The 53922-nt window shown below is 68.4% G+C and carries 33 protein-coding genes; 10 read left to right on the top strand and 23 right to left on the bottom strand.

All coding sequences use genetic code 11. The features are described 5' to 3' along the window. Positions 1-162 precede the first annotated feature (162 nt). Positions 163-1314: a glycosyltransferase gene (locus ACFWU5_RS25690; protein WP_379240847.1), complete on the bottom strand. Its 1152-nt coding sequence runs from the start codon at positions 1312-1314 to the stop codon at positions 163-165. A 116-nt stretch (positions 1315-1430) separates the two neighbouring features. On the opposite strand from ACFWU5_RS25690, the gene ACFWU5_RS25695 reads away from it, so the two are divergent. Next, positions 1431-2222, top strand: coding sequence for an HD domain-containing protein (locus tag ACFWU5_RS25695; protein WP_379240846.1), 792 nt, complete (start codon positions 1431-1433; stop codon positions 2220-2222). A 10-nt stretch (positions 2223-2232) separates the two neighbouring features. Here the strand turns inward: ACFWU5_RS25695 and ACFWU5_RS25700 are convergent, their stop codons facing one another. Both ACFWU5_RS25700 and ACFWU5_RS25705 read right to left on the bottom strand, forming a co-directional pair. After that, positions 2233-2943, bottom strand: coding sequence for a PIG-L deacetylase family protein (locus ACFWU5_RS25700; RefSeq protein ID WP_379269320.1), 711 nt, complete (start codon positions 2941-2943; stop codon positions 2233-2235). Positions 2944-2966: 23 nt separating this feature from the next. Further along, positions 2967-3134, bottom strand: coding sequence for a hypothetical protein (locus ACFWU5_RS25705; protein WP_379240844.1), 168 nt, complete (start codon positions 3132-3134; stop codon positions 2967-2969). 161 nt (positions 3135-3295) lie between these two features. On the opposite strand from ACFWU5_RS25705, the gene ACFWU5_RS25710 reads away from it, so the two are divergent. Both ACFWU5_RS25710 and ACFWU5_RS25715 read left to right on the top strand, forming a co-directional pair. After that, complete coding sequence (locus tag ACFWU5_RS25710) at positions 3296-3991, top strand: maleylpyruvate isomerase family mycothiol-dependent enzyme (RefSeq protein WP_379269321.1); 696 nt, start codon at positions 3296-3298, stop codon at positions 3989-3991. A 65-nt stretch (positions 3992-4056) separates the two neighbouring features. Next, positions 4057-5550 (top strand): carboxylesterase/lipase family protein, encoded by a 1494-nt coding sequence (locus ACFWU5_RS25715; RefSeq protein ID WP_379269323.1) that lies wholly within the window; start codon positions 4057-4059, stop codon positions 5548-5550. Between the two features lie 74 nt (positions 5551-5624). Here ACFWU5_RS25715 and ACFWU5_RS25720 read toward each other — a convergent pair whose 3' ends face one another. The 5 genes from ACFWU5_RS25720 to pgsA form a co-directional block, all read right to left on the bottom strand. Next, entirely contained in the window at positions 5625-6485 is an 861-nt protein-coding gene (locus ACFWU5_RS25720; RefSeq protein WP_379240841.1) for a hypothetical protein, read from the bottom strand. A gap of 95 nt (positions 6486-6580) precedes the next feature. Next, positions 6581-7405, bottom strand: a complete 825-nt coding sequence (locus tag ACFWU5_RS25725; protein ID WP_379240840.1) for a PspA/IM30 family protein — start codon at positions 7403-7405, stop codon at positions 6581-6583. A 147-nt stretch (positions 7406-7552) separates the two neighbouring features. Then, entirely contained in the window at positions 7553-7984 is a 432-nt protein-coding gene (locus ACFWU5_RS25730) for a helix-turn-helix domain-containing protein (RefSeq protein WP_379240839.1), read from the bottom strand. A gap of 111 nt (positions 7985-8095) precedes the next feature. Next, entirely contained in the window at positions 8096-8587 is a 492-nt protein-coding gene (locus tag ACFWU5_RS25735; RefSeq protein ID WP_379240838.1) for a CinA family protein, read from the bottom strand. Beyond that, positions 8584-9219 (bottom strand): CDP-diacylglycerol--glycerol-3-phosphate 3-phosphatidyltransferase, encoded by a 636-nt coding sequence (gene pgsA / locus ACFWU5_RS25740; RefSeq protein WP_379269325.1) that lies wholly within the window; start codon positions 9217-9219, stop codon positions 8584-8586. Before pgsA ends, ACFWU5_RS25735 begins: the two co-directional genes overlap by 4 nt. A 182-nt stretch (positions 9220-9401) precedes the next feature. Between pgsA and ACFWU5_RS25745 the strand changes: the two genes are divergently transcribed. Both ACFWU5_RS25745 and ACFWU5_RS25750 read left to right on the top strand, forming a co-directional pair. Then, the gene (locus ACFWU5_RS25745; protein WP_379240836.1) at positions 9402-9956 is read left to right on the top strand and encodes an amino-acid N-acetyltransferase; all 555 of its coding nucleotides are present in this window, start codon (positions 9402-9404) and stop codon (positions 9954-9956) included. 16 nt (positions 9957-9972) lie between these two features. Then, a complete protein-coding gene (locus tag ACFWU5_RS25750; protein ID WP_379240835.1) occupies positions 9973-10257 on the top strand; it encodes a YciI family protein in 285 nt (94 codons plus the stop codon). 56 nt (positions 10258-10313) lie between these two features. Here the strand turns inward: ACFWU5_RS25750 and ACFWU5_RS25755 are convergent, their stop codons facing one another. Together ACFWU5_RS25755 and ACFWU5_RS25760 are read right to left on the bottom strand one after the other, a co-directional pair. After that, positions 10314-11291, bottom strand: coding sequence for a TerC family protein (locus tag ACFWU5_RS25755; RefSeq protein ID WP_379269327.1), 978 nt, complete (start codon positions 11289-11291; stop codon positions 10314-10316). Between the two features lie 151 nt (positions 11292-11442). After that, positions 11443-13983 carry a DNA translocase FtsK gene (locus ACFWU5_RS25760; protein ID WP_379269329.1) on the bottom strand — a complete coding sequence of 847 codons (2541 nt, stop codon included), beginning with the start codon at positions 13981-13983 and terminating at the stop codon, positions 11443-11445. Positions 13984-14266: 283 nt separating this feature from the next. Between ACFWU5_RS25760 and ACFWU5_RS25765 the strand changes: the two genes are divergently transcribed. Further along, positions 14267-14659, top strand: a complete 393-nt coding sequence (locus ACFWU5_RS25765) for a DUF4189 domain-containing protein (protein ID WP_379269330.1) — start codon at positions 14267-14269, stop codon at positions 14657-14659. A 73-nt stretch (positions 14660-14732) separates the two neighbouring features. Continuing rightward, positions 14733-15266: a hypothetical protein gene (locus tag ACFWU5_RS25770; protein ID WP_379269332.1), complete on the top strand. Its 534-nt coding sequence runs from the start codon at positions 14733-14735 to the stop codon at positions 15264-15266. A gap of 138 nt (positions 15267-15404) precedes the next feature. Here ACFWU5_RS25770 and ACFWU5_RS25775 read toward each other — a convergent pair whose 3' ends face one another. Further along, positions 15405-17513, bottom strand: a complete 2109-nt coding sequence (locus tag ACFWU5_RS25775) for a ribonuclease J (RefSeq protein WP_379240830.1) — start codon at positions 17511-17513, stop codon at positions 15405-15407. Then, positions 17510-18418 (bottom strand): 4-hydroxy-tetrahydrodipicolinate synthase, encoded by a 909-nt coding sequence (dapA, locus tag ACFWU5_RS25780; RefSeq protein WP_379240829.1) that lies wholly within the window; start codon positions 18416-18418, stop codon positions 17510-17512. Before dapA ends, ACFWU5_RS25775 begins: the two co-directional genes overlap by 4 nt. Positions 18419-18532: 114 nt before the next feature. Between dapA and ACFWU5_RS25785 the strand changes: the two genes are divergently transcribed. Beyond that, entirely contained in the window at positions 18533-18979 is a 447-nt protein-coding gene (locus ACFWU5_RS25785; protein ID WP_379269334.1) for a hypothetical protein, read from the top strand. Between the two features lie 9 nt (positions 18980-18988). Here the strand turns inward: ACFWU5_RS25785 and ACFWU5_RS25790 are convergent, their stop codons facing one another. The 8 genes from ACFWU5_RS25790 to ACFWU5_RS25825 form a co-directional block, all read right to left on the bottom strand. Then, on the bottom strand, positions 18989-20188 hold the full coding sequence (locus ACFWU5_RS25790) for a winged helix-turn-helix domain-containing protein (RefSeq protein WP_379269335.1): 1200 nt from the start codon (positions 20186-20188) through the stop codon (positions 18989-18991). A 40-nt stretch (positions 20189-20228) separates the two neighbouring features. Beyond that, positions 20229-21254: a hypothetical protein gene (locus ACFWU5_RS25795; RefSeq protein ID WP_379240826.1), complete on the bottom strand. Its 1026-nt coding sequence runs from the start codon at positions 21252-21254 to the stop codon at positions 20229-20231. Continuing rightward, on the bottom strand, positions 21254-22468 hold the full coding sequence (locus tag ACFWU5_RS25800; RefSeq protein ID WP_379269337.1) for a sensor histidine kinase: 1215 nt from the start codon (positions 22466-22468) through the stop codon (positions 21254-21256). Before ACFWU5_RS25800 ends, ACFWU5_RS25795 begins: the two co-directional genes overlap by 1 nt. Then, on the bottom strand, positions 22465-23130 hold the full coding sequence (locus ACFWU5_RS25805; protein WP_379240824.1) for a response regulator: 666 nt from the start codon (positions 23128-23130) through the stop codon (positions 22465-22467). The genes ACFWU5_RS25800 and ACFWU5_RS25805 overlap by 4 nt, the downstream gene beginning before the upstream one ends. A 114-nt stretch (positions 23131-23244) precedes the next feature. Next, positions 23245-23697: a flavodoxin family protein gene (locus ACFWU5_RS25810; protein ID WP_379269339.1), complete on the bottom strand. Its 453-nt coding sequence runs from the start codon at positions 23695-23697 to the stop codon at positions 23245-23247. 6 nt (positions 23698-23703) lie between these two features. Further along, complete coding sequence (locus tag ACFWU5_RS25815) at positions 23704-24201, bottom strand: hypothetical protein (protein ID WP_379269341.1); 498 nt, start codon at positions 24199-24201, stop codon at positions 23704-23706. After that, positions 24198-24944: a 4-hydroxy-tetrahydrodipicolinate reductase gene (gene dapB / locus ACFWU5_RS25820; RefSeq protein ID WP_379269343.1), complete on the bottom strand. Its 747-nt coding sequence runs from the start codon at positions 24942-24944 to the stop codon at positions 24198-24200. The genes ACFWU5_RS25815 and dapB overlap by 4 nt, the downstream gene beginning before the upstream one ends. 225 nt (positions 24945-25169) lie before the next feature. Next, on the bottom strand, positions 25170-26276 hold the full coding sequence (locus tag ACFWU5_RS25825; RefSeq protein WP_379269345.1) for an alcohol dehydrogenase catalytic domain-containing protein: 1107 nt from the start codon (positions 26274-26276) through the stop codon (positions 25170-25172). 134 nt (positions 26277-26410) lie between these two features. Between ACFWU5_RS25825 and ACFWU5_RS25830 the strand changes: the two genes are divergently transcribed. Next, complete coding sequence (locus ACFWU5_RS25830) at positions 26411-26806, top strand: VOC family protein (protein WP_379240990.1); 396 nt, start codon at positions 26411-26413, stop codon at positions 26804-26806. A gap of 43 nt (positions 26807-26849) precedes the next feature. On the opposite strand, the gene ACFWU5_RS25835 is transcribed toward ACFWU5_RS25830, so the two are convergent. After that, positions 26850-28070, bottom strand: coding sequence for an MFS transporter (locus tag ACFWU5_RS25835; RefSeq protein ID WP_379269347.1), 1221 nt, complete (start codon positions 28068-28070; stop codon positions 26850-26852). 80 nt (positions 28071-28150) lie between these two features. Here ACFWU5_RS25835 and ACFWU5_RS25840 point away from each other — a divergent pair, with 80 nt between their 5' ends. Continuing rightward, positions 28151-28483, top strand: coding sequence for an ArsR/SmtB family transcription factor (locus ACFWU5_RS25840; RefSeq protein ID WP_379269349.1), 333 nt, complete (start codon positions 28151-28153; stop codon positions 28481-28483). A 1-nt stretch (position 28484) separates the two neighbouring features. Here the strand turns inward: ACFWU5_RS25840 and ACFWU5_RS25845 are convergent, their stop codons facing one another. Together ACFWU5_RS25845 and ACFWU5_RS25850 are read right to left on the bottom strand one after the other, a co-directional pair. After that, positions 28485-29816, bottom strand: coding sequence for a M16 family metallopeptidase (locus ACFWU5_RS25845; protein WP_379240988.1), 1332 nt, complete (start codon positions 29814-29816; stop codon positions 28485-28487). Positions 29817-29962: 146 nt separating this feature from the next. Then, positions 29963-53413 (bottom strand): non-ribosomal peptide synthase/polyketide synthase, encoded by a 23451-nt coding sequence (locus tag ACFWU5_RS25850; RefSeq protein WP_379269350.1) that lies wholly within the window; start codon positions 53411-53413, stop codon positions 29963-29965. Positions 53414-53922: the final 509 nt, after the last annotated feature.

Here is a 53922-nt window from a genome sequence, read left to right on the forward strand (position 1 = left end):
CGCCGGACTCGATCGTGAGGCAGTACATCGAGCAACAGCAACGGCCGCCCCGCGCCCCAGGAAGGCCGAAGTTGATGCGCTAACCCGGCCCTGAAGGACCGGGCTTGCGCGCTACGTTTCCTGGTCAGGGGCCGCTCCCCCGCCCGCTCGACGGGCGACGGGCTATCGCTTTGCGGCGTCGTGGCAGATCTGGACCGGGTCCGCGACCTGGGTCAGGCCTTCGGCGGCTCGGCGGGCGGCGGCGGTGAAGGCCGGGTCGTCCAGTACCTTGCGTACGGCGGATTCGACCGCTTCGGGGGTGAGTGGGCGGACCAGCATCGAACTGCCTTGGCGCACAGCTCGATTGGCTAGTTCCCACTGGTCGCCGCCGCCGGGGACGGTCACCACGGGGACCCCGGCGGAAAGGGATTTGGCGAGCAGGCCGTGTCCGCCGCCGCCGACGACGACTGCCGCGTGGGTGAGCAGTTCGTCCTGGCGGCCCAGACCCGCGGTGGCCCAGTCGGGCAGGTGCGCGGGTGGGGTGTCCAGTGTCGAGATCGCTGCGCGCACACCGAGTCCGGCCAGGCCGGCGAGCACTACTTCGGCCATGTTGTCCACACCGGTGTGCGCGGTCGAGGGCGCCACCATCACCAGTGGGGCATCGCCGGGGGGCAGTGGGAGGACGGCGTCGGTGGGTTCCCACAGCAGGGGGCCGACGACGTGGGTGTCGGCGGGCCAGTCCGGGCGGTCCATCTCGAGCGCGGGCAGGGTGGCGACCAGACGCGCGGTGGGGCCGGGGTCCTCGGCGGGTAGGCCGATGGTTTCGCGGGCCGCCGACCGTTGACGTTGGCCGACGCGGACGGCGCGGGCGGTCATCGTGCGCAACACACCGTCCCGCATCCGACCACGCACACCTTCGCCGGGCGCGAGACCGCTGCCGATCGGCGGCAGGGCCTTGGAGGGCAGGTAGAGCGGGTGCGGGGAGAGTTCGACCCAGGGCAGTCCCAGCCGTTCGGCCGCCATGCCGCCGCCCGCGGTGAGCACGTCGGACACGATCAGGTCGGGCAGCATCGCGCTGAGTTCGGGCAGGTTCTCGGCGGCGATGTGAGCGGCACGTTCGTGGATTCGCGCGCCGGCGTCGGTGTCGTCGTCGGTGGGCCGCGGCGCCAACCCCTTGAGCCTGCGCACACTGATCCCGACCGCCCGTGCGGCATCGAGCCATCGCGGCCCGGTGAACAGCACCGGCTCGTCCCCCGCGTCCAGCAACCGCAGACACAACGCGATCGCGGGAAACGCATGCCCTGGATCGGGCCCGGCCACCACAGCTATCCGCATGGGCTCAGCCTGCCATATCCCCAGGCCGCACCCACCTCGACCAACCCAACCCCGACTTCTGCGCTACCTTGCGGACGCAACCCCACAGCATCGAACGAATCGGCAGGAGCGATCACGTGCGCCCCCACAGTCCCGGCTCCCCCGCGCCGCACGAACCCAGCAGCCGCGATCACGTGCAAGTCCACAGTCTCGGTCCTTCCGCGCCGTACGAACACGGCGACAGAGATCTCGTGCCACCCCGCAGGCCCGACTCCCCCACACCGCCCGAGCGTGGCCGCGACATTCATGCATCGCCCTCTGCCTGCCACAATGTCAGGCGGGACGGGATCGAGAACGCCGAGCCCAGCGATGCGGACCACATCACCCCGATCGGCACCGTCGACGGCCTGTTCACCCTGCTCGAGCAATGTGCCGACGCGTGGGACACCGCCGACCGCACCGGTGACCCCGTCGACATCCTCGATCACGACCGCCAGTGCGCGGAGCTGCTGCGGCGTGATTTTCCCGATGACGAGCAACTCCAGGTCGCCGGGCTGCTGCACGACATCGGTCATGTGCTGATCCCCGGTGACGACGCCGGCCACGGCGCACACGGTGCCGCCGCGGTGCGGGGACTGCTCGGCGCGCGGGTCGCCCGCCTGATCGAACTACACGTGACCGCGAAACGCTTTCTGGTAGCGACGGATTCGACCCATGCGGCCGCACTGTCACCCTCCAGTCAGCGCACGCTCATCGCCCAGGGCGGACCGATGACGCCCGCCGAGGTCGAAACCTTCCGCACCGACCCCGATTTCAGCGCAGCCCTGGCGCTGCGACGAGCTGACGACGCGGGCAAGGTGGTCGGCTTACACGTTGCCCCACTGCAGAACTGGCGACATGTCGTCGACCGCGTCGCGCGAATGCACTGACCCGAACCGATCAACCAGCGAACGTGAACAGTTCGAAACCCACCGCGTGCGCCGCGGGAAACCCCTCCTTGGGACCCGTTGCGAACGTGACGATTTCGCGAACCTGCTCCTCCACCGGCACCGGGCTCAACACCTGCAGATAACGCCGATGCGCGGCCAGCGACGCCCGCGCCTGATCCAGATGCGCACTCACATCCACGGCGTGAGTCGCGACCGGGCCGACAACAGCTGCCCAGCGCGCCGACCATGTTGGTAGATCAGCGATTTCGGGGAAGATCCATTCGTTGCCCGCGTCGGAGATCGCGTCGATAGCCGATCGGCCGACTGCCCGGTGGTCGGCACTGTTGGCCACTCCCGGAGCCCAGGTATCACCGAAGTTGAACAGCACCACCATCTCCGGGCGATGCCTGCGCAACGCGGCGGCCAGTTCCCGTCGCAGCGGGAGACCTTCCTCGATGCGGCCGTCGGGATGGTCCAGGAACTCCACGGTGTGCACGCCGACTTCGCGCGCTCCCGAGATCTCCTCGATCTCCCGCAGCGGCGCGGCCTGTGCGGGCGGCATCCCGGCGATCCCCGCCTCGCCGCGCGTGACGAGCAGATAGCGAATGTCCTTGCCCTGTCCCGTCCAGCGCGCGACCGCCGCGGCAGCCCCGTATTCGATGTCGTCGGGGTGCGCGACGATCACCAGTCCGCGCTGCCAGTCCTCGGGTACCTGTTCCACACCGCCATGCTAGCCATCCGCGGCTAACTGATCGGGGTCTTGTCGTTGTCGGACACGGCCTTGTAGAGCAGGTAGACGCCGGTGCCGATCGCCCCGATCACCAGAATGGGCATGAGCGCTTCGATCAACGCCCCCAGAATCCAGAACGCGATCACTGCGACCACGACGATGCCGATGACCTTCAAAACCATGATGACTCCTAGTGCTCCACGACCGCCGTCCAGCGATCCGACACCTTCGATGCTCCCACTTCGCCACCGGTAAATCACCAGGTCAGCACCGATATCCGGGTATAGATCAGGGTTCACCCCTAGACCGGCGCCGCGACGACGTTCCGACTACGGTGAGCGGTATGGACTACTTGGCGTTGCTGTGCGCGAAGCTCACCTCCTTCGGCGAACTCATCACCCCCGACACCGATTTCACCGCGCCGGTGCCGTCGTGCGGTGACTGGACCTTCTACGACCTGGTCGATCACATGGGTCGCGGCAATACCTGGGTGGTCACCGCGGTGGCCGAACTGCGCGGCGACGACGAGGGCACCCCCGCGCCGAAGGATCCGGTGGCGATGCGGGAGTGGTACGAGTCCACCGCCGACGCGCTGGCGACCTCGCTGTCGGCCGACGAGAACCAGAAGGCCTGGACCTTCACCGAGACCATGCCGCGCACGGTCGGCTTCTGGCGCCGCCGCCGCGGCCACGAGACCCTCATGCACCTGTGGGACGGGCAGAACGCGCTGGGCAAGCCGGACCCGTTCGACCCTGATCTCGCCGTAGATGGCATCGACGAGGTGTTCGAACTGTTCGCACCCCGGATGATCTACCGGGGCCTTGCCACCGAACCCGACGTGGCGCTGTCGCTGCGAGCGACCGACACCGGCAACACCTGGACCTACGGGCCGGGCGAACCGGTCGCCGAACTCGCAGGCACCGCATCGGACCTGCTGTTGACCCTGTGGGCACGCAAATCCGCCGCCGACCCGGAACTCACCTGGGACGGCGACCGGGCCGCGGGCGAACGCGTGCTGGCCGGGCCACTCGTTCCGTAGGCAAACGACTGACGTCGAGCCGGACAAGCGTCCATAATCGGGGCTCACTGTGTAGGAGGACTTTCATGGAACCCATCGTCACGATCGCGAGCGGCGCCCTGCGCGGGCGTACCGAGGCCGGTGTCACCCGCTTTCTCGGGGTGCCGTACGCGGCGGCGCCGATCGGGCCGAAACGCTTCCAACTCCCCGAGCCCGCCCCGGCGTGGGACGGGGTGCGCGAGGCAACCGAGAACGGCGCGACGTGCGCGCAGAGCCCGTATCCGGCGCCGATCCACGCGCTGATCGGCAGTGACGGGATCCCCGGCGACGAGTACCTCAACGCCAATATCTGGACGCCCGACCCGTCGGCGTCGGGCCTGCCCGTACTGGTGTGGATTCACGGTGGCGCGTTCGTGCGCGGGTCCAACGCGCGGGAGATCTACAACGGGACCGCGTTCGCGCGCGACGGCGTGGTCATGGTGGGCATCAACTACCGGCTGGGGATCTCCGGCTTCGCCGAGCTCGAGGGCGCACCGTCCAATCGCGGTCTGCACGACCAGATCTTCGCGTTGCGGTGGGTGCGCGAGAACATCGCCGCGTTCGGTGGCGACCCCGACAATGTGACGATCTTCGGTGAGTCCGCGGGTGCGATGAGCGTGGCGGCCCTGATCGCCGCGCCCCACACGGCCGGGCTGTTCCGTCGCGCGATCATGCAGAGCGGCAATGGTGCGGTCGCCGCCGATGCCGCCGACGCGCGCAAGGTGTCCGCCGCGCTGGCCGATGAGCTCGGAATCTCACCTACCGCAGAAGATTTCGGCAAGCTGGATCCCGATCAATTGCGCACCGCACAGAACGCTGTCGCGCTGGCGTTGATGATGGACCCCGATCCGCAGCGGTGGGGCGCATCGGTGATCCAGATGGGCGGCGGCATCATGAGCCTGTTCCCGGTGGTCGACAACGACATCGTCGAAGGCGCGCCGACGCAGGTTCTGCGCGCGCACCCCGACCGTGCCGTCCCACTGATCGCGGGCACCACCGCCGACGAGTTCCGTTTCTTCACCGTTCCGGCGGGTCTGGCCGCCGGCATCACCGCCGACGCGCTGCCCTTCGTACTCACTCGCTACGGCATCGATCCCGTTGTCGCACAGACATATTCGACCCAGCGCCCCGACGCCACCCCCGCCGAGATCTTCAACGCGATCATGACCGACCTGACCTTCCGGGCGGGCACCTTCGACTTCGCCGAAGCCAACGCCACCACGCAGCCCACTCACGTCTACGAATTCGCTTGGCCCACAGATCTTCCCGACCTGGGCGCCTGCCATGTGCTCGAAGTCCCGTTCGTCTTCGACGCGCTCGAACACGCCCACTCCATCACCGGCCCCACCCCGCCCCAAGCCCTCGCCGACGAAATCCACGCCGCGTGGGTCGGTTTCGCCACGAACGGCACCACCGGCTGGCCGCAGTTCACCAGCGAAGCGAAGAACGTCCGAATCTTCGACTCCCCCGAATCCACCACCGTCACCGACCCCCGCCCCGACGAACTAGCGGCCCTGCGCCAAGCCTTCACCAGCGCCTGACGAAATCCGGTCGGCACGCGTGACAGCGTGCCGACCGGGATCGTGCCGACATTCAGCGGGCACGGACAACCAGATCAGTGACCCGAATCTGTTGGACCGGAGAACAATTCAGCCCCCGGATCAACAAGTTCGGTGAGCGCCTGCGCCCACCCATCGAGACGGTCGGCGGCTTCACGCAGATCCGCGACGATGCCGTTGAACTGGTAGGCGACCACATTGTCCTCGGGAACCGCGAGGATCCGGGCTGCCGCAGCCACAAGCTGTTCATATTCGACAACACCGGTCTCCAAGCGCGAAACCACCCCACTGACAGTGGTTTTCAGCGCAGCGACCGTCTCGGGATTAGCACGCCCGACGGTATCAGCGGCCTGCTCCATGGCCACCACATCGGTAGCCAGCGCGTGCAAAGCCCCAGCACCGGACCGAGCCGTATCGAGCAGGTCACGCAATTCGTCTTCAGGAAGACGACGCGTCCGCCCGATCTGCGCACCCAGGTCATACAGCGCACGCTCAGCCCGGATCAGCCGCTGAATAGGCGCGCGTGCGGCCGACCGAATCCCCGGCGACTTACGAGCGACGAACGCCGCCTGCGGCAGCGGAGCACTACGCAGCTGCAGGTACCGCCGCGCACTCAACGCGGTCCCGGTGACGAACGCGACCGCCCCACCGCCGATCACGACCACCGCCCACGCGGGCGCGGAGATCACCGCAAGCCCGACCGCGCCGACCGTGGTGATGCCCGAAACAGTCCCCAGCTGAAAGCTGCGCCGCCGAGCTCGCCGACGCCGCCGCAATTCCCGTTCGCGCGGATCAGCCCATCGCCGCACCGCACCCAAGGCCTGCTCACCGACACCACGCAGGGTCACCGAACCCGCCTGTGCGATCGCCGCCGGTTCCACGATCTCGGCACGCACGCGCCGCACTTTCCCGCTCATCGGTGTCCTTCCCCCGGTATGTCGGTCGAAAACCGTTGATGGCGCGGTCACCGGGCGTTTCCGCCGGTTTCCGCGCCGTCGCCGGACCTGATTGCCTACTGCTGAGCCGCTTGGCCCTTGGTGATGTCGGTCGCCGGTGCGGCCTGGGGCTGCGCCGGGTTGATCGCGGCGTTGGTGCCGCCGGTGGGCAACGCGTCACCGCGCATCGACGCGCGGATCTGCTCGAGCTTGGAGTGCCCGGCCATCTGGACGCTGGCCTGCTGCACCTCCATCATCCGCCCCTGCACCGTGTTCTGCGCCAGCTCGGCCGAACCGAGAGCGTTGGCGTAGCGACGTTCGATCTTGTCGCGCACGGCGTCCAGGCTGGGCGTGGAGCCCGGCGCGGACAGGGTGGAGTCCATCTGCTGCAGCGAGGCCGAGACCTGCTCCTGCATCTTGGCCTGCTCGAGCTGGCTGAGCAGTTTGGTGCGCTCGGCGACCTTCTGCTGCAACATCATCGCGTTCTGCTCGACCGCCTTCTTGGCCTGAGCCGCGGCCTGCAGGGACTGATCGTGCAACACCTTCAGGTCTTCCACCGACTGCTCGGCGGTGACCAGCTGCGCGGCGAACGCCTCGGCGGCGTTGGTGTACTGGATCGCCTTCTCGGTGTCGCCCGCGGCCTGTGCCTGGTCGGCCAGGGTGACGGCCTGCCGGGCGTTGGCGTTGAGCTTCTCGACCTCGTCGAGTTGGCGGTTCAGCTTCATCTCCAGCTGACGCTGGTTACCGATCACCGACGCCGCCTGCTGCGACAGCGCCTGATGCTGACGCTGCGCTTCCTCGATCGCCTGCTGGATCTGGACCTTCGGATCCGCATGTTCTTCGATCTTGGAGTCGAAGAGGGCCATCATGTACTTCCAGGCCTTCACGAACGGATTAGCCATCGATTGATCCCGCCTCCATCTGTGCGTCGCTGCAGCGACTGGTGGTACGCGACCGTCACGCACCAGATACGTGCTTATCCTTCACCATGCGGCACCCGTAGCCGGAATGACCGGACCGACGCACGCCTGAGGAGAATCTATCGGTTCTCACATTCCCTTCACCAGTACCAGCATCTCGGCTCTGGGCGCCGGGATGACGATGCGGGTGTCTTCGGCGATGCCGATGCGCGGGCCGGGCTCCACCGACGCGCTCGCGGAAGCCTCGCCGGGCGCGGGTTCCGGCTGTGCGGCGGGCTCGCGTTCGACGGCGGGCCCGGTGAGCGCGGGTTCGCGCGGCGCGGAGCCGTCGGCGCCGGCCATCAGGGTGCTCACGTCCCACAGCACCCGCGACAAGGGCAGGTCGAGGGCCTCGCAGATGCTGGCCAACAGTTCACTGGAGGCTTCCTTGCGGCCGCGCTCCACTTCCGACAGATAGCCGAGGCTCACGCGCGCGGAGGTCGAGACCTCGCGCAGCGTTCGATGCTGGGCGAGACGCGCACGCCGCAGACTGTCCCCGATTGCCTCCCGCAGCAGCGTCATCTGGTTCTCCTCCACCTCGTGTCACCGCCTGGGGCGGTGCTCACCTCTTTCTGGCACAACGTCGAGCAACAGCCGGTGGTTCCCGAACCCGGCTACTTCACACTGAACCGGCTACTCGACTATCACACAGCGCAGCAACTCCCGCACCGCACTGTGCACCGCACCGAGTCTGATCGTCCACCGGTCACCGTCCAGTTTCAACCGGACCACTTCGCTGTGCTGTGGACCGGCCAATCCGAGGTATACCGTGCCGACGGGATGCCCGTCCTGGGAATCGGGTCCAGCGACCCCGGTCAATCCGACTCCCCAGTCCGCACCGCACTGCTTGCGGGCCCCGGCGGCCAGTTGTCGCGCGGTCGAGGCGGCGACCGGCCCGTCGACCCGGAGTACTTGATCATCGACGCAGGCCAGGCTGCTTTTGAGGTCGGTGGCGTAGACGATCAGACCGCCCCGCAGCACCGCGCTGGCACCCGGAACACCCGCGATCGTGGCGGCCAACAAACCTGCGGTGAGAGATTCGGCCGTGGCGACGGTGTGACCCGCCGCGTTCAGGGCCCTGACCAGTTCGACGACCGGCGCGCCGTCGGTGAGCGGATCGCTCACGACCGCGCCCGTCCCCCTGCCAGCCACACTCGGGCGGCTTGGCCCACATAGTCCAGTCCGGTGATCACCGTCAGCGCCAGGGCCAGGTACATCAACCACATGCCGGCGGTGGCGAAGATCCCCGACAGCGGCAGTACCAGCAGCGCGATCGCCACCGATTGCACCAGTGTCTTGAGCTTGCCGCCGCGCCCGGCCGGGATCACCCCGCGCCGCACGACCACCAGTCGCAGCAGCGTGATGCCGATTTCGCGCCCACAGATCACCAGCGTGATCCACCAGGGCAGATCGCCCAGCACCGACAGCCCGATCAGCGCGGCACCGATCAGCGCCTTGTCCGCGATGGGGTCGGCGAGTTTCCCGAAATCGGTGACAAGTCCGTATTTGCGGGCCAGTTGCCCGTCGAAGCGGTCGGTGATCGCGGCCAGCCCGAAGATCGCCGCGGCGATCACCCGCCAGCGCGTGTCGTGCCCACCCTCGGCGAACAGCGCCAACACGAACAGCGGCACCAGCACGATGCGCGCGATCGTCAACACATTCGCGATATTGAGCAGGGGAACTTCGGGTTCCGGCATCCCATGCAACGGTGTCGCGGCACTGGACCCGCGATCGATCTCTTCGGGTCGCACGCTCATGCCCCGCCCTCTCGGCACTCACCGGCAACGCGCCGAGATTCAGCTCTAACGCGAACAGTTTGCTCGCCCGATCCATGACGCGCTGTCCGGTCGTGAAGCCCGGCGCGATGCGAGCAGCGGAACGACAGGATGTGCGGCACATGTTCAGACTATCGGTAACCCGGCCGACTACTGTGCACCCCATGACCTCACGGGGACCCTCGACCAGTTCGACCAGCGATGCGCACTCCGCCGCACCCGTGTCCGGTGTGGTCGTCCGACGAGCGCGAACCTCCGATGTCCCCGAGATCAAGCGCCTGGTCGACGAGTACGCGGGCCGCATCCTGCTCGAGAAGAACCTGGTCACCCTGTACGAATCGGTGCAGGAGTTCTGGGTCGCCGAGCTCGACGGCGTGGTCGTGGGATGTGGCGCGTTGCACGTGCTGTGGGCCGATCTGGGCGAAGTGCGCACGGTCGCGGTCGATCCGGTGGTCAAGGGCCGCGGGGTGGGCGGCGCGGTGGTCGATCATCTGGTGAACGTCGCGCGCGAGTTGCAGTTGCAGCGGGTGTTCGTGCTCACCTTCGAAACGGACTTCTTCGGCAGGCACGGGTTCGTCGAGATCGACGGCACGCCGGTCACCGCCGAGGTGTACGCCGAGATGTGCCGGTCCTACGACACCGGTGTCGCGGAGTTCCTCGACCTGAGCTTCGTCAAACCCAACACCCTGGGCAATACCCGCATGCTGCTGACCCTCTAGAAGAAAGCGATCGACTGTGCCGATCTTCGCTGTCCACTACACCTACTCCGAGGCCACCGCGGCCGACCGCGCGACCAACCGCCCCGAGCACCGCGGCTGGCTCACCGGCCTCGTCGACGCCGGCACCGTGCTCAGCACCGGCCCCTACCCCGACGGTTCGGGCGCGCTGCTGCTGTTCCGCGCCCAGGACGCAAGCTCGCTGACCGAACTGCTGCGCGAGGACCCCTTCGCGAAACTGGGCCTGGTCGACGCGGTGCGCGTGGTCGAATGGCTGCCAGTGATGGGCGCTTTCGCCGAATAACCGACCCACGGACACAGCACTGCCCGGAACCGCTGCGGTTCCGGGCAGTGTCGTGTTCAGGCGTTGGTGCGGCGTGTCCGCAGCAGACTGGCCACCGTCGCGATGACAAGAATGCCGATGATCACGCCCAGCGACATCGGAGTGGAGATCTCCGGCACGCTCACGTGCTCACCGCCGTTGATGAACGACAGCGTGTTCTCGTGCAACGCGTGCAACACCAGCTTGATGCCGATGAACGCCAGAATCGCAGCCAAACCGTACGACAGGTAGACCAGGCGATCCAGCAGCCCGCCGATGAGGAAGTACAGCTGACGCAGACCCATCAGCGCGAAGGCGTTGGCGGTGAACACCAGGTACGGCTGTTCGGTGAGGCCGTAGATGGCCGGAATGGAGTCCAGCGCGAACAGCAGGTCCGCGAAGCCGATCGCCAGCAGCGCCAGCAGCAGCGGGGTCACCACGCGTTTGCCGTCGATGCGGGTGATCAGCTTGTCGCCGTCGTACTGGTCGGTGGTGGGCAGGATCCGCTTGGCCAGCGACACGATGTAGCTGTCGCGTTCCTTCTCGTGTTCGACCTCGTGCCCGCTCTCGCGCAGCAGTTTCACCGCGGTGTAGATCAGGAACGCGCCGAACAGGTAGAACACCCAGCTGTACGCGCTGATCGCGGCCGCGCCGATCGCGATGAACACCCCGCGCATCACCAGCGCCAGCACGATGCCGATCAACAGCACCTTCTGCTGGTACATCCGCGGCACGGCGAACGTGCTCATGATGATGAGGAAGATGAACAGGTTGTCTACCGACAGTGCCTTCTCGGTGACGAAACCGGCGTAGTACTCCCCGGCGTTCGTGCCGCCCCATTTCCAGGCCACGATCAGGCCGAACAGCAGCGCCAGGCTGATGTAGACCGCGGACCAGATGCCCGATTCCTTGAAGGTGGGCTCGTGCGGGGTGCGCACGTGTGCGAAGAAGTCGAAGACGAACAGGCCGAGGATCACCAGTCCCGTGATCACCCACTCGAGCGTGGTCACCTGCATGTGGTGGTCCGATCGATGAAGTTCATGTCGTCCATCATGCCCGAATTGTCCGTTTCAGTCGCCTTTGCGGAACGTTCGCTCGCCATGATTTCACACACAGCTGTCACCACCGGCGGATGCCCCGTCGGCGGTGCGTGAAACCGACGTGCGTCTACTCGTCGTCGGACGCGCCCGGATCGCCGCCGCGAATGGACCACAGCAGCCCGTCGAGCTCGTCGGGCTTGATCAGCACATCGCGCGCCTTGGAACCCTCGCTGGGACCCACGACGCCGCGGGTTTCCATCAGGTCCATCAACCGACCCGCCTTGGCGAACCCGACCCGCAGCTTGCGCTGCAACATCGACGTCGACCCGAACTGCGAGGTGACCACCAGCTCCACGGCCTGCAGCAACACGTCCATGTCGTCGCCGATATCGGGATCGACGTCCTTGACCTCGCCCGCCTTGGCGGCAGTGACGCCCTCCTGGTACTCGGGTTCGGCCTGGGTCTTGCTGAATTCCACGACCGCCTGGATCTCCTCATCGGAGATGAACGCGCCCTGCAGGCGGGTCGGCTTGCCCTGACCCATCGGCAGGAACAGGCCGTCGCCCATGCCGATCAGTTTCTCCGCACCCGGCTGATCGAGGATGACCCGGGAATCGGTGAGCGAGGAGGTGGCGAAGGCCAGCCGCGAGGGCACATTGGTCTTGATCAGGCCGGTCACCACGTCCACCGAGGGGCGCTGGGTGGCCAACACCAGGTGGATGCCGGCCGCACGCGCCTTCTGGGTGATGCGCACGATCGCGTCCTCGACGTCGCGCGGGGCGGTCATCATCAGGTCGGCGAGCTCGTCGACGATGGCCAGGATGTACGGGTACGGCCGGTAGACGCGTTCGCTGCCCAGCGGGGCGGTGATCTTGCCCGAGCGCACGTTCTTGTTGAAGTCGTCGATGTGGCGGACCTTGTTGGCCTGCATGTCCTGGTAGCGCTGTTCCATCTCCTCCACCAGCCAGGCCAGCGCCGCGGCGGCCTTCTTCGGCTGGGTGATGATGGGCGTGATCAGGTGCGGAATGCCCTCGTACGGGGTCAGTTCCACCATCTTCGGGTCGATCAGGATCATCCTGACCTCTTCGGGCGTGGCCCGGTGCAGCAGCGAGATCAGCATCGAGTTCACGAAACTGGACTTACCCGAACCGGTCGAACCGGCCACGAGCAAGTGCGGCATCTTGGCCAGGTTCGCCGAGACGAACTCGCCCTCGATGTTCTTGCCCAGGCCGATGACCAGCGGATGGTGGTCGTTGCGGGTGTGCGGGGACTTGAGCACGTCGGCCAGGCGCACCAATTCGCGGTCGGCATTGGGCACTTCGATGCCCACGGCCGATTTGCCGGGGATGGGCGCGAGCAGCCGCACGTTCTCGGTGGCCACGGCGTAGGCCAGGTTGCGGGCCAGCGCGGTGATCTTCTCGACCTTCACGCCGGGGCCCAGTTCCACCTCGTACCGGGTGACCGTGGGGCCACGCACGAAACCGGTGACCGCGGCGTCGATCTTGAACTGCACCAGCACCTCGGTGATGGCCTCGATCATCGATTCGTTGGCCGCGGACCGCTTCTTGGGCGGGTCGCCGTCCAGCAGCAGCGTCAGCGGGGGCAGCGTGTAGTCGCCGTCGACCACGCGATCGGTGACGAACTCCGGTTCCGGCGGCGGCGGTGGGGTCTGGTCGACGACCGGCGCGACCACCGGACGCTTGCGCGCCGGTTTCGGGGCCGGGGCCGGGGCCGGTGCGGGAGGTTCCTCGATCGGCTTGGCGTCGCGCAACGGCGGTTCGCCCATCGCCTCCGGACCGAACAGGTCGGGCTCGTGTTCGTCGGCGGCGGCGCGTCGACGAGTTCGGTTGCGGTGCACCGGGAGTCCGTCGGCGTCATAGTTGTCCGGGCCGTAAGGGTCGCTGTCGTCGGCATATTCGCCGAGACCGAAGTACTCACGCAGCTTCGACGGCACCTCGCGCACGGTGGTCCCGGTGAGCAACAGCACGCCGAACATGATGGCCAGCAACAGGATCGGCAACGCCAGCCACGGCGTCAGCCCCTGCCCCAGCGGTCCGCCGATCGCGTAACCCAGCGCGCCCGCGGCCCGCGAACGCCCGTGCGCGTCGGTGGGCGACCCGGCGGCCAGATGCCACAGCCCCAGCACGGGCAGCACCACGAGCAACCCGCCCAGCACCAGCCGCGGCCGGATCTCCGGATGCGGTTCGGTGCGCATGAGCACCACCGCCAACGCCACGAACAGCAACGGCGCCACCGCGGCGGCCGATCCCGCGATCGCGCGCACCACGTCTTCGAGGAAACGGCCCACCGGACCACCCGCGGACAGCCACACCGCGGCGGCGATGATCGCGCTCAACGCGATCAAGGCCAACCCGATGCCGTCGCGCCGGTGTCCGTGATCGAGCTCGCCTGCCCGGCTCAGCGTGCGGGTGGTGGCGCCGAGTCCGCGCGCCAACATCGTCCAGCCGCTTCCGATCCCGCGGCCGATCACCGCCAGCGGCGCGGTGTTGGAGGCGCGTTTGACCGGCCTGCGAGCCGGGGTCGTGCGCCCACGCGGGGCTGCGGTGGCTCGCGGTGTCGCCGAACGAGACCGCGACGCCGGGTTCTGCCCCCTGGTCGATCCCGCCCGCGCACGAGAGGTCGTGGTGCTGCGGGACTTACCTGCCATGGACATCAGGCTAGCCGCTCGAGCACCTCCGAGACCATCCGCAACACAGGTCCCACCCGGGTGCGCACGGTGATCGGCGATGGAGGCGCAGGTCGCAGCGCCCCGGTCAGCGCGGGGAAATGTCGCGTGGAAGCGCGTTTCGCCGGGCCCGACTTACGGAATCCTTGCTGATCTCCTACATTTCGGCCGTTCGCGCCCGCTTCCACTGGCGCCCGAGATGTCCGACTCGGTACGTTGTCACCGGTCGATCGGGTCGAGGACCCGAGATGTCGAAGGGGAACAAGTGAACAGAGTTTTGACCGGCGCGATGGTCATGATCGTGACCGTGTGTGCCTTGCTGGCCGGAAATATCAGTCCCGCGCACGCGCAGGCCGACAACTACGGCGCACTCGCGCTGTCGCGCAACGGCGCATCCAGCATCACCGCCAACTACGACAGCTACGCCGCGGCCGAGACCGCGGCCATCGCCAGTTGCCAGCGCAACGGTGGCGGTCCCGGCTGCGATGTGAAGGTCTCGTGGCGCAACGGCTGCGCGGCACTGGCGGAATCGCGCCGCTCGTACAGCTGGGCGTCGGCGCCGTCGCTGCGCGCGGCCAAGCGCAACGCGATCAACGCCAATCGTGGCGCGGGTGCGGTGATCATCAACTGGAACTGCACCGCAGGCTACGAGGTGTAGCAGCTTCAGTGCCATTGCGGCACTTACTATTTCGCAAGCCAAATCTCTTCTGGGGAGTTCAGTGAAAAACCGCATGTTCAACACGGTGGCCGCTGTGACGCTGGCCGTCGCCACACTCGGCGTCACCGCCTGCAGCAGCAACGAGCCGTCCGCGTCCGCACCGACCACCACCGCCGGCGCGGGTTTCGGGGACGGTAAGAAGGTCGACGGCACCCAGGACGGTGACGCCCCGATGACCACCCCGCGGCCGAACCTGCCCGCACCCACGGTCGACGAGCTCAACGCCCGCCTGGACAAGGCGCTGGCCGGACAGCTCACCGCCGAGGAGAAGGCCACCTTCATCGAGGACGCCGACCGCGACCCGAACCTGGTCGACAAGTTCGTCGAGGCGGCCAAGACCAACAAGGTCAAGGCCAAGATCACCGCCGTGGAGGCCCCGGTCGACGGGAAGCTCAAGGCGCCCGCCGACGTCACCATCGACGGTGAGCCGGTGCAGGGCGCCTCGGTGGAATTCGTGGCGGCCGAGGGCGGCTGGCGCGTGTCGCACGTGTTCACGTGCACGATCGTGAAGTCGGCCAAGCTCGACACCGCGGCCTGCCAGCAGTAACCCGGCGAAATCGACCACTTCGACGCCCGAAAGTCGCAGAACCGGCTTTTGCGAGCCGAATTGGTCGATTACGCCGGATGACAGACGAAAACCGCCGAGCGACAATGTCGCCCGGCGGTTTTCGTGTCTATCGGTGAGCTAGACAGCCACGACCGTGGGCACGATCATCGGACGACGACGGTAGACGTCGGCGACCCAGCGACCGACCACGCGGCGCACACCCTGCGCGATGCGGTGCGCGTCGGTGATGCCCTCGCCGGCCAGGCGCAGCAGCTCCGCCTCGACCAGTTCGGCGGCGCCGTCGAGCGCTTTCGCGTCGTCGGAGAAGCCGCGCCCGTTGATCTCGGGCGTGCTGACCGGCTTGCCGGTGGTGGAGTCGATGACGATGGTGATCGAGATGAAACCACCCTCGCCCAGCACCAGGCGGTCCGACAGGGTCGACTCGCCGACGTCACCGACCGACAGGCCGTCGACGTAGACGTGCCCGACCGGCACCCGGCCCACGATGGAGGCGATGCCGTCGACCATGTCGACCACCACGCCGTCCTCGGCCAGCATGACCCGCTCCTCGGGCACACCGGTGGCCACGGCCAGCGCGGCGTTGGCGCGCAGGTGGCGCCATTCGCCGTGCACCGGCATCGCGTTGGTGGGACGCAGCGCGTTGTACAGGTACAGCAGCTCACCCGCGGAGGCGTGGCCCGACACGTGCACCTTGGCGTTCTGCTGGGTGATCACGGTCGCGCCCAGGCGGGCCAGGCCGTTGACCACGGCGAACACGGAGTTCTCGTTGCCGGGGATCAGCGACGACGCCAGCACGACCAGGTCGTCGGCGCGGATGTTGATCTGCCGGTGCTCGCCACGCGCCATGCGCGACAGCGCCGACAACGGCTCGCCCTGCGAACCGGTGGACACCAGCACGATGCGGTTGCCGGGCAGGTTCGCGGCCTGGTCGAGGGTGACCACGACGTTGTCGGGCACGGTCAGGTAGCCCAGGTCCTGCGCGATCTCCATGTTGCGGACCATCGAGCGGCCCACGAAGCACACCTTGCGGTTGTACTTCTGCGCCACGTCCACGACCTGCTGGATGCGGTGCACGTGGCTGGCGAACGAGGCCACGATGACGCGGTTGGTGGCCTTGCCGATGACATTGTCGAGCACGCCACCGATCTCGCGCTCGGGGGTGACGAAGCCGGGAACCTCGGCGTTGGTCGAGTCGATCAGCAGCAGGTCCACGCCTTCGTCACCCAGTCGCGAGAAGCCCGCGAGGTCGGTGAGACGGCCGTCCAAGGGCAGCTGGTCGAGCTTGATGTCGCCGGTGTGCAGCACCACGCCGGCACCGGTGCGGATGGCGATGGCCAGCGCGTCGGGGATGGAGTGGTTGACCGCGAAGTACTCGAGCTCGAACGGCCCGTGCACGGTGGTCTCGCCCTCGGTGACCTCGCGCAGCTTGGGCTGCAGGCGGTGCTCGCGGCACTTGGCCGCCACCAGCGCGAGGGTGAACTTGGCGCCGATCACCGGGATGTCGGGGCGCAGACGCAACAGGAACGGCAGCGCGCCGATGTGGTCCTCGTGGCCGTGGGTGAGCACGACGGCAACGATGTCGTCCATCCGGTGCTCGATGGGCCCGAAGTCGGGCAGGATCAGGTCGACGCCGGGCTGCTGGTCCTCGGGGAACAGCACGCCGACGTCCACGATCAGCAGCTTGCCGTCGTATTCGAACACGGTCATGTTGCGACCGATTTCGCCGATGCCGCCCAGCGCGAACACGCGCAGACCGTTCTTGGGCAGCTTGGGCGGTGCGCCCAGCTTGTCGTGGGCGGCCTTCTCGCGCGGCTGCGCGACCGGCTGCGAGCCGCGACCGCGACCGCCGCCCTGCTGCCTGCCACGACCGCCGCCGCGGGACTGCTCGGCGGGCTTGCTCTTGGTTTCGGCCGGCTTGCTCTTGGGCTCGGTGGCCGTGGTGGCCGCCTTGCTGCGCGAGCGGCGCGGCGCGGTCTTCTTCTCGGTCACCCGCTCCTCGGCGACGCTGAGCAGGTCGGTGCCCACTTCGGCGGCACCGGCCAGGTTGGCCTCGGCGGTGATCACGGCGATCGGTTCGTCGATGGCCGGTGCGTCCTTGGGTGCCGCCTTGGGGGGCACCACCTTGTTCACCGCGGCTTGCACACTTTCCACGGGTGTCGGTTCGGGCGCGCCTGCCGCACGCGATGCCGAACGGCGACGGGCCTTGCGCGCTACGGGTTCGGTCATGCCGACACCCCCGCGGCCTCTAGATCGAGCATCAGTTCCTCCAGTTGAGCCTGGGTGGGCATGAGCTGGGGCAAACGGGGCTCACCTACGTCGATGCCGAGCAAACGGAGTCCTCCCTTACACATCGCCACACCTCCCAGGCGGGTCATGGCCGCATACAGCGGCAGTAGTGTCGCGTTGATCTCACGCGCTCTGGCCACATCACCAGCGGTGTAGGCCTGGTGGATTTCGCGCAGTCGTTCCGGAACGAGATGTCCGATGACGCTGATGAACCCGACGGCACCGACCGACAGCCAGGGCAGGTTCAGTCCGTCGTCACCGGAGTAGAAATCCAGATCAGTGGTCGCGATGAGATCGGCTCCGGAGACGAGATCGCCCTTGGCATCCTTCACCGCGACGATGTTGGGATGCTCGGCCAGGCGCCGGATCGTGTCGATGGCGATAGGCACCACCGACCTCGGTGGGATGTCGTAGAGCGTGATCGGCAGCGCGGTGGCGTCGGCGACCGCGGTGAAATGCGCGATCAGGCCTTCCTGCGTGGGCCGCGAGTAGTACGGCGTCACCACCAGCAGGCCGTGTGCGCCCGCGTTCTCCGCTGCCCGCGCCAGTTCGATCGAGTGCGCGGTGTCGTAAGTACCCGCACCCGCGACCACGGTGGCGCGGTCGCCGACGCCGTCCACGACCGCCCGCAGCAGGTCGGCCTTCTCTGTTTCACTGGTGGTCGGGGACTCACCGGTGGTGCCCGAGATGATCAGCAGGTCGACACCACGGTCGACCAGGTGTGCCGCCAGTGCGACACCGGCATCGACGTCGAGCTTGCCCGCAGCGCTGAAGGGGGTCACCATCGCGACACCGACCGTGCCGGACGCGCGCAGCTGGATTGGCGTCGATTCACCGTTCGTCATGGTCACAAAGGCTACCCGGTCGCCGGTGTGGCGCCGACACCCTAGCGCCCGAAGCGGCTGCCGGTGGCGGGCTTTGGCCTTGCGTGATGTCACTTATGACGTCACACTGATGTCATGGATCTCAATGCTCATACCGCGCGGTTGCGCGAGGAACTGATCGCCGCCGCGGCACTGGGCGACGAGAAAACGCAGGCCACCGCCGCTGCCCTGGCCGCCGCGGTGGAAAGTTCCACGCGCCTGGTGTTGCTGTCGGCGCTGTCGGAACTGGCCGCCGAGATCAGTACCGAACTCGGTGACCGCACCGTGCACGTGCGACTGGACGGCACCGACGCGGTGGCCGACGTGCGCAAGAACACGCCGTCCGGGGATGACGAACCACCGACTTTCGAGGAGATGACCGGCGATATCAGCCGGGTGACCTTGCGTCTGGTCGAGCAGTTGAAGTCCAAAGCCGAGGAGGCGGCCCAGCAGAACGGTCAGTCGTTGAACTCGTGGCTGTCGGGTGCGGTCAGTGGCGCGTTGAAGGATCAGATGCGCGGGTACGGCGGTAAGGGTTGGTGAGCACTCCGATCACAGCAGCGGGGCGAGGTCTCCTCGGTCGCCGATAACGACTTCGTCGAGTTCGAGCCAGTCGGCCATTTCGCGCAGCGCCTCGCGTAAGGCCCTCCCGGTCTCGGTGGTGGCGTGGCCTGGTTCGGCGAAGGCGGCGGGGGCCAGTAATCGGCCGGTGGCGCGTTCGGCGCGCAGATCCACCCGGCCTACGAGCTGGCCGTCGAGCAGGATCGGGAACACGTAGTAGCCGTGCACCCGCTTGGGTTCGGGGGTGTAGATCTCGATCCGGTAGTGGAAGTCGAAGACCCGCTGGGTGCGCGGGCGGAAGAAGATCAGCGGATCGAACGGGCACAGCAGTGCGGTCCCGGTGATCCGACGCGGTGTGCTCGCCTCCGGGTGCAGGTAGGCGGGGGCGTCCCAGCCGTCGACCTGCACCGGTAACAGTTCGCCCGCGTCGACCAGATCCGCGATCGCGGGCGCGCTCTGCCGTTTGGCCAGCCGGTAGTAGTCGCGCAGGTCGGCCTCGGTGCCGACACCCAGCGCGCGACTGGATCGGCGGATCAACTCGCGCACCGCATCGTCTTCGCTGATCTCCCGACCGAGCACGTCAGCGGGAACGACCCGCTCGGTGAGGTCGTAATGGCGGGTGAAACCGACCCGGCGCGCGGTGGACAACTCCCCCGCCGCGAACAGTTGTTCGCAGATCATCTTGGTGTCACTGAGGTTCCACCACGTCCCCTTCGCCCGCGGCTTGTCCAGTTCCAGATGTTTCTCGATCTCCCCCGCGCTAGCGGCGCCGACCTCGGTGACGACATCGAGAATGTCCTTGCCCAGCGTCGGATTTCGGTCCACGACCTTGCGCATCCCCGCCCAGCGCCCGTGCTGGTACTCGGTCATGCGCCAGCGCATCAGCGGCCAGTCCGAGACCGGGATCAGCGCGGCCTCGTGGGCCCAGTACTCCACCAGCCCGCGCCGGGCCTTGGCACTGTCGCCCCAGGCGGCGTTGTCGAGCAGGCTGCGATCGTAGGGTCCGATCCGGCTGAACACCGGCGCGTAGTGCGCGCGCACCACCGCCGACACCGAATCTATTTGCAGCAGACGGGTTCTGGCGACCACGTCGAGCACGGCCCGTCGACCGGGGTTGGTTGGTCGTCGCTTACCGAATCCCTGCGCGGCCAGTGCCGTTCGCCGGGCCTGCGCCGCATTCATCCGCTGCATGACCCCAGCCTGACACAGGGGTACGACAGAAAATCGGGGCTCAGGTGGAGACGCTGACCTGCCCCGCGGTGTCGATCTCGGTGCGTCGATCCCCGGTCGGCGCGGCGGCCAGCACGGTGGCCACCCAGCGCCTGCCCACGGGCAACACCCGCACGGTCACCGAACCGGCCGCGGCCATGTCGAGTTCGTCGACCGCGGCCGAAATCGCTTGGTGGCGTACCCATTCCGGCACGCCGATGAAACCGCCGTCGTCGAGCAGCGTGACCTCGACCCCGCGCGATCGGGCGCCGCGCGCGGCGGCGCTGAGCCGGTCGGTGACCAGCTGCGGTGCGCGCAACCCGTCGCGCAGTTCGGCTTCGAGCAACCGGCACTGTTCGCGTTCGCTGTCAGTGAGTTCGATGCCGGCGGCGATGCGGGTCAGCAGCGGCCCGGCCACTCGGTCCAGCGCGCCCAGTTGACGATCCCGTTCGGCGGTGGCCGCGGCCAGCGCCGCCTCGGTGGCCGCGCGCCGGTTGGCGTCGCTACGCAGTTCCCGCAGCGACGCCTGCGTCGGGCGCACGATCGACATGAACACCGTCACCGCGCCGACCGTGGCCACCGGAGTCATCGCGCGCACCACGGTTTCGGCATGCCAGGAGGTGAACACCCCCATCGTGATCAGCACGGTCGCCGCCGTCGCCACCCCCAACCAGGCCGACGCGATCCGCCCGCGCAGCACCAGCATCGCCAGCAGGTACGACGTGGGATAGGCGGTCCACAGCTGTTGGGAGAAGCCCGAGGGATTGGTGACCCACGGCAGGGTCAGCGCCATCGCCGCAGGTCCGGCGCACGCCACGAACGCCGTGGCGGGCCAGGGCAGCGGGTCCACCGGGAACACCAGCACCACCATGGCGGCGGCGGCCATCAGCAGCAGCGCGGTGCCCGCGGCCAGCGGCGGCGCGAAGTCGAAGTTCACCCGCAGGTACATCACGATGGTGGCTTCGAAGATGACTACGAACAGCCAGGCGGTGCCGTCGCTGAGCCCGAACAGGTCGCGCATCGCGAACGGCAGATCACGGTCGACCATCAGCTCCCCCACACCAGCGTCACCACGGTTCCCGTGCCGGGAGCCGATTCCACGAAGGCCGCGCCGCCCGCCAGTGCGCGCATGCGGCCCAGGATGCTGCCCGCGATGCCCATCCGGTCGACCGAGACTCGGGCGGGGTCGAAGCCCGCGCCGTCGTCGGACAGCACCACCCGGATGCCGCCGGTCGCGATGGTCACCGACACCCCCCGCCGGACGGTGCGACCGGCGACGTCGGCGTGGCGCACGCTGTTGCGCACCGCTTCGGCCAGCGCCGCGCCCAGTACCTGGGCGGCCTCGAGCGGCAGCCGCAGATCGGCCGCCTGTCGCGAGGACACCTGCACCGCGACCTCGGGTGCCACGTCGTGCACCGCCTCGCGCAGGAAGTCGATGGTCGCGGCGGCGTCGAGGTGGTCGATCTCGGGCGCGGTCCGCGACAGCTCGAGCTGTTCGAGGGTGCGCGCGGCCTGATTGCGCAGCACCGACGAAGACTGTTGCGCGCGTGAGGCTTCCAGCAGGGTCGACAGCACCGCGTCGTGGATCAGTGCCGCGAACCGCGCGCCTTCACGTTCGCGTGCCGAGGTCGCCGCGACCGCCGCCGCCCGCGCGCGTTGCCGCACCGCTTCCCGGTCGACCCGTTCCGCGGCGGCGCGCGCGTACACCGCGCACCACAGGAACAGCGCGGCCACACCGATCCCGCGGGTGATGTCGCCGAACAGCGCCCACACCGAACTGTCCGGCACGACAAGGGCATTGGCCACACTGGTGCCCACCGCGAGCAGCGCTCCGTAGCCCGCCGCGGTGCGCCGCGACCACGCCAGTCCCGCCGCCAGCACGCCCACGGCCAGCCCGCGATAGGGCCAGGACGCGAACGAACCGATGTGCACCACCGAGTACACCAGCGGCGTGGCCAGGGTGGCCGCGAGATAGCAGACCGCGGCCGCGGCGGCGGTGCGCCGGATCGACTCGACCGGTCCGCGCGCCGACACGATCGCCAGCGCCCCGAACATCAGATAGGCGGCGATCAGGTGCACTTCCGGCCAGCTCGACAGGTCCAACGGCTGGACCAGCACCGCGGGCAGTTCCAGCACCATCACGATCATCGCGCCGGTCCCGGTCACCACGCCGAGCCTGCGCAGGATCTGATCGGTGGCCGCGTGGGACAGTTCGGCGTCGGCTTCCGGTGCGGGCGCCGTCGCGACCGCGAGGTCGGTCACGTGCGCTGCTGCCTTTCCGGCACGGGTAGCCACCCGTCCTCGACGGCCCGTTTGTACAGATCGGTCTTGGTCGGCGCGGGACGGCCCGCGTCGGAGTACTTCTGCCGGATCCGGCCGAGGTAGTCGTTGACGGTCTGTTCCGACAGCCCGGTCAGCCGCGCCACCCGCGAGGCCTTCTCCCCCGACGCGTACAGCATCAGCACTTCCTCCTGCCGCGGGCTCAGGCCGACATCGGACAGTTTCGGATCACCGTCGATGGCGGCGGCCCAGTCGGTGGTCACCACCTGTTCCCCCGACGCGGCCCGGCGCACCGCCGCGACCACCGTGGCCACGCTCTCGGACTTGCGCAGCACCCCCAGCACCCCCGCTTTGGCCGCGGAGCGGACCAGGAAGGCGTTGTCGGCGCCGGTGAACACCAGCACCTCGATGCCCTGTTCGTGCAGCGCGTTCACATTGTCCTCGGGCGTGGACCCGTCGGGCAGCCGCAGATCCAGCACCACCAGGTCAAGGTCGCGGGTCTGCGCGAGCAGTTCTGACACGGACTCCGCCACCGCCACCAGCTCCAGGTCGGGTTCGGGGCCGAGCATGGCCGCCAGCCCGATCGCCACCGACTCGTGGTCCTCCACCAGTCCGACCCGTCGCACTGCGCGCAACTCGCTCACCGACCAACTCCCTGTTCGAACACCCACCGCGGCCAGCCCGCAACACGTCAGGCTCGAGTTCTACCGCATGGCGGGCCCGCGTGTCAGCCCACCAAAATTCGGGGCGAGGCCGCTCTAGTGCATCAGACCAGCGGCAACAGTGGCACCCAGTTCCCAGCATTTCTCCAGATCAGCCTTGGTCGGCGGCCCGGAAACCACGACCGCCGCGGCGGCACGCTGCCAGCCCAAACCGGTGGTGATCCGCTCGACGCTGGCTTCCGCGCCTTCGGTGCCCTCGTTCCCGTGCAGGTACAGGCCGTAGGGCCGCCCGCGCGTGGAGTCCAGGCAGGGGTAGTAGATGGTGTCGAAGGCGTGTTTGAGCGCGCCGCTCATGTAGCCGAGGTTGGCCGGGGTGCCGAGCAGGAATCCGTCGGCTTCGAGCACGTCGACGGCGGTGACCGCCAGCGCGGCCCGGCGAACCACCTCGACGCCCTCGATCTCCGGGTCGTCGGCACCGGACAGGACCGCTTCGAACATCGCCTGGGTGTGCGGCGACGGGGTGTGGTGGATGATCAGCAACCGGGCCATGGCTGTCTACTCTCCGGGTTGGCGTTCCAGTTTTTCCAGTGCCACCGCGCGGCGCATGGTGTCGCGGGCGCGGCCTCGGTCGCCGGCGTAGTCGTAGGCGCGGGCCAGGCGGTAGGAGGAGCGCCAGTTGTCGGGGTCGGCTTCCCATTCGGTTTTGATCTGGGCGAACAAGGCGTCGGCGGCGTCGCGTTCGATCCGGCCGGAAGGGCGGCGCGGTAGTTCGGAGGTGTCGACCTCGAGGTCCTCCTCGTGGATCCGCCGGGCCAACCGTTGGTGATCGAAAGCTGCGGTCAGGGTCGCCCAGAGGATCCAGGCACCGACCACCGGCATCAACAACATGCCGATGCCGATCACGATGCCCGCGACCCCGCCGTCGGCGATGTAGGCGATGGCCATACCGCCGAGCCGGACGAAGTAGAACAGCAGCGCGACGACCAGAAACGCCACGACCGCAACGATTTTCAGGACCCGCCGATCAGGTCGCTGCGCGTCGGAGTTACTCACAGATCCAGGAACGGGTCGAGCCCGACGGTCAGACCAGGCCGCCCGGCGACCTCACGCACGCCCAGCAGCACGCCCGGCGCGAACGAGGAACGGTCGATCGAGTCGTGGCGGATGGTCAGCGTCTCGCCCTGCGTGCCGAACAGCACTTCCTGATGCGCGACCAGACCCGCCAGGCGCACCGAATGCACCCGCACCCCGTCGACGTCGGCGCCGCGAGCACCCTCGAGTTCGGCGGTGGTGGCGTCGGGGCTGATCCCCACGCCCGCTTCGGCGCGGGCCGCGGCGATGACCGCGGCGGTGCGGTAGGCGGTGCCCGAGGGCGCGTCGGCCTTGTTCGGGTGGTGCAGTTCGATCACTTCGACCGAGTCGAAGAACCGAGCGGCCTGTTCGGCGAACCGCATCGACAGCACCGCGCCGATGGCGAAGTTCGGCGCGATCAGCACCCCCACCTCGGGATGCTGGGCCAGCTGCTCGCTGACCTGCGCCAAACGGGCCTCGTCGAAGCCGGTGGTGCCGACAACCGCGTGGATGCCGTTCTCGATGAGGAATTTCAGGTTGCCCATCACCACGTCGGGATGGGTGAAGTCGACGACCACCTGGGTGCCCGTGTCGGTGAACGTCTCGAGCGCGTCACCCTTGTCGACCTGCGCGACCAGCTCCAGATCGGGCGCCGCCTCCACGGCCGCGCAGATCGCCTGCCCGACCTTGCCGTGTGCTCCGAGCACTCCGACCCGAATGGTCACCCGCATCTCCTCGTCCTCGACTCCACTTGCTCGGAAAGCCTATCGACCAGCCGCCCCCACCCCCGCCCCGACCTCGCCCCGCGATCGAATCGCCACGACCTGATCAGTTGATCACCACGCTCTGGTCGTGTGATTTCGGCGGAAAAAACACCACAGGAGCGTGGTGATCAATGGTCCAGGTCGTGCTGGCGATGCGGCACCCCGGGGGCGTGGGTGAGTCGGCGGTTAGTTGAAGATGATCAGCTGGCGTAGGGCCGCGCCTGCCGCGAGGTCGTCCATCGCCTGGTTCACCTGGTCGAGGCCGATCCGCGCGGACACCAGGCGTTCCAGTGGCAGTTTGCCCGCACGCCACATCCGGACGTATTCGGGAATGTCGCGGTCGGGCACCGCGGAGCCGAGGTAGCTACCGATGATGGTGCGCCCCTGGGCAACCAGTGCCAGCGGCGAGATCGTGGCGGTGGCGGTGGGCGCGGGCAGGCCGACGGTCACGGTGACACCACCGGGAGCCGTTGCGGCGACAGCGGTTTCGAACGCGCGAATATTGCCCGCCGCCTCGACCACCACATCGGCCACCACCTTCTGTTCCGCGACTTCGGCGGGAGTGAAAGCCGCTGTCGCTCCGAATTCACGTGCGAGCGCGAGCTTTTCGGGCACCGTGTCGACCGCGATCACCTCACCCAACCCCAGCGACACCGCCACGAGCACCGCCGCCATCCCGACCCCACCCAGCCCGACAACCATGATCCGGTCTCCCACACCAGGTTTCGCCGCATTCAGCAACGCGCCACCCCCGGTGAGCACCGCGCACCCCAGCACCGCAGCCACCTCGGGCGGCACATCATCGTCGACCGGAACCACCGAACGCCGGTCCACTACCGCGTGCGTGGCGAAACCGGAAACCCCCAGGTGATGCTGGATTTCCGCACCGTCACGGGTCAACCGCCGCCCGCCGCCCAGCAGCTCGCCCGCATTATTGGCCACACTGCCCGGCCCACACGGTGTCCGACCGTTACTCGCGCAGCCCGAACACTCGCCACAGCGCGGCAGGAACGTCATCACCACCCGCTGCCCAGGCGTCACATCGGTGACCTGCGAGCCGACGGATTCCACGATCCCCGCGGCCTCATGCCCCAACAGCATCGGCACCGGTCGCACCCGATTACCGTCCACCACAGACAGATCCGAGTGACACAGCCCCGCCGCCTCGATCCGCACCAGCAGTTCGCCCGGTCCCGGTTCGCGCAGTTCCAGGTCGCACACGGTGATCGGCTGCGAATCGGCGAACGGCGCCGGGTCGGCGATCCGTTCCAGGACGGCTCCACGAATCTTCATGGGCGCGACGGTACCGCGAGCACCCTTTACAGGGTCCGGGATCTGTGGCTAATCTCGATCTCGGTGATGGTGCTCCTGTCGGCCGCCTCGTACCGAGCCCAGGGTCGGTGCCATCACGAACAAGGAGAAATCCCCTGTCAGTGCAGTTCAATCACACCATTGTCGGATGTCACGATAATCGGGAGACCGCCGAGTTCTGGGCGGACATCCTCGGGTTGGACGTAGGAAAACAGTGGGGGCCGTTCATTCCGATCGCCCTCGACCACGGCGCGGCCTTCGATTTCGCGAAGGTCCCACCGCACACGTCCGAGATCCAGCCGCAGCACTATGCCTTCCTCGTCTCCGAGGAGGAGTTCGATGCGGCCTACGCCAAGATCCAGCGCTACAAACTGGACCATTGGGCCGACCCACAGCAGCACGGGGTCAACGAGATCAACCATCACGACGGCGGCCGCGGGGTCTATTTCCTCGACCCCAACGGCCACTTCCTGGAACTGATCACCGTCCCGTACGGCGGTTGGCCCACGTAGAACCGGTCAGGCCGGTCCCTCGCGACAAGGGACCGGCCTGTCACTACGCCAGTTTCGCGGCGGCGCGCGTCCCGCGCATACCCAACACCGCGGCGACCATGCAGGCCACCGACACGATCACGATGAACCACGGGAACACCGTCGTCAGCCCCCACGTCGTGGCCGCCCACCCCGCCACCAAGGTCGGCAACGCCAGCGCCGAATAGGCCAGCAGGTAGAACGCCGACATGGTCTCGCCGCGGCGATGCGGCGGCACCACTTCCGACAGGTGCCGCAGCGATCCACCGAAACCGAGCCCGAAGGTGGCGCCCAGGATCACGCCCGCCGCGATCACCACCGCCGGCTGTTTCGTGGCCAGCGCCGGAATGGTGGCCAGCAGCGACACGGCCATACCGAGGTCACCGATCACCGCCGCCCGACGCGCGGGAACGCGCGTGGCGAACAATTGCGACAGCGCCGCGGCCAGCGCCGTGCTGGCGACGACAACACCACCGAAGACCAGGTTGTGCACGCCGGTCTCGGCCGCGGCCAGCGACGGGTACAGCGACAGCAGCACGCCCAGCACCGACCAGGCGGCCATCACCCCGATCGCGGAGAACCAGAAATCGGCCTTGATCTCATGTGGAACAGACGGCCGGGCGATGGTGATGCGCGCCTTCACCCGCGCGGTGTGCGGCTCACGCAGCGCGAGAATGCCCGCACCGGCGGCGATACACACCACCGCGATCACCACATACGGTGTGCGCAGCGGCGACGGCGCGTACTGCGCGAGCACTGCGGTACCGAGCACCGCGACCGCGATGCCGACATTGAACGCCACCCCGGTCAGCTGCCCGGACCGCGCGCCACGCTCGGGTCGCAGATCCAGCAGCGCCGCCGCACCGGCGACCACGGTGGCGCCGACCGCGGCCCCGTGTAATGCCCTGGCCAGCAACAACATCGGCACCGAATCGGCAAGAAGGAACACCACCAGACCCACGATCATGGTCGCGAACGCACCGATCATCACGGGCTTGCGGCCGACCACATCGGAGATCCGACCCGACACCAGCACCGCGCCCAACGCGGCGAAGGCGTACACGGCGAACACCACGGTGGTGGTCAGCGGCGACAGGTGCCACTGGGTTTCATAGATGCCGTACAGCGGAGCGGGCGCACCCGACACCCCCAGCGCCACGGCGCTCGCGGCCAGGATCAGGCCGTACGCCCAGCGCTGGCCGGCCTCGGCCACAGGCATCGTTGTCGCCGCCACAGCAGTCTCCATCAGCAGAGTTTGATCACCATCGAACGTGTCCCAGATTACGCCGAGTATGATGCCCATCAAACACCTGAGCGAGGTGAATCATGACACAGGCTAACGATCTGCCGGCACCGGTGGCGGCACTCCCCGTCGTTCTGGGCGCGCTGCACGACCCGGTCCGCCTGGAAATGGTCCGCCGCCTGAGCAACGCGGCCGCCCCGATCCGGTGCGCGGCGCTGTACGACGCGATCAACAAGTCCACCGCGACGCACCACTTCAAGATCCTGCGCGAAGCCGGGCTGATCGAACGTCTGACCATCGACGGCCAGACCTACCAGAACCTGCGCACGGCCGCGATCGAGCAGGCCGTTCCCGGCCTGCTCCCCTCGATCGTCAACGCTGCCAACCGGGCCGAACCCAGCCTTTCGGCCGAATAACTCAGCCCTGCACAAGCTTTCGCACGGAAGCGGGCAGGTCGCGCGTGCGCTGATACGGGCCCGACACGGCCGCGCCGTAGGGACGAGACAGCAGCGTGCGGGCGATCGCGCTGACTTCCTCGGTGGTGACGGCGTCGATGCGAGCCAGGGTGGCCGACACGCTGCGATGGTTGCCGTAGCTGAGTTCGCTGCGCCCGATCCGGTTCATCCGCGACGCGGAGTCCTCGAGCCCGAGCACCAGCCCGCCGCGCAAAGATCCCTTGGCCCTGGCACATTCGGCGTCGGTGACCCCGTTGGCCGCGACCTCGTCGAGCACGTCGCGCGCCAAAGTGGTGACCTGGCCGAGGTTTTCGGGTTGGCAGCCCAGCGACACCGAGAACGACCCGGTATCGGCGAAGGTGTCCACGCTCGAATACACCGAGTAGGCCAGGCCGCGTTCTTCCCGAATGCGTTGGAACAGACGCGAACTCAGCCCGCCGCCGACGATGGTGTTGAGGATCGACAGCGGCCAGCGCTGCTGCCCCTCGTGCCTGCCGAACGCGCGCACACCGAAGGCGAGGTGGGTCTGTTCGCTGTCGCGATTGATCCTGATCAGACCGGGCGCGCCCTGTGCGCGGAACTTGCCTTCGCGACGCGGCGCGGGTTGGGCGGCACTGTCGAGGTGAGGTCCGAACGCGCGCTGCACCAGTTCGACCACCCGCTCGTGTTCGACATTGCCCGCCACCGCCACGACCATGCGTTCGGGCCGGTAGCGGCGCTGGTGGAAGCCGCGCAGCTGGGCGGCCTGCATGTCCTCGATGGATTCGACGCTGCCGATCACCGGGCGGCCGATGGGGTGGTCGCCGAACATGGCGGTGAGGAAGGAGTCCGCGACCAGGTCTTCGGGGTCGTCGTCGCGCATGGCGATCTCTTCCAGGACCACCTGCCGTTCCACGTCGACGTCGACCGCGCGGCACAGGCCGTTGAGCACCACGTCGGAGACCAGGTCGACCGCCAGTGGCAGGTCCTCGTCGATGACGTGGGCGTAGTAGCAGGTCTGCTCTTTGGCGGTGAACGCGTTGAGTTCGCCGCCGACCGCGTCCATGGACTGTGCGATATCCAGTGCGGTGCGGGTGGGGGTCGCCTTGAACAGCAGGTGTTCGAGGAAGTGCGCGGCGCCCGCGACGGTGGGGCCTTCGTCGCGCGAACCGACGCCGACCCACACGCCGATGGAGGCGGAGCGCACGCCGGGCACGTGTTCGGTGACCACGCGCAGGCCGCCGGGGAGCACGGTGCGGCGCACTCCACCGTCGGTGGAGACGTCGTCAGCGGGTTCGGTACTGGACTCGGTCAACTTAGGCTTCGTCACCCGATTCCACCGGACGGCTGTACTGGCATGGTTTCTTCGACCTCTCGAAATCTGGGAGCTGGCGACATGTGCGGTGCCCCTGGAACACGCGCGGGTGTGGGGCAGCAGGCACTGCGGCCGGCTCCGCGATTCTATGCGCCCATCGCCCCCGCACGTGCATCGGCCCTCGTCCTGCCGTCCTCGCTCGCGGACCGGTCCGCGCCCGGTTGCGCGGCGTCGAGGACGTCCGCGATCTGCGCCAAGGCCGCCTCGCTCGCCATGGCCCAGTGGGTGGCGGCGATGCCGTGGCGGTGGATGGTGCCGCCGATGGCCGTGGTCCAGCTTTGTGCGCCGCGGGCGCCGGTGGGGTCGTCGACGGTGGCGGCGAAGTAGACCAGGTCACCGTCGAATCTTTGCGGGCGGTAGTCGTCGACCATGTGCATCGACGCGGTGGCGGCGTCGATGATCCTGGCGATGCGGCTGCGGTCCAGCGCGGCCAGTGGTCCGCCGATGCCCGCGGCCGCGGCGACCAGGCCGTCGGTGTCGAAGGCGATGTCGTCACCCGCGAGCCCGCCGAGCAGGTCGCCGACGGTGGGCATCGGGGTGCTGTCGGGTCCGTCGCCGAGCCAGCTGTCCATCATGGCCAGCTGGTTCACCTGTTCGCCTTCGGCTTGCAGACCGGTCGCGACGGCGTGTGCGAGCAGCCCGCCCAGCGACCAGCCGAGCAGGTGGTACGGCCCTTCCGGCTGCACCGTGCGGATGGCGGCGATGTAGCGCTGCGCCCAGGCGTCGATGGTGGCGGGCAGCGGTTCGTGCTCGGTGAGCGCGGGTGACTGCAGGCCGTAGATCGGACGCTGGGAGTCCAGGTGTCGGGTCAGGCCGGCGAACGACCAGGAGACGCCGCCGACGGGGTGGATGCAGAACAGTGGTGCGCCGATGCCGCCCGCGCGCAGCGGAAGCAGTATCGCGAACGCGTCGTCGGCCGAATCATCCTCGGCGCGTAGATGTTCCACGACGACGGCGGGCGTCGGGTCGGTGAAGAACCACGCAACCGGCACCATGCTGCCCAACGCTTCGCTCAGTCGGGACGACAGTTGGACCGCGGTGAGGGAGTTGCCGCCGAGGTCGAAGAAGTTGTCGTCCATGCCGATTCGGTCCAGGCCGAGCACGCGCGCGAAGGCTTCCGCGACGAGCTGTTCGGTCTCGGTGATCGGTGCCCGGTAGGTCGCCTGGCGCAGTTCGGGGGTGGGGAGTGCGGTGCGGTCGAGTTTGCCGGAGGTGTTGACGGGCAGGGAATCGAGTTCGAGTACGACGGCGGGCACCAGGTAGCCGGGGAGTTCCGCGGCCAGTGCTGAACGCAAGGCGGCGGCGTCGAGCAGCGAACCACTCACGCTCGCACCGCCTTCCACGTCACCGATCTGTGTCGAATCAGTACCGACACCGGCGGTCACCTCTGCACCGGGAACCATTGCAGCGCCATCACCGGCAGGGTCGATCTCCCCGCTTCGGGCAGCAACGACGTAGGCGACGAGCCGGTCGGCACCCACACCGGACACCACCGCGGCCGCGGCCTGCGCGACCCCCGGCTGACGCTGCAACGCGGCTTCGACTTCGCCGAGTTCGATGCGCTGACCGTTGAGCTTCACCTGCAGGTCGGAGCGACCCACGTATTCCAGTGTGGGAGCGGTCTTTCCACGCAGTCGAACGAGGTCACCGGTGCGGTACATCCGTGTGCCGGGGGCACCGAACGGATCGGGCAGGAATCGCTCGGCGGTGAGTTCGGCCGCACCCACGTATCCGTGCGCGAGCTGCTGGCCGCCGACATACAGTTCGCCGGTCACACCCGGCAGTACCGGCCGCAGCCTGGAGTCGAGCACGTAGAGCCCGGTGTTCCACACGGGCACACCGATCGGCACCGTGACGGTGTCGTCGTCGCTCACCACGTGGGTGCTGACCTGCACGGCGGTTTCGGTGGGCCCGTACAGGTTCACCACGTCCGCGCCTGTGAGCGCGCGAACCTGCTGCGCCAATGCGGCAGGCAGCGCCTCGCCACCGGCGAAGACCCGCTGCAGGGAGCCGTGGCCTTGCACGTGCGCGACGTAGGCGGCGAGCAGGGTGGGCGCGAATTGCACTGTGTCGATGCGATGTTCGGCGATCAGCTGCGCGAGGTAGGCGGGATCACCGTGGCCGCCGGGCTCGGCGATGACGGTGCGGGCGCCGACTCGCTGGGGCAGTAACAGTTCCCAGATCGAGGCGTCGAAGGTGGTCGGGGTCTTGTGCAGCACGGTGTCACCGGCGGTGAACTCGAATTCCTGTGCGAGCCAGTCGAGTTGGTTGACGATCGCGCGGTGCGGGACACCGACGCCCTTGGGTAGTCCCGTCGATCCGGACGTGAAGATCACGTACGCGGTGTGCTCGGGCAGCAGCGGTCGCACACGTTCGCCATCGGCGATCGGTCCTGCCGAATAGGCGGTGAGATCCACCGTGTCCACCGACACCACATCCAGGCCGTGTGCCGGGAAGCCCACGGCGTCGCCGGTGGTGGTGAGCACGCAGACCGGTTGCGCGATGCGCACGATGCGGGCGATCCGCTCGGCCGGATGATCGGGGTCGATCGGCACGTAGGTGCCGCCCGCCGCGAGTACCGCGTACACCCCGACCAGCAGTTCCGTCGACCGACGCACAGCGACTGCCACGGAACTATCCGGCCCGACACCCTGTTCGATGAGGTGCCGCGCGAGCCGGTTCACTCGGTCCGCGAACTCGGCATAGGTGAGCGCGGCGTCGCCGTCGATGAGCGCGACTGCGGCCGGTGTCCGCGCAACCTGGCGGTCGAACGCGATAGGCAGAATGCCTGCTTCCGATGTCGCGACAACGCGATGGTCGGTAGTCGGGCCGTCGGCGCGATGGTCAGTAGCCACGCCGTCGGTGCGATGGTCAGTAGCCACGCCGTCGGCGCGATGGTCGGCAGCCACGCCGTCGGCGCGATGACCGGCAGCCGGGCCGTCGGTGCACCCGCGATGCTCGGTGATGCCGTCGGCCAGCATATCCGGCGTCGACACGAACTGCCGACTGAGCGACTCCCGAGCGTTCACCGAAGGCGCTGTGTCCAACCACTTTTCGAGCACGCGGCGGTCATCGTCGGTCAACAGGTCGATATCGCCCACCGCACGGTCAGGATCGGCGGTGACCGCGTCGAGCACCTGGACGTAACCCTGCGCGATGCGGGCGGCGGTGTCGGCGTCGAACAGGTCGGTGGCGTAGGTCAGGCTCACCGAGCAACCGCCGTCGGCGGTGTCGGCCAGGACCAGGTCCAGGTCGAACTTGGCGATGGCCGCGTCGGCTTCCAGCCCGGTGACGGTGAGGTCGGGCAGGACCACCTCGACGGGGGCGGCGGACAGGTTCTGGAACGCCAACATCACCTGGAACAGCGGGCTGTGGGCGGTCGAGCGGACCGGGTCGAGCACGTCTACCAGGCGTTCGAACGGCACATCCGCGTTCTCGAACGCGTCCAGGTCCACCCGCCTGGCCTCGCGCAACAGCGTGCGGAACGAGGCGGCGGGGTCCACACCCGTCCGCAGCACGAGCGTGTTGACGAACATGCCGACGAGGTCATCGAGGGCTTGCTCACCACGTCCGGCCACGGGCGTGCCGATCGCGATGTCGCCGGTGCCGGCCAGGCGCGCGAGCAGCGCGGACAAGGCGGCGTGGGCGACCATGAACTCGCTGGCGTCGGCGCGGCGAGCCAGCTGGCCCACTCGCTCCCACACCTGCTGCGGCACAACAGTTTCCACACTGGCACCGCGCTGTGACGCGACTGCGGGACGCGGCCGGTCAGCAGGCAGTTCGAGCAGACCGGGCAGCCCTGCCAGCTCACTGCGCCAGAACCGCAACTGCCGGGCCGCCACCGATTCGACGTCGTCCTCGCTGCCCAACACCGCACGCTGCCACAGCGTGTAGTCGGCATACTGCACCGGCAGCGGCGCCCAACCGGGTTCGGCACCCGCACGACGCGCGAAGTAGGCGGCGGTCGTGTCACGCAGCAGCGCACCGGCCGAGAACCCATCGGCGCTGATGTGGTGAATCACCACCACCAACACGACTTCGTCTGCCGCACAACGCAACACACGCACCCGCACGGGCGGCGCCGCGGTGACATCGAACCCGCGCCCGATCTCCGCCGCCACGATGGCAGGCACCGCGATCGGATCGACGTTCTCCACCACCGGCGCGGGCACGAACTCCCACACCGCCTGGTACCCGATCCCGTCGATCGCCGGGTAAGCCGTGCGCAGCACCTCGTGCCGATCCAGCACATCGGTGACCGCAGCAGCCAGCGCGGCGGCGTCGACATCGCCGGTCAGGCGCACCGCGATCGGGATGTTGTAGGCGGCGGAATCCGGGTCGAGGCGGTTGAGCAGCCACATCCGCTGCTGAGCGGCCGACAACGGAATCCGAGCCGGTCGTTCGCCCGCGGTGAGCGCGATCCCGGCCCCACTGCCGACGCGCGCGGCCAACGCGGCCGCCAGATCGGCCACGGTGGTGGCTTCGAACAGGGTCCGCACCGGCACCCGCATCGACAGGGCCGCGCCGAGTCGAGCGGCGACGCGGGTCGCGATGAGCGAGTTGCCGCCCAGTTCGAAGAAGTCGTCGTCGAGACCGACCTGTTCGCGCCCGAGCACTTCGCCGAACACCTCGGCCACCGCCCGCTGGGTCGCACTGACCGGCTCCCGGAACGGCCGAGCGACGAATTCCGGTGCGGGCAAAGCCTTTCGGTCCAACTTGCCGGACGTGTTGAGCGGGAAGGCGTCGAGCACGACGATCACCGACGGCACCATGTACGACGGCAACACCGCGGCGAGACCCGTGCGCAACTGCGCCGGATCCAGCTCGACGCCGGGGGACGCCACCGCATACCCGACGAGCCGTTCGCCGGTATCGCTGTCGGACACCACCGCCGCGGCCTGACTGACCCCGGCCAGACCCTGCAGCGCGGCCTCGATATCGCCGAGTTCGATGCGCTGACCACGGAATTTCACCTGGAAGTCGATGCGCGCCAGGTAGACGAGCACGCCGTCGCGAGTCCAGCGCACCAGGTCACCGGTGCGGTACATGCGGGCACCGCCGACGGAGCTGCGAGTCGTGCCCGCTGCGGACGACCCCGTAAGAACCTCGGCATCACCTTCTGCGGCGAACGGGTCCGCGCCCGACATCCCCACAACAATCGGGTCCGCGCCCGACATCCCCGCGACAATCGGGTCCGCGCCCGACAGCCCCGCGACGAACGGGTCCGCGACGAAGCGGTCCGCCGAGAGGTCGGGCCTGCCGAGGTAGCCGCGTGCCAGCTGGTCGCCAGCCAGGTACAGCTCACCGGCAACACCAGGTGCCACTGGCCGCAACCGCTCGTCGAGCACGTAGACGCGCGTGTTCCATTCGGGCACACCGATCGGCACGGTCTGCCCGGTCGCCTCGTCGGCGGGCCACGCGGTGACCGACACGGCGGCTTCGGTAGGCCCGTACAGGTTGTGCACGGCCGCAACCGATTTCGTCCGGAACGCCGACACGGTCTCCGGGGTGAGCGCTTCGCCGATCGCGAAGACCAGTCGCAGGCTCGTCAGTTGCGCAGCATCGGCGTGTGCGGCGAACATCGCCAGCATCGACGGCACGAAGTCGACCACGGTGATCTGCTGCACGGCAACGAGTTCGGCCAGATACAGCGGGTCACGATGACCGTCGGGCGTGGCCAGGACCAGCGTCGCACCTGCGGCGAGCGGGGCGAAGAAGCCCCACACCGACAGGTCGAACCCGGCCGCGGACTTCTGCAGGTACACGTCCTCGCTGCCGAGCCCGTACTGCTCATTGAGCCAGGCGATCTGATTGCGAATCCCGGCGTGGGTCATTGCCACACCCTTGGGCGTGCCGGTGGACCCGGAGGTGAACAGGACGTAGGCCAGGTTCGAATCCCGCAGTGGGGCAACGCGTTCACCGTCGGCTACCGGGTGCGCTGAGTAGTTCGTCGTGTCGACATCGTCTAGCGAGACAACCCGCGCGCCCGAGGCGGCCTTGACGTCGACGGAGTCGGTGGCGCTCGGCTGCACCGCGACCTGGGGTGGACTCGAATTCGCCTCGGCACCTGTCGTTTCGCGGGAAGTCGTGTCGGAATCGACAGCAAACGGGGCGGTGAACTCGTCCCGGTGCGTGGTCAGGACGAGGTGGGGGCGGGCGGTGTCGAGGACCTGGGCGATGCGGTCGACGGGGTGGTCGGGGTCGACGGGGACGTAGGCGCCACCGGCGGTGAGCACCGCGTACATGGCCACGACCAGGTCGATCGAGCGGCGCATCGCCAGGGCGACCAGCACATCGGGACCGACACCTTCGGCGATCAGATGGCGGGCGAGCCTGTTTACGCGGTCGCCGAAGGCGGCGTATGTCAGTTCTGTGCCGTCGAACACCAGCGCCGTGGCGTTCGGTTGCGCCTGCACCTGTGCGTTGAAAGCGGTGAGCAGCGTTGCGGTGCGGTCGATTTCGTGGGCCGTGTCGTTCCACTGGTCGAGAATGCGGTGCCGTTCGGCAGGCTCGAGCACATCGACGGAGTCCAGTGGTGTGTGCGGTGCGGCGGCAACGGCGGTGAGCAGCCGTTCCAGACGCGCGCCGATCGCCGCGGCGGTCTCGGTGTCGAACACGTCGTGCGCGTAGGTGAGCACGCCGCTCACACCCGCCGCGGTCCCGTCGGCGTTGTACTCGTCGCTGACGATCAGATGCAGGTCGAACTGCGACAGTTCACTGTCGGTGTCCAGGCCCGACACCGTGATGCCGGGCAGCGCCAGCTCCGCGCGTTCGAAGTTCTGGAACGAGAACCCGACCTGGAACAGCGGATGCCGTGCGGTCGAACGAGCCGGATCGAGAACCTCCACGAGCCGCTCGAACGGCACCTCGGCGTTCGCGTAGACCGCCAGGTCGGTGGCCCGCTGACGAATCAGCAACTGCTGGAACGACTCTGAAGCCCGCAGGCGAGTACGGAAGACCAGCGTGTTGACGAACATGCCGATCAGGTCTTCCAGCGCGGCCTCACCGCGCCCGGCAACCGGCGTCCCCACGGTGATGTCGTTGCTGCCCGACAGTCGGCCGAGCAGCGCGGCGAACGCGGTGTGCACGACCATGAACAGCGTGGCCCCGGATTCCCTCGCCAGCACGGCGAGCCTGGCGTGGGTGTCCGCGTCCAGTGCCACCGGAACGGTCCCGCCCGCGAGCGTGCGCACGGCGGGTCGCGGCCGGTCCAGCGGCAAGGCCAGCTCATCGGGCAGGTCGGCGAGTTCTCCGCGCCAGAAGTCCAGCTGACGAGCCGCCACCGACGCCGGGTCGTTCTCGTCGCCGAGCACCGCACGCTGCCACAGCGCGTAGTCGGCGTACTGCACCGGCAGCGGCGCCCACTGCGGTGCGGCACCGTCGCGACGGGCCAGGTAGGCGGTCATCAGGTCGCGCACCAGTGGCGGGACCGACGAACCGTCGGCGCTGATGTGGTGCACAACCATGGCCAGCACGGCCTCGTCGTCGGTGATCCGATACAGCACCACCTGCCACGGCACACCCGCGGTCACATCGAAGGTGGTCGCGGCCAGCACCGTCACCGCCCCGACGATCTCTTCGGCCGCCACCTCGCGAACCTGCAGTGCCACACCGGCTTCGGCGGCGGACAGGATCTGCTGCACCGGTCCGTCGGCGGTCTCGGGGTAGAAGGTGCGCAGTACTTCGTGCCGGTCGATGAGGTCATCGACGGCGGCGGCCAGCGCGTGCAGATCGAGCGCACCGGTCAGCCGCACCGCGATCGGCACGTTGTATCCGGCCGAATCCGGGTCGAACCGGTTGAGGAACCACATCCGCTGCTGCGCGGGCGACAGCGGGATCGACGCGGGCCGCTCCCCCGCCACCAACGCCACCCGTGCGGCCCCGCTGGCCGCGTCGAGTGCGGCGGCCAGGTCCGCGACCACTGGTGTTTCGAAGATTCGAGCCACCGGCACCTGCCGGTCCAGTGCCGCGCCGAGTCGTGCGGCGACACGGGTTGCGATGAGGGAGTTGCCGCCCAGATCGAAGAAGTTGTCGTCGGCGCCGACCAGTTCGACACCGAGCACGTCGGCGATCACCCCGGCTACAAGCTGTTCCGACTCCGTGGTCGGTGCCCGGAATTCCCTGGCGACCAGCTCGGGCGCGGGCAGTGCGCGTCGGTCGAGTTTGCCGGATGCGTTCACTGGCAAGGTTTCGAGCACGACGAAGGCGGCGGGCACCATGTAGGCCGGAAGTGCCTGCTGCAGCGCGGCTTTCACTGCGTCGAGGTCAAGGCGTGCGGCCATATCGCTCGCCCCGGCAGGATCCGCGGCGGGGGTAGCACCCGCGGCCGTGTCGAGACCGACAGCGTCTGTCTCGGCAGCTGATGAGGCCGCGTCGAGACCCTGAGTCTCCGCCTCGGCAGCTGATGGGGCCGCGTCGAGACCCTGAGTCTCCGCCTCGGCAGCTGATGGGGCCGCGTCGAGACCGACTGCGTCTGCTTCGGCAGCTGATGGGGCGGTCGGGCGCAATTCCGACGGCACAAGGTAGGCGGTGAGGTAGTCCCCGGTGCCGTCGTCGCGCACGGTGACCACAGCACGGTCGATCGCATCGAGCCCGGTCAGGACCGCTTCGATTTCGCCGAGTTCGATGCGCAGGCCGCGCAGTTTCACCTGGAAGTCGGTGCGGCCCAAGTACTCCAATTCACCGGAGCGGGTGCGGACCACCAGGTCACCGGTGCGGTACATCCGGTCGCCCGCCGCACCGAGAGGGTTGGCGACGAAGCGGTCCGCAGACAGGTCCGGGCGACCGACGTAGCCGCGCGCCAGCTGCACACCGGCCAGGTAGAGCTCGCCGGGAGTCCCGACGGGCACGGGGCGCAGCCGCGAATCGAGCACGTGCAGAGCGGTATTGGCGACCGGAGCACCGATCGGCACCGTGGCAACATCGGCGTCGGTGACCTCGTGGAAGCTCACATCCACCGCGGCCTCGGTGGGTCCGTACAGGTTGTGCACGGCGACACCGGGAATCAGTGCGCGCAGGCGCTGCGCGTCGGCCGCGGGCAGCGCTTCACCGGAGGCGAACACCTGTCGCAGCGAAACACAGTCGGCCGCACGGGGTTCGGCCAGGAAGGCTGCCAGCATCGACGGTACGAAGTGCAGCACGTCGACACCGGTGCGGGTGATCACCTCGGCGAGGTAGACGGGATCGCGGTGACCGTCGGGTCGGGCGATCACCAGGGTGGCACCGACTTGCAAGGGCCAGAACAATTCCCACACCGACACGTCGAAGGTGATCGGCGTCTTCTGCAGCACGGTTCCGGCCGCGTCGAGCCGGTAGGCGTCCTGCATCCACACCAGCCGGTTGACGATCGCGGTGTGGGTGACCGCGACGCCCTTGGGCTTGCCGGTGGAGCCGGAGGTGAACAGGACGTACGCCAGGTCGGTGCCACGCAGCGGCCGAATCCGGTCGGCGTCGGTCACGGGTTCATCAGCGAACCCGTGCAGCTCAAGATCTGCCGGATCGACCGTGCGCGTCCCTGTTTCGGGGAAGCCGGGGGCCGCGAACACACAGACCGGTGCCGCGGTGGCGAGCACATCGGCGATCCGATCGGCCGGATGATCGGGGTCAAGCGGCAGGTAGGCGGCGCCCGCGGCCTGCACCGCGTACAGCGCGACCAGCAGGTCGATACCCCGCCGCAGCCCCACGCCGACAATCGCACCGGGCCCGACCTGTTCGGCGATCAACCACCGCGCCAGTCGTGCGACACGAACAGCGAACTGCGCGTAGGTGATTCGGTCACCCTCGAACTCGAGAGCTGTGGCGTCCGGGGTACGCACGGCCTGTTCGGCGAACATCGACACCAACGTCGCGTCGACATCCAACGGCGCCGCGGTGTCGTTCCAGGCCGCCAGCTGCGCGGTTTCGCCCGCATCGAGCAGGTCGATCTCACCGACCGCGACGGTGTCATCGGCGACCACCGCGCTCAGCACCCGCACGAACCGCGCACCGAACCCGGCGACCGTGTCCGCGTCGAACAGATCTGTGGCGTACCGCAACCATCCGCGCATGCCCGGTTCGCCTGCGGCACCGGCGATCTCGTTGATGGCCAGCGACAGATCGAACTGGGTGGTCGCGGCAGGCATCGCGAACTCGGCGATCTGCAGCCCCGGCAGTTCGATCGTGGTGTCCTCGCGATGCTCGAACGCCAACATCACCTGCACGATCGGGGCATACGCGGTGGACCGCACCGGGTTCAGTTCCTCTACCAACCGTTCGAACGGCAGGTCAGCATGGGCGAACGCCGCCAAGTCCGCCGCCCGCACCTGTGCGAGCAGTTCAGCGAAACCGGCACCCCCGTCCACGGCGGTCCGCAGCACCAACGTGTTGACGAACATCCCGACCAGATCATCCAGAGCGGCATCGGCACGCCCCGCGACCGGCGTACCAACCGCGATATCGGCCCCGGCACCCAGCCGCGACAACAGCACCGCGAACGCCGCGTGCACCACCATGAACGTGGAAACACCGTGCCGCCGAGCCAGCGCCTCGATCCCCGCGACCACCTCGGCGGGCACATCGAACCCGACAGCCGCACCCGAACCATCGCGCACCACGGGTCGCGGACGGTCCGTAGCCAGCTCCAAAACCGGTGCCAGCCCGTCCAATTCGCTACGCCAATGCGTCAGCTGACGCGCCAGCCGCGAGTCGGGGTCGGCCGCGTCGCCGAGCACCGAGTGCTGCCACAGGGTGAAGTCGGGGTACTGCAGCGGCAGCGGTTCCCAGGCAGGCGCCCCGCCCGCCGAACGCGCGGCGTAAGCGGTGATCAGGTCGCGAGCCAGCGGTGTGGTCGATACGCCGTCGGCGGCAATGTGGTGCACGGCGAGCACGAGAACATGCTCGATCTCGGGGGTGTGCGCTTCGTCGGGTCGACCATGCACGTCGTCAGCGGGACCATGCGCGTCGTCGGACAAGCCGTGCGCGCCGTCAGCGTGGCCATGCGCGCCGTCAGCGTGGCCATGCGCGCCGTCAGCGTGGCCATGCGCGTCGCTGGGGTCGCCGTGCACGTCGTCCGGGCGGCCGTGCACGTCGTCCGGGCGGCCGTGCACGTCGTCGGGGCGGCCGTGCACGTCGTCGGGGCGGCCGTGCACGTCGTCGGGGCGGCCATGCGCGGACGCGACGCGACGCAGCAGCGCGGCACGCAGCGGCGGCTCGGTGGTCAGGTCGTAGGGCGCGCCGATGATCGCGCGCACGGCGTCGACCAAGTCGTCCTCGCGGACTTGTTGGACGGCGGTCGCAGGCATGACCTGACCGACGGGGAGGATGACCTGGGTCGGGCCCTGCGCGTCTTCGGGGAACACGGTGCGCAGGGATTCGTGCCGGCCGAGGACGTCGGCGAGCGCGGCCCACAAGCCGTCCGTGTCGAGGTCGCCGGTCAGGCGCAAGGCGATCGGCAGGGTGTACACGGCCGAGTCCGGGTCGATGCGGTTCAGCAACCACAGGCGAGTCTGCGCCAGCGACAACGGGATTCGATCAGGACGCGGCACCACTGCGGTCAGCGGCGGCAGCTGTTCGCGACCCTCAGCGGCCCGTGCGGCCAAGCCCGCCACGGTCGGCGCGTCGAACACGTCGCGCACATCCAGCGCACTGCCCAGCGCGGCATTGGCCCGCGCCACTAGGCGCATCGCCAGCAGCGAGTTGCCGCCGACGGCGAAGAAGTCGTCGTGCGCACCCACCCGCGGCACCCCGAGCAACTCGGCGATCACCGCGGCAAGCGCGGTCTGTGCTCCCGGTCGCGGCGCCACATATGCCGTGGTCACCGAAAGGTCAGCGGCGGGCAGCGCCGCCCGGTCGAGCTTGCCGGCGGAGTTCAACGGCACGGTGTCCAGCACCACGAGGTGGGCGGGCACCATGTACGCGGGCACCCGACCCGCGACGTGAGCGCGCACCGCGACGACATCGACATCGCCCGCGACGTACCCGACCAGGCACTGGCGTCCGGCATCGTCGGTGGCGGGCAGCACGGTCGCGTGCGTGACGCCGGGTGCGTCGCCTAGGGCCGCCTCGATCTCACCCAGCTCGATCCGCAGGCCACGGATCTTCACCTGGAAGTCGTTGCGCCCCAGGTAAACCAATGCACCCTGTCGATCACGACGGACAAGGTCGCCCGTGCGATACATGCGGGCACCATCAGCACCGAACGGGTCGGCGACGAACCGGTCGGCAGTCAGATCAGGCTTGCCGAGGTACCCGCGAGCCAACTGCGCACCCGCCAGATACAGCTCACCCGCGACACCACCGGGCACCGGGTGCAACCGCTCGTCCAGGACGTACGCGCGCACATTCCACGTCGGCTTGCCGATCGGCATTTCGGTCTGCTCGACCGGTGCCGTGATCTGCTGGAAGGTGCTGGTGATCGCCACTTCGGTCGGACCGTACGTGTTGTGCAGCTCGCCGGGGATGGTCGCGAGCACGGTGGCCGCCAGCGGCGCGGGCAGTTCCTCACCGCCCACATGCAGCATCCGCAGCCCGCTCAGCGCGTCGCCGAGACCTTCGGCCAGCATCGCGGCCAGCACCGACGGCACGATCTCCATGATGGTGATGCCCTGCTCACGCACCACCCGCGCCTGGTACGCCAGGTCGAGGTGTCCGCCGGGCCGCAGCAGCACCAGCCGGGCGCCGAGCAGCGCGGGCGCCAGCAGTTCCCACAGCGACACGTCGAAGGTCAGCGGTGCGCGCTGCAGGAAGCGGTCCGCGGCGGTCATCACGTATTCGCCACGCAGCCAGGCGATTTCGTTCACCACGGCACGGTGCGAGATCAGCACACCCTTGGGCGTACCGGTGGAGCCGGAGGTGAACAGCACGTACGCCGGGTGCTCGGGGTGCAGCGGCGAGAGCCGTTCGACGTCGGTGAGCGGGGTGCCCGCGACGGTGCCCTGCGCCGCATCCTCGAGCTGGGCAACGGTGAGCACCGGGAACCCGGAGCGCGAGGCTGCCGCGAAATGTACTGAGGCGGTTGCGGATCGGATGCCACTGTCGACGTGGTCGAGGTCACCGGCGGCCGCCACGACCACCAGGCGCGGCGTGGCCGTCTCCAGCACATGCCCGATGCGCTCGGCGGGCTGGGCGGCGTCGATCGGCACGTAGACGCCACCGGCGGCGAGCACACCGTGCAACACCACCAGCAGTTCGATGCTGCGCGGAACAGCAACGGCCACCGGCGTTTCCGGGCCGACGCCGCAGTCGATCAGCCTGCGCGCGAAGCGGTTGGCCCTGGCAGCCAGTGCGCCATAGGTGATTTCGACGCCTTCGAACACCGCAGCGATGGCGTGCGGATCGCGGGCGGCCGCGGCATCGAGCAGGTGGGCGGCCAGCGGTGCGCGCACGCCCAGTTCGGCCAGGGCCGCGTCGAGTTCGACCACGTCCCCGTGCGGGCCCGCGAGCAGTTCGGCACGGTCGGCGTCGGCCAGCAGCGCGAGATCGCCTACGGCCGTGGAAGGCTGTGCGACCGCGGTGCGCAGGACGCGCTCGAGCATGGCGACCATCCGCGCCACGGTGTCGGCGTCGAAAAGGTCGGTCGCGTAACGCAGTTCGAGATCGAGCCCGTCGGGCGTGCCGTCGGAGGCGAAACGGTCGACGAAGGTGAAGTCCAGGTCCACTTCGATCGGCGCGTCCGGCAGGGTCAGACCCGACAGGGTCAGGCCGGGCAGTTCGAACGCGGTCCGGCGCTGGTTCTGCAGCGCGAGCGAGATCTGGTACAGCGGCGAATAGCCTTGGGAGCGCGCCGGATTCAGTGCGTCGACCAGACTTTCGAAGGGCACATCGGCGTTATCGAACGCGTCCAGGTCGCCGGAGCGGACGTCATCGAGCAGATCGCCGAAGCGGGCGTCGGCGCGCACGTGCGCACGCAGCACCAGGGTGTTGACGAACATGCCGACGATGTCGTCGAGTTCGCGATGCCCGCGACCGGCCACCGGCGTGCCCACGACGATGTCGGCACCGGCCGACAGTCGCGCCAGCAGCACGGACAGGCCCGCGTGCAACACCATGAACGGGGTCGCACGGTGCGCACGAGCCAGTTCCTCGATGCCACGATGCAGGTCAGCGTCGAGTTCAGTAAGGAAGGTGGCGCCCCGGTTCGAGGCGACCAGCGGCCTGCGCCGGTCGGCGGGCAGGGTCAGGACATCGGGCAGGCCAGCGAGGCGGTCCGTCCAGTAGTCGAGCTGGCGGGCCAGCGGCGCGTCCGGATCGTCGACGCTGCCCAAACCCTCTGTCTGCCACAGCGCGTAGTCGGCGTAGTGCACAGCCAGCGGGGGCAGTTGCGGTTCCGCACCGGCGGCACGGGATGCGTAGGCGGCCACCAGATCTCGCGTCAGCGGGCCCATCGACCAACCATCGGCGGCGATGTGATGCACCACCAGCACCAACACGTGCTCGGTCGCGGTCACCCGCAGCAGAGCCGCGCGCACCGGCACCTCAGTGGTGATATCGAAACCACCGGCGAGCACCGCGACGACCGCCGCAGGCACCTCTTCGGCAGCCACATCGACTACAGACAGCTCAGGGGTGAACGCCTCGCCGACGAGTTGCGTTGCCTGCCCGTCGAATTCGGGGTAGGTGGTGCGCAAGGTCTCGTGCCGGGCGATCAGATCACCCAGCGCACCGCGCATCGCCGTCGCATCGAGTTCGCCGCTGAGGCGGATCGCGACCGGAATGTGGTACGCGGCGGAATCGGGATCGAAGCGGTGCAGGAACCACATCCGCTGCTGCGCGGGCGACAACGGAATCCGTTGCGGCCGTTGCCCGGCGACCGGCCCACGCCTGCTACCGGTGCCGCGCAGAGCATCCAGCCGCACCGCGAGCCCGTCGACAGTGCTGGCCTCGAACAGCTCCCGCACGGGCACCCGAGCATCCAGCGCCGCACCCAGCCGCGCCGCCACCTGCGTGGCGAGCAGCGAATTACCACCGAGCGCGAAGAAGTCATCGCCCGCGCCGACCCGCTCGAGATCGAGCACACCCGCGAAGGTCGCGGCGACGATCCGCTCGGTGGCGGTGGCGGGTTCGCGGTAGTCGAGCTGACGCGCCTGCGGTGCGGGCAACGCCCGCCGATCGAGCTTGCCCGAGGCGTTGACCGGCAGCTCGTCGAGGAATACGTACGCGCCCGGCACCATGTAAGAGGGCAGAGTCTCGGTGATCGCGGCGTCGAGATCGGCGACAGTGGGGGCGACTGAATCCAGCGTGGACGTATCGACCGTTTCGGAGGCAGCGCGGACCACGTAGGCGACGAGTTGGTCGGGGCGACCCTCGTCCGAGCGGACCAGCATGGCGACGCGGCTGACGCCGGGGACCGAGGCGATGGCGGCTTCGATCTCGGCCGGCTCGATGCGCAGGCCGCGCAGTTTCACCTGGAAGTCGGTGCGGCCCAGGTAATGCAGGGCGGGGCCGTTCGGGCCGGTGCGCCAGGTGACCAGGTCACCGGTGCGATACAGGCGCTCGCCGGTGCCGAAGGGGTCGGCGACGAAACGTTCGGCGGTGAGGTCGGTGCGACCGTGGTAGCCGTCGGCGAGCTGGGCGCCCGCCACATACAGCTCACCCGGCACCCCGGCCGGGACCGGGTGCAAGCGCGAATCCAGCACGTACACACGGGAATCGGCAACCGGCGTACCGATCGGTACCGACGAACCCTGCTCGTCACCCACCTCATGCGTGGTGACCTGGATGGCAGTCTCGGTGGGTCCGTACAGGTTGACCACTGTCGCGCCGGTGCTCGCGTGCACGCGCCGTGCCAGATCGGTCGTCAGCGCTTCACCGCCCGCGAACACCAGACGCAGCGAATCCGCCTGCGCGTGCACCGGTTCCGCGACCACCGCGGCCAACACCGAGGGCACGTACTGAACAACACTCACGCGGTGACGCACGGTGGCGGACGCCAGGTATGCCGGGTCACGGTGACCGTCAGCGGTAGCGAGCACCAGTCGCGCACCAACCTGCAAGGGCCACAACAGTTCCCAGACCGAGGCATCGAAGGTGAACGGCGTCTTCTGCAACACCACATCGTCGGCGCCCAGCGGGTACTCCCGCTGCAACCACAGCAGCTGGTTCACCGCCGCCTTGTGCGGCACCGCCACACCCTTCGGCCGACCCGTGGAACCCGAAGTGAACAGCACGTACGCGAGATGTTCCGGACGCAACGGAGCAACCCGCTCATCATCGGCGATCGGCGCACCGGACAGCGCCGACAGATCCAGGGTGTCGACCAACACCGACTCCCCCACCGCCACACCACTTCCGGTGACAGTCAGCACGCAGACCGGTGCCGTCTGTGCCAGCACAGACGCCGTCCGCTCCACCGGATGATCCGGATCAACCGGCACATAAGCCACACCGGCTGCGAGCACTGCGTGCACCGCGACCAACTGCTCCACTCCACGTCGCATAGCCACCGCGACCAACGACCCCGGCCCCGCCCCGAGCGCGATCAAATGCCGCGCCAACCGCGCAACCCGCACACCGAACTCGGCGTACGAAAGCTCAACTGCCGCGATACTTGCGAAGTCGGAATCCGGCGACACCTCGTCGGCCGGATCCGTGTCAACGACCACAGCGATCGCGTGGGGACTTGCGGCTGCTTGATCAGCGAACAGCGAGGCGAGGGTGGCGGAGCTGGCACCGTCGATGGCGGTGTCGTTCCAGGTGTGGAGAATTTCGGTGCGCTCGGCGGTGTCGAGCAGGTCGATGTCGCCGACGGGGCGCGCCGGGTCGGCCAGGACGGCGTCGAGCAGGCGGTGCAACCGAGTGGCGAAACCGGCGATGGTGGTGGCCTCGAACAGATCGGTGGCGTAGAGGAACGCACCGGAAATACCTGCGGGACTGCCGATTTCGTCGCGATGTTCGGTGAGGGTGAGTTCCAGGTCGAACTTGGCCACACCGGCGGGCAGGTCGAAACCGGCGACAGTGAGACCGGGCAGGGCCAGTTCGCTCGGAGTGTCCTCGTTGAGCGACAACATCACCTGGAACAGCGGGTTGCGCGCGGTCGAGCGCACCGGATCGACAACCTCCACGAGGCGTTCGAACGGTACGTCGGCGTGGCCGAGCGCGGCCAGGTCGGTGTCGCGGACCTGGGCGATCAGGTCGACGAACGGCGTCGCGGGTGCGACCTCGGTGCGCAGCACGAGGGTGTTCACGAACATGCCGACCAGGGCGTCCAGCGCACGTTCACCACGCCCCGACACCGGGGTGCCGATCGCGATATCAGTGGTCGCGGACAATCGCGCCAACAGCACCGCGAACACCGCGTGCGCCGCCATGAACACCGTAATGCCGTGTGCACGAGCGAATTCCGCCAGCGCGCGGTGGGTCCGGCCGTCGATGTCGACGCTGTGCATCCCGCCACGCCGCGTGGCGACCGCCGGACGGGTACGGTCCGCAGGCAGCTCCAACTGCTCGGGCACGCCCGCCAACGCTTCACGCCAGTACGAGAGTTGCTTGGCGGCAACCGATTCCGCATCAGCCGGATCACCGAGCACCGCGTGCTGCCACACCGCGTAGTCGGCGTACTGCACCGCCAGCGGCGTCCACTGCGGGACAACACCGGCTGCGCGTGACGCATAGGCGGTGAGAATATCGCGAATCAACGGTCCGAACGAGAACCCGTCCGCCGCAATGTGATGCAGCACGATCACCAGCACATACTCCGCTTGGACCGCCACCTCCGTCGCGGCACTCGTCGCGGCATGGGTCGCAGCACCCGTCGTAGCACCTGTCGTGGCATCTGTCGCGGCATCTGTCGCGGCAACACGGAGCAAGGTCGCGCGAATCGGGGCGTCGACAGTGAGGTCGAAGCCGATCGACGCGACAGTGCGCACCGCGTCGGGCAACTCGCCCGCCGACACGATGCGGGGGTGCACCTCGCCGAGAAGGCCAGCGGCCGGGAGGATCTCGGCGATTGCGTTGCCGTCGATTTCCGGGTAGCGGGTGCGCAAGACCTCGTGCCGGTCCAGCACATCGACGATCGCGGCCTGGAGGGCGGTGATGTCGAGATCGCCGGTCAGGCGCACGGCCATCGGAATGTTGTCGGTGGCCGAACCGGGGTCGAAACGGTTGAGGAACCACATGCGCTGCTGTGCGGGCGACAGCGGCAGCGGGTCCGGCCGGGGTCCTGCCACCAGCGTGGGACCGGTGCCGGTACCGCGCAGACGGTCGGCCGCCGCGGCCAGCGCGGACACGGTCGCGGTGTCGAACAGTTGGCGCACGGGGATGCGAATGTCGAGGTCGGTGCCGATGCGCGCCATCAGGCGGGTGGCCAGGAGCGAGTTGCCGCCGAGGTCGAAGAAGTCGTCGTCGCGGCCGACCCGGTCCAGTCCGAGCACCTCGGCGAACGCGGCGGCCACCACCTGCTCGGCGACGGTTTCCGGCGCGCGGTAGGCGGCGGCTTCGAATACCGGTGCGGGCAGCGCAGCCCGGTCGAGCTTGCCGACGGGGGTCAGCGGCACCGCGTCCAAGGCGACGATCGCGGCCGGAACCATGTGTGCGGGCAGGTGGGCGGCCGTGTGGGCGGTGAGTGCGGCGGCGTCAATCGTGGCACCAGCGACAGGCACCACATACGACACCAGCAGCGTCGCGCCAACGCCAGTGCGGTCGCCGACAGCCCCGCCGTCATCGCCACGCAGGCCGTCATCGCCGCGCTGACCAACAGCAGTGTGATGGCCGATCGTGGCCGCGAAGTCGACCGAGGGATGGCGCCCCAGCACCGCATCGATCTCACCCAACTCGATCCGGAACCCACGCACCTTCACCTGAAAGTCGTTACGCCCCAGGTACTCCAGATCGAACGAACCATCCCGCTGAATCCACCGCACAGTGTCGCCGGTGCGGTACATCCGCTCACCGGGCGCACCGAACGGATTGGTGACGAACCGCCCCGCCGTCAACGCGGGCCGACGGTGATACCCGCGCGCCAACTGCGCCCCCGCGATATACAGCTCGCCGACCACCCCGGCAGGCACCGGCCGCAACCGCTCGTCCAGCACCAGTTCCGTCGTGCCCTCCACCGGCCCACCGAGCGTGACAGGCGTTGTCGCACTGAGTGGTTCGCTGATATTGGTGACAATGGTCGTCTCGGTCGGCCCGTAACCATTACGGAAGATCAGCCCCGGAATCGCCGCGGTCCAGCGCGCAACCAGCTCGGCCGGGCACGCCTCACCACCGACAACGACCACCCGCAGCTCATCGAGCCCGTCCGGGTTCACCGTGGCCAACGCCGACGGCGTGATCACCACATGGGTCACCCGCTCGACCCGCAACAACTCCCCCAGCTCCACCCCGCCGAACACCCCCGCGGGCGCGACCACCATGGTCGCCCCCTCGGTCACGGTCAACAGCAGCTCAGCCACCGAAATATCGAACGAGGGCGACGCCACGTGCAGCACCCGCGCATCCGCCGACGCGCGATACCGCCCGGCCTGCACCGGCAGATACGCCGCCACCGCCCCGTGCGGAATCACCACACCCTTGGGCAAACCGGTGGTTCCGGAGGTGTAGATGACATACGCGGGATCCAACGGATCCACCGCCCGCCGCTTCGCGCCGCCCGCAACCGAGCCGTCGCCCGACGCGCCAATGCCGAGATCGGCAGTCCCCACACCCGAATCCGCGCGGTCCAGCACCAACCAGTTCACTGTGGTCGGCAGCTCCGCCAGCACAGCATCGACCGTGATCCCCGCCGCCGCACCGGAATCGGCGAGCATGTGGGCGATCCGATCCGCCGGATAGTTCGGGTCGACGGGAAGGAACCCCGCGCCGGACTTCACGACCGCCCAGACCGCGGTGACCGAGTCAGCCGAGCGCGGAATGCTCACCGCGACAAGGTCTCCCGCACCGACACCGAGCTCGACCAAGCGGGCAGCCAAGCGAGATGAGGCAGCGTCGAGCTCGCCGTAGGTGACAGTGCGGGCACCATCGCGGATCGCGATCGCGGTGGGATCGGCGGCAGCGCGGGCCAGTACCTCCGGCAGCAACGGAGCGGGAGCCGACATACCCCCGGAGCGGGTGGTCAGCTCGGCCATTTCCGCATCGATCAGCAACGGCAGATCAGCAACAGGAGTCTGCGGCGAGGCAGCAATCGCAGCGAGCAGGCCCGTAAAACGACGCACCATACGCGCCACGGTCTGCTCATCGAACAGATCTGTGGCGTAAGAGAATTCACCCGACAATCCCGCGGCAGCAGACTCGCGCACAGTCACCGAAAGATCGAACTTCTCGATGTCATAAGGCATATCGACCGCAGCCGCACGAAGACCGGGCAGCTCGAACGTCGTCGGCGGCAGATTCTGCAGCGACAACGCCACCTGGAACAGCGGATGACGCCCGGCCGAACGCGGCGGAGCCAGCACCTCCACCAGCCGCTCGAACGGCAACGTGGTGTGGTCGAAAGCGGCCAGGTCACCGGTGCGAACCCGACCGAGCAGCTCGGCGAACGGCTCGGCGCCCCGCACCTGAGTGCGCAACACCGCGGTGTTGACGAACATCCCGATGACATCGTCGAGCTCGGCCGCACCACGCCCCGCGACCGGCGAACCGATCATCACATCGGCATTACCCGACAGCCGCGCGACCAGCACCGACAGCGCCGCGTGCAGCACCATGAACAACGTCGCACCCTGTTGCGCGGCAACAGTATTCAGCGCATCGACCACGTCACCATCGAGCTCGAACGAAACCCGACGCCCCCGCATCGACGCGACAGCGGGCCGAGGCCGATCGGTCGGCAGACTCGACTCATCCGGCAGCCCGGCCAACGATTCACGCCAGAACGCGATCTCCCGCCCGGCCTGCGAGTCGGCATCCTCCTCCGCACCGAGCACAGCACGCTGCCACAGCGTGTAGTCCGCATACTGCACCGGCAACGGATTCCACTGCGGCACACCACCTTCGGCACGCGCGTAGTAGGCGGCCATCGTGTCCCGCACCAGCGGCCCGGCCGACCACCCGTCCGACGCGATGTGATGAACCACCAGCACCAACACGTGATCGCCGTCCACCGAGAACAGCCGCGCCCGCACGGGCGGCGCGGCGGTGACATCGAATCCACGCAGAATCACCGCAGCCAAGGCGCCGGGAAGTTCGTCCGCGGCGAGGTTGACGGGCTCGAGCAGCGAGGGAACATCTGCCCCCGCGCCACGGTCAGCGATGGACCCGCCCCGGTCCGAACTCGAATCCGAGTCGGCGACAAGCAGTTCCAGCGCCCCCTCAACAGAAAGAACCCGCTGCGTCCCCACCCCCTCCACCTCGGGATACACCGTCCGCAGCACCTCATGCCGACCGATCAGATCCCCCACCGCAGCCGCCAACGCCGCCCGATCCAACACCCCGGACAACCGCACCGCGATCGGAATGTTGTACGCCCCGGACTCCGGATCGAACCGATTCAGAAACCACATCCGCTGCTGAGCAGGCGACAACGGCACCACCGCGGGCCGCGGCCCCGCCACCAGCGCGGGCCGATCATCGACAACCCCACCCTCGACCAACTTCGCCAACACAGCAACAGTGGGACTGTCGAAGAAGTCCCGAACATCCACCCGCACACCGAACTTCGCCTGCAACCGCCCGATCGCACGCGTAGCGATCAGCGAGTTCCCCCCGAGCCGGAAGAAGTCGTCGTCCAACCCGACGGTCTCCACCTCGAGCAGTTCGGCGAACAACGCCGCAACAGCCCGCTCGGTGGCGGTCTCCGGCTCCCGAAACTCTGCGGCCGCAACCCGAAAGTCGGGTTCGGGCAACGCTTTACGATCCAACTTGCCACTGGCATTGATCGGCATCGCGTCGAGCTGAATCAGCAACGACGGCACCATGTACTCCGGCATCGACGCCTTCGCATGGGCCACCAACTCGGCGGTGGAGAGCACGGACCCGTCCACGCTCACCACATACCCGACCAGCGCCTCCCCGGCAGCGTGCCGATGCAACACCACCGCCGCGTTCCCGACCAGCGGATGCGCGGCCAGCACCGCCTCGATCTCCCCCAGTTCGATCCGCAGCCCACGCAGTTTCACCTGAAAGTCGGTGCGCCCCAAGTACTCCAGCTCACCACGCAACTCGCGCACCAGGTCACCGGTGCGGTACATCCGCTCACCGGCCACCCCGTACGGATTGGCGACGAACCGATCCGAGGTCAGCCCCGGCCGCGCCACATACCCGCGCGCCAACTGCACACCCGCCAGGTACAGCTCACCCACCACACCCACGGGCACCTGGTCGAGGTTCTCGTCCAACACCAGCAGCCCGGTGTCATCGGCGGGTCCACCGATGGGCACCGACACCTCGTCCGCGGCGGTCACCTCGTGCGCGGTCACATCGACCGCCGCCTCGGTGGGCCCGTACAGGTTGTGCAGCGCGGTCGCCGACAGCTTGCGCAGCCGCGCGGCGGTGGCGGCGGGCAGCGCCTCACCGGAGGCGAACACCATCCGCAACGACGACAGGTCCACAGCGGCCCCGCTGTCGCCCAGTTCCCCGACGAACGCGGCCAACATCGACGGCACGAAGTGGGTCACGGTGACCCGATGCGCAGCGATCAACGCCGCCAGATACGCGGGATCACCGTGGCGGCCGGGTTCAGCGACAATCAGTCGCGCACCAACTTGCAAGGGCCAGAACAACTCCCACACCGACACGTCGAAGGTGTACGGCGTCTTCTGCAACACCACATCGGCCTGCGACATCGGATAGCGCCGCTGCCGCCAGTCCAGATTCGCCACGATCGCCCCGTGCGTCACCGCCACACCCTTGGGCCGCCCCGTTGACCCGGAGGTGAAGATGACATACGCGGTATTTCCCGCCCGCACCCCGGAATCCACCGCGCCCGGCACAGCCGACCAGTCGAGATCATCGGTGCGCAACACCGGCGCCCCGTTCAGATCCGGCTCGTCACACGCGCGCGTGACCACCACCACCGGCCGCGCCACCTCGAGCACATAGTGCAACCGATCCACCGGATGATCGGGATCCAACGGCACATACGCACCGCCGGCGCGCACGATCGCGTGCACCGCCACGATCAGCTCGACACTGCGTCGCATGGCCAACCCGACCAGCGACTCCGGCCCCACACCCAACTGCACCAACCGACCCGCCAACACCGCGACCCTGGCATCGAACTCGGCATAGGTCAGCACCACGTCACCGAACTGCACCGCCACCGCATCCGGCGTGGCAGCCAGCTGCGCGGCGAACCGGTCGACCAGCGTGGCCGCAGCCACCTCGGAGATCCCCAGCGCCGCCAGCACATCGACAGCCAACGAATCCAACAGCACCCCGAAGGTCCCCTCGGCGGCATCGACCACCGCGGGGAACATCTCGGCGAGCACCACCTGCACCAGCGTTTCCGCGTCCAACGCCCCGCCGGTCATCTCGCCCATCGCCGTGAGCTGCGCATCCAGGTCGGCATAGGACACCGCGACACCGTCGAACTCGACCGCGATCCGCGCCGGTTCCATCGCCGCGACCGTCGCCACCAGCGCTGCCAGCTGTTCTGTTTCCGCGCGCGCCGGGGTGGAGTTGGTCATCTGGATTGCCTTCCCTCTACCGGCCACGGGTCACACCACACGGCCGCAAACAAACTCATCGAACTCCCGGTTCGCGACCGGGGCGGGATCGACGCGGGGGTGGCCAACCTCGGGCAACCTGCCCGAAATCCACCCGTACGCGTCAGCATTCAGCGCGATCGGCTATGACACGATCGCAATATCCCGGCTCATCTCCCGACCTCCATCGTCAACCACCAACACCTGACACACGCGTTTCGCAGACGAGGAGAAGCGTATTCGTTTCAATAATAAACCGGACCAGATTCAGTCAAAACAGCAGCACGGGTTCTTACTGTGTCCAGTCACACTAGGTCACGCAACGTTGCATCACCGTTGCATCATCGTGATCCGCGTCACGAACAGGTTTGGCACGACAAAACCCCCGCCGTTCGCGGCGATTTCTAGGGGTCGTCGCAACACCGCTGGTGTTAGACGGTGAGTAGATCACGCAGACGCTCGGCTGGGGTATCCCAGTCGAGCGTTTTGCG

It is taken from the genome of Nocardia sp. NPDC058640 (assembly GCF_042716995.1).
In the GTDB taxonomy this organism is placed as follows: domain Bacteria; phylum Actinomycetota; class Actinomycetes; order Mycobacteriales; family Mycobacteriaceae; genus Nocardia.

Bases quoted from the DNA above. Each gene is read 5' to 3' on its own strand.
- ACFWU5_RS25690 (WP_379240847.1), bottom strand. From the start codon at position 1,314: ATGCGGATAGCTGTGGTGGCCGGGCCCGATCCAGGGCATGCGTTTCCC.
- ACFWU5_RS25705 (WP_379240844.1), bottom strand. From the start codon at position 3,134: ATGGTTTTGAAGGTCATCGGCATCGTCGTGGTCGCAGTGATCGCGTTC.
- ACFWU5_RS25710 (WP_379269321.1), top strand. From the start codon at position 3,296: ATGGACTACTTGGCGTTGCTGTGCGCGAAGCTCACCTCCTTCGGCGAA.
- ACFWU5_RS25715 (WP_379269323.1), top strand. From the start codon at position 4,057: ATGGAACCCATCGTCACGATCGCGAGCGGCGCCCTGCGCGGGCGTACC.
- ACFWU5_RS25720 (WP_379240841.1), bottom strand. From the start codon at position 6,485: ATGAGCGGGAAAGTGCGGCGCGTGCGTGCCGAGATCGTGGAACCGGCG.
- ACFWU5_RS25725 (WP_379240840.1), bottom strand. From the start codon at position 7,405: ATGGCTAATCCGTTCGTGAAGGCCTGGAAGTACATGATGGCCCTCTTC.
- ACFWU5_RS25730 (WP_379240839.1), bottom strand. From the start codon at position 7,984: ATGACGCTGCTGCGGGAGGCAATCGGGGACAGTCTGCGGCGTGCGCGT.
- pgsA (WP_379269325.1), bottom strand. From the start codon at position 9,219: ATGAGCGTGCGACCCGAAGAGATCGATCGCGGGTCCAGTGCCGCGACA.
- ACFWU5_RS25745 (WP_379240836.1), top strand. From the start codon at position 9,402: ATGACCTCACGGGGACCCTCGACCAGTTCGACCAGCGATGCGCACTCC.
- ACFWU5_RS25755 (WP_379269327.1), bottom strand. From the start codon at position 11,291: ATGCAGGTGACCACGCTCGAGTGGGTGATCACGGGACTGGTGATCCTC.
- ACFWU5_RS25760 (WP_379269329.1), bottom strand. From the start codon at position 13,983: ATGGCAGGTAAGTCCCGCAGCACCACGACCTCTCGTGCGCGGGCGGGA.
- ACFWU5_RS25770 (WP_379269332.1), top strand. From the start codon at position 14,733: ATGTTCAACACGGTGGCCGCTGTGACGCTGGCCGTCGCCACACTCGGC.
- ACFWU5_RS25775 (WP_379240830.1), bottom strand. From the start codon at position 17,513: ATGACCGAACCCGTAGCGCGCAAGGCCCGTCGCCGTTCGGCATCGCGT.
- dapA (WP_379240829.1), bottom strand. From the start codon at position 18,418: ATGACGAACGGTGAATCGACGCCAATCCAGCTGCGCGCGTCCGGCACG.
- ACFWU5_RS25785 (WP_379269334.1), top strand. From the start codon at position 18,533: ATGGATCTCAATGCTCATACCGCGCGGTTGCGCGAGGAACTGATCGCC.
- ACFWU5_RS25790 (WP_379269335.1), bottom strand. From the start codon at position 20,188: ATGCAGCGGATGAATGCGGCGCAGGCCCGGCGAACGGCACTGGCCGCG.
- ACFWU5_RS25795 (WP_379240826.1), bottom strand. From the start codon at position 21,254: ATGGTCGACCGTGATCTGCCGTTCGCGATGCGCGACCTGTTCGGGCTC.
- ACFWU5_RS25810 (WP_379269339.1), bottom strand. From the start codon at position 23,697: ATGGCCCGGTTGCTGATCATCCACCACACCCCGTCGCCGCACACCCAG.
- ACFWU5_RS25825 (WP_379269345.1), bottom strand. From the start codon at position 26,276: ATGAAGATTCGTGGAGCCGTCCTGGAACGGATCGCCGACCCGGCGCCG.
- ACFWU5_RS25835 (WP_379269347.1), bottom strand. From the start codon at position 28,070: ATGGAGACTGCTGTGGCGGCGACAACGATGCCTGTGGCCGAGGCCGGC.
- ACFWU5_RS25840 (WP_379269349.1), top strand. From the start codon at position 28,151: ATGACACAGGCTAACGATCTGCCGGCACCGGTGGCGGCACTCCCCGTC.
- ACFWU5_RS25850 (WP_379269350.1), bottom strand. From the start codon at position 53,413: ATGACCAACTCCACCCCGGCGCGCGCGGAAACAGAACAGCTGGCAGCG.